Source organism: Micromonospora noduli, assembly GCF_003264475.1.
Classification (GTDB): Bacteria; Actinomycetota; Actinomycetes; order Mycobacteriales; family Micromonosporaceae; genus Micromonospora; species Micromonospora noduli.
Genome location: NZ_PYAC01000001.1, coordinates 1091028 through 1148698, shown reverse-complemented (window position 1 = coordinate 1148698; position 57671 = coordinate 1091028). Strand labels below are relative to the sequence as shown.

The window sequence follows — 57671 nt, the reverse complement described above, 5'->3', positions numbered from 1 at the left end:
TCGACGCGATCCGACCGCGAGCGTCCGGCTCGCCGCGGTCGACCTGCTCACCGGGCGACCGCTGTTCGGCCACGCGACCCGAGATCTGCTCATCAGCCGCGCCTCCCAGGAGCGGGACCCGATCGTCCGGCTGCGGGTCACCCGTAGCCTGGCCCGTCTCGCCGACCCGGCGGACCTTGAGGTGCGGGAGTGCCTTGCCGAGCAGGTCAGTCGGGACCCCGACCCGAACGTGCTGTGCGCCGCCGCCCAGGCGCTCGCCCGCCACGGCGACGCCCCGGGCCTGATGGAAACACTGTGCCGGCGGGCCCGCCGAGACAGCTACGTCGGCATCCGGTTGGCCGCCGTACAGACCCTCTGCGCGTACGGGAGCCCGGAACTGGCGACCGACGTGCTGCTGGAATGCGTCGAGTCCGACACCGACCCGACCGTGTTCGATGCGGCCGTGCGCTGTCTGACCGAGCAGGGCTCGGCATCCATGGCGGTGACGCTGCGGCTCATGCGCCGCCTGTCGGACCAGGACCCGGCGATCCGCGCCCGCATCGCCGCCGCGCTCGGCGAGCACTTCGGCGCCGACCCGGAGGTTCAGGTGCTGCTGGTCGGGCTGGTCCGCGACGATCCGGCCCTGGAGGTTCGCCGCCGCGCCGTGGAGCAGTTGGGCGCCGGCCTGGCCGGCCGCACGGGGGTGCGGGACCTGCTGCTGCGGCTGGCTGACGACGATGACTGGGAGATCCGCCGGACCGCGCTGCTCGCGTTGACCCGTCACTACGACAGGGATACCCGGACCCGGGAGGTGCTCGTGCGGCTCGCGCATCAGGAGGATGACGGCGCGGTGCGGCGGCTGGCCGGGCAACTGCTGGCCACGCTGCCCGACACCCGACCCGACGACTTTCCGTGATCGATCCGGAGCCGTAGGTGCACACGCATGCGCGTCGAGCGGCGATCCGATCGACCTCGTCAAATACCATGAGCTCATGACGGATCCGGTCGCCGGCTCGTCCCGCTCGGCCGGCTGGAGTCTGCGAGTCCTCTTCGGAGTGATCGGGCTGTCCGCTCTCGTCCTCGGCTATGTCGGCTTCGAGCGCCTGCTCCAGGCCCGACCGGACGTCGCCCACGATCCGTACGACGTGCTCTACTACGACCTGCAGCTCTTCGTCTTCGGTGCCGAACCCTTCCAGGACGCCGGCCCCTACCCGTGGCAGCTGCAGGTCGCCCGGTTCGCTGCCCCGCTGTTCACGCTCCTCGCCGTGGCCGAGGCCAGCCGGCTGCTGCTGGCCGCCGAGAGTCGCCGTCTGCGCGCCCGGCGGGCACGTGGTCACGTCCTGGTCTGCGGCGACTCCCAGTTCGCCCACATGCTCGCCGACCGGCTCTTCGCCGACGGTGAACGTGTGGTGGTGGTGCGCTCCGAACCGTTCGGGCCGCTGGAGTACCGGTGGCGCCGGTACCTCGGCGTGGTCGGCGACCCGACCAGCCCCGAGGTGTTACGCGGCGCCGGCCTGCCGCGAGCCCACACCATCTACGCCTGCAGCGAGGACGACGACCGCAACCACGCGATCGCCAACACCGCCAACCGGCTCATCCAGGACCGACGGCAACCACCGCGGGTCTACATCCTGGTTCGCGACTCGGAGATGTGTCTGTCCCTGCAGGCCCGACGACTCGGTGCCGCCGGGTCCAGCCGGCTGCGGCTGGACTACTTCCACGTCGACGACGTCGCCGCACGCGCACTGCACCGGCACCACCCGCTGCCCAGCGGGGGAGACCAACCAACCAGGATCCTCATCGCGGGCACCGGCACCTTCCGCCGGGCTCTCCTGGTGGAGACCGCCCGGCACTGGCGCGCATCCCTCGCCGACACCCCCGGGGGCAGCGTCGTGCCACCCCTGCGGGTGGACGTCGTCGCACCGGATGCCGGCACCGAGATCGCTCTAGCGTCGTCGCGTTACCCGTTCCTGGCCACCGTCTGCCAGTTGACCGCGTACGACCTGGATCTCGACGGTGTCGTCGGTCTCGGTCGCGACCGCTACGACCGCATCTACGTCTGCGCACCGGACGAGATCAGCGGCCTGCAGTTCGTGCTGGACACGCCCGCCCTGTGGCAGGGCGCCGAGAGTGCCGTGTTCGTGCCGGTCTACCGGCAGGCGGCGCTCGCCGCGGCCTTCCACGGCGACTCCCGTCACGACCTGCTCGACGAGGTACACGGCAAGCTCCGCCTCTATCCGGTGCTCACCCACGCCTGCGACGCCCGGCTGATCGCCGAGGACCTCACCGAGCGGCTGGCCCGGCTGATCCACGAGCGGTACCTCCAGGCCCAGCAGCGCGCCGGGGTACGACTCGGCGATGCCCCGGCGATGGTGGACTGGTCACGACTACCCGAGTCGTTGCGGCGGGCCAACCGGGCCCACGTGCAGGACATCGCCGCCAAGCTGTTGGATCTCGGTTGCGTCGTGGCGCCCCGGCACGGTGGCACCGGTGACGCCTCGGCCGCCGGGCAGGCCATTGACGACCGGATCGAGGAACTCGCCCGCCTGGAGCACGATCGGTGGTGCCGGGAACGGCGCGGTGACGGCTGGACGTACGGCGACCCGCGTGATGACGTCCAGCGGCGGCATCCCGCGCTGCGGCCGTGGGAGGAGCTGCCGTCCGACGTGCAGGAGCAGAATCGCGAGGGGATCCGGGCACTGCCCGACGTGCTGTCCGACAGCGGGTTCGAGCTGATCCGGCTGGCGCCCCCGGTGCCCGCGCAGCGGAGAGGCCCGAGGGATGCCGCCTGACCTCGGCCCGGTCCGCGTCGGCGTGACCGGGCACATCAACCTGACCAGCGACACCGAGCTGCTCGTCGCCGAGGCTCTCCGCGTCGAGTTGGGCCGGATCAGCGACCGGCCCGTGCACGGCGTGACCTGCCTGGCGGCCGGCGCGGACCAGGTCTTCGCGCGTACGATCCTCGATCTGGGCGGCACCTACGAGGTGATCCTGCCGGCCCGCGACTACCGGGTCGCGGTGATCAGCCCGGAGAATCGGCTGGCCTTCGACGAGCTGCTCGACCGGGCGGCAGCTGTCGTCCACACCGGCTACGACCGCTCGGACACCGCCGCCTACGTGGTTGCCAACCGGGAGCTGGTCCGACGGGTGCAGCGACTCGTGGCGGTATGGGACGGCAAACCTGGCCGTCACCCCGCGTCGACGGACCGGACCATCGACTGGGCGAGGCGCCACGGCGTCCCGACCACGATCCTCTGGCCCGTCGGTGCCCGCCGAACGCCCATCGAGGGCTGACGGGCCGGTCCTGCGTTCGGTGGGGAAGCACCGGCCAGGGCGCCTGATGGCGTCGTCGTCTGATTTGCTGCCACAGAGGCGGCCGCTGCTCCTTTGGTGGCGAAGTGACGAACTGCGGTCTCCTTTCCTGCGTCGCTGACAAATGCTGAGTTCGTGTGGGTGACGTGCGAGACATCGACATGCCTGGACGCAGATACCCCCCGGGGGTATCTTGAGGGTGAGGAGGCGATGAGGATGTCGCACGAGGACGAGCACCACACGATGCAGACCCCCGCCGAGACGGCGGACCGACACGGCCACGGTGATCACCGCAGCAGCCGAGAGGGCCTGCACGGACAGCCGGTACAGCCCGGCACCCACGACGGCCATGCCGGGCACGGTGGGCACGACGGCCATGACAAGCACGCCGGGCACGACCCGGAGATGTTCCGCCGTAAGTTCTGGCTGAGCCTGGTCTTGACGGTGCCAATCGTGGTGACCAGCCACATGGTGATGGAGTGGTTCGGCTATCGGCTGGACTTCCCGGGTGTCGACTGGGTGGGCCCGGTGCTGGGAACGGTGGTGTTCGTCTACGGCGGGTGGCCGTTCCTGCAGGGCGCGGTGCGGGAGGTCCGTGACCGGGCGCCGGGGATGATGCTGCTGATCGCGATGGCCATCACCGTCGCGTACGTGGCCTCGGCGGCGACCGCGCTCGGCGCGTTCGACCTGGACTTCTGGTGGGAGCTGGCGGCTCTGGTCACGATCATGCTGCTCGGGCACTGGCAGGAGATGAAGGCCATTGGCCAGGCCCAGGGCGCACTGTCGGCCCTGGCCGCGCTGCTCCCGGACGACGCCGAACGCCTCGACGGTGACGGTCAACCCGAACGGGTCCGGGTCAGCGACTTGGGTGTCGGCGACCTGGTCCTGGTGCGCCCAGGTGGGCGGGTTCCAGCCGACGGGCGCATCACCGACGGCCGCGCGGAGTTGGACGAGTCGATGATCACCGGCGAGTCCCGGCCGGTCGGCCGCGACCGCGGCGACCGGGTGGTGGCCGGCACGGTCGCCACCGACGCGGCCATCCGGGTGCGCGTCGAGGCCGTCGGCGAGGACACCGCCCTGGCCGGCATCCAACGCCTGGTCGCGCAGGCCCAGCAGTCCAGCGGCAGGGCACAGGTCCTCGCTGACCGGTTTGCGGCCTGGTTGTTCTATATCGCCACCACCGCCGCCGCGGCGACGCTGCTGATCTGGACCCTGATCGGCAACCTCGACGAGGCAGTCGTCCGCACCGTCACGGTGCTGGTGATCGCCTGCCCGCACGCACTGGGCCTGGCCATCCCGCTGGTGATCGCCCTGTCGACCGCCGTGGCCGCGAAGGGCGGCATCCTGGTCAAGGACCGCCTGGCCCTGGAGCGGATGCGCACCATCGACACGGTGCTGTTCGACAAGACCGGCACCCTGACCCGGGGCGAGCACGTCGTCGTCGGTGTCGCCGCCACCGGCGGCGTCAGCGAGACCGACGTGCTGGCCGTCGCGGCGGCGGTGGAGGCCGACAGCGAACACCCCCTAGCACGGGCCATCGTCACCGCCGCCGCCCAGCAAGGCGCCCGACGCACCGCGACCGGTTTCCAGTCGCTGACCGGCCGTGGGGTGCGCGCCGACGTTGACGGCGTCAGTTACGCCGTGGGCGGACCCGCTCTGTTGCGCGAACTCGACGCCACGGCACCCGGCGACCTCGACGAGCACCGGGCCGAGTGGTCCCGGCGGGGAGCCGCGGTACTGCACCTGCTGCGCCTCGACGGCGAGCAGGCAAGTGTCATCGGCGCCCTCGCCCTCGAGGACCAGATCCGCCCCGAGGCGCGCCAGGCCATCACCGACCTACGCCAGCAGGGCATCCGCAAGATCGTCATGATTACCGGGGACGCCCGGCCGGTGGCCGAGGCGGTCGCCGCCGACCTGGGCTTCAGACCCGACGAGGACGAGGTGTTCGCCGAGGTGCTGCCCGCCGACAAGGACGAGGCGGTCGGTGCGCTGCAACGCCGGGGCCTGCGGGTGGCGATGGTCGGTGACGGCGTGAACGACGCTCCCGCGCTGGCACGCGCCGACGTCGGCATCGCCATCGGCGCCGGCACCGACGTCGCGATCGAATCCGCGGGCGTCGTGCTCGCCTCCTCCGACCCGCGCGGGGTCACCGGAGTCATCAGGCTCTCGCGCGCCTCCTACCGCAAGATGATCCAAAATCTGGCCTGGGCCGCCGGCTACAACGTCGTCGCCCTGCCCCTGGCCGCCGGTGCCCTGGCGTGGGCCGGAGTGAGCCTGAGTCCCGCGGTCGCCGCGGTGCTGATGTCCGCCTCCACCATCGTCGTCGCGCTCAACGCCCAACTGCTGCGCCGCGTGCAGTTACGCCACCCGGATGATTCAGCTGCGGATCGCGGGTCCGCCCGGAAGGATCCGGCGCCGGCCCAATAACGTGATGCGCATTCGGCATGGGGCGGCAGGTGACATCGCAGCCGGACGGCCTGATGGGGGACTCACCCCCGCCGTTCGGGGGCGCTACGAGGTCGATGCGACCGGCTGGCTTGCCGGACCGAAGATCGACGACAGTCGACATGGCCCGGGCGGTGAGCAGGCGGGCCATATGCCATACATCGGGGCGCATCGCACGGAAGTGAGGCGGGTGAAGCGGCACGGCAGGCAGCTATGACATAGATGGGATTACATGTCTTGCATGATCTCAGGTATGAAGGCCGAAGGCACGTCTCGGTGCTGATTCCTGAGAAGGAGCGACAGATGAAACATGCCCTGCGCCGCCTACGAACGGGGGCGGTCGCGCTCGCTGCCTGCACACTCGGGCTGAGCCTACTGTCGGTACCCGCCGCCGAGGCGTACTCGGTTGCCCCTCTCGCGCCACAATCCGAGCGGGCACCGGAATCGAACCAGTTCTCGGCAGAGGGTGTGACCACGATCGGTGAGCTCCGCACCGTCGACAGCTCCCTGTCCTACGCCCCCAACGGCGGGACACAGATCATTCAGCATCCCGGTGCCACCTACGTCAAGGTGCACTTCAGCTCACTGCGACTGGCCCAAGGCGACTACGTCACCGTGTCGAGCCGCGACGGTAAGGAGAGCTACCGCTACGACCGCCACCTGAACCGGGCAACCGGTTCGGACTACACCACCGACGGACAGCCGGGTTTCTGGGCGATGTCGGTGGAGGGCGACACCGCCGTGGTGACACTGCACAGCAGCCGCCCCTCACGTGGCAACGCCGCCACCATTGACCGGTTCTGGCGCGGATACGACCGCACGGAAATCGCCGCGCACAACTTCTCCACCCAGTCCGTGTGCAGCACCGACGCCCGCCGGGACGTGGTCTGCTACCAGAACAGCCACCCCACCGAGTACGCCCGCGGCAGGGCGGTGGCGCGGCTGCTGATCAGCGGCGGTGGACTGTGCACCACCTGGCGGGTCGGCAACACCAACCGGATGCTGACGAACAAGCACTGCTTCTCGACGCAGTCCGCAGTGAGCGGCAGCGAGATGCAGTTCAACTACCAGTGCGCCACCTGCGGCGGCGCGAATCCCGGCGCCGGCACCAAGGTCAGCGGTGCCACCCTCTACAGGGTGAGCAGCGGCGGCTCCAGCCAGCTGGATTACACCCTGTACTCGGTCAACAACTTCGCCGCCATCCAGGGATTCGGCACGCTGTACCTGGCAACTACCGCCACCAGCAACGGCACCCGGATCTATGTCCCCGGGCACGGCGACGGCAGCGCGAAGCGGCTGTCGATCTACGAGGACACCCAGAACGGCGCGACCTGCGCCGTCCGGAACGCGAACTACAACACCTGGAACATCAGTTACAGCTGTGACACCTCCGGCGGCAACTCGGGTTCACCCGTGCTGAACGCCAGCCACCGTGTGGTCGCCCTGCACCACCTCGGCGGTTGTCCGTCGAACCAGGGCGCGAAGGCGCACCTGATCTACAACGAGATCGCCAGCCTGATCGACAACGGCTGAGACGGTGGGCCGCCAATGCGCGCTCTGCGCCTTGGCGGCCCATCGGCATCCTCGCTACAGCGGCTCGGCTGGTCAGCACAACGACCTCGAAGAGCCCCGTCGGACGGCCATGGAGGGGCGCGGCCGAAACCCTCGGCAAGGATTTCGAGATCGAGGACGACAAGCAACTCCCCACGGTACGGGTCGTGCTGCTCGTGCGCCGAACACCGCAGTGAAAGGAGCGGGTCGCTCAGGTCACCAGGCCCCGGCGGTACGCGTACACCACGGCCTGCACCCGGTCGCGCAGGTCGAGCTTGGTGAGGATGCGGGACACGTACGTCTTGACCGTCTCCTGGCTGATCACCAGGGCCGCGGCGATCTCGCTGTTGGAGAGCCCCTCCGCGATGAGCCGGAGCACCTCCAGCTCGCGTGGGGTCAGCGCGCCGCCGTCCGGGTCCCCCTCGGCCGGGCGGATGCGGGCCGCGTACCTGCCCACCAGCTGCCGGGTCACCTCCGGGGCAAGCAGCGCGGCGCCCGTCGCCACCGTGCGGATGCCGTGGAGCAACTGCGCCGGTGGGGCGTCCTTGAGCAGGAAGCCGCTGGCGCCCGCGCGCAGCGCCTCGTAGACGTACTCGTCGAGGTTGAACGTCGTCACCACGAGGACCTTCACCGGCACGGGGACCCCCGCGCCGGCCAGCAGGCGGGTCGCCTCGATGCCGTCGAGCACCGGCATCCGGATGTCCATCACCACCACGTCCGGCCGAAGCCGACGGGCCAGGTCGACTGCCGCGCGCCCGTCACCGCACTCGCCGACGATCTCCATGTCGGGCTGGGCGTCGATGATTGTCGCGAATCCGGCGCGGATCAGCTCCTGATCGTCGCAGACGAGCACCCGGACCGGCGCGGTCACGACGGGTTTCCAGCCGGGATCCGGGCCCGCACGAGGAAGCCGCCGGAAGCCTGCGCACCCGCGCTGAAGTCGCCACCGAGGACGGTGACCCGCTCGCGGAGCCCGGCGAGGCCGCGCCCGCTGCCGCCCGGGGACGCGCTGTCAGATCCGGAGCCGTCGGTGCTGATCTCCACGGTCGTCTCTCCTTTCCCGTGGTGAACGCGAACCCGGGTTCGGCTGCCGTGCGCGTACTTCAGCGCGTTCGTCAGCGCCTCCTGCACCACCCGGTACGCCACCACCTCGGCGCTGCCGGTGGCCGCCGCCGGCGTGCCCTCCCGGACGAACTCAACCGGCTGCCCGGCCTGCCGGGAATGCTCGACGAGGGCGTCCAGGTCGCCGACGGAGGGCGTACGCGGATCGCCTGTGCTGTTGTGATCCGGGTTGAGCAGGTCGAGCAGCTGCCGCAGGTCGCCGACGGCCCGGCGGCCGGTCCCGGTGATCGCGGTCAAGGTCTGGTCCAACTTGTCCGGGGCGCCCGTCAGGTAGCGCGCCGCCTCGGCCTGCACGACCATCGCCGTCACGTGGTGGGTGACGACGTCGTGCAGCTCCCGGGCGATGCGCGTGCGCTCCGCAGTACGGGTGGCCTCCTCGGCATGGCGGCGGCGTTCCGCCTCGGTGGCCCGGTTCTGGCGCAGCCACGCCCCGATGCCCCACGCGAGCGCCAGCAGCAGGTAGAAGGTGCTGAACCCCGCGACGCCCTCACCCGACCCGAGCCGGTCGAGGGAGATCGCCAGGGGCACGTACGCCGCCGTGGCGAGACCCGCGACGGTCCAGCGGCGCCGTTCCAGGTGGGTGCCGGCGCTGATGAGCGCGATGGCCAGTCCCGTACCGGCGATGGTGTGGTAGCCGCGGAGCTGGTCGATCGCGAAGCCGAGCGACACCAGCGCGAGGCAGACGGCCGGCCACCGACGCCTTACGGCGAGCGGCAGGCACTCCAGGGCGACGACACCGATGGTCAGCGCATCGTACGGGCGGTCCGGGAGGTCGCCGAGCTGCGTGCCCTGTCGCTCCAGGGCCGGGACCACCGTCGCGAGGGCGAGGGCCAGGGCGATCGGGAGATCCCGGACCGTGATCGGCCACTGCCGCCACAGATCCGGGAGCCTCCGGAGCTTGATCACTGGGTGACTGTAGCGGTTGCCGGGGCCTGCGCCGTGCGGTGGCGGCGAGGGATGATGTGCCCGCGGCGCTTGGCCAGCCACAGGAATACCGCGGTCAGCACCACGCCGGCCAGCACCGCGTACAGGCTGCCCTCCGGCCCGAAGTCGCCACCGCTCAGCGCGACCGGCCCCGTTGTCGAGGCCTCGATCAGCCCCTTTGACTCGCCGTTGCCTGAGACCACGACGCTGAAGATGCCGCCGGCGGCGAAGTTCCAGCCGAAGTGCAGGCCGATCGGGACCCACAGGTTCCGGGTGGCGGCGTAGCAGGCGGCCAGCATGAACCCGGCCTCGATCGCGATGGCGGTCGCCCCCCACACTGTGGCGTGCGGGTTCATCAGGTGGATCGCGCCGAACACCACGCCGGTCAGGGCGAGAGCGATCCAGGTGCCCGTGCGCTCCTCGATGATGCGGAACAGCACCCCCCGGAAGATCAGCTCCTCGGTGACGGCGGCGGCCGCCATGAACCCGAGCAGACCCAGCGCTCCCGTCGGCGAACCCCAGGCCTCGACGTGGTAACCGCCGAGGAACGCGATGTTGGCGATGACGGCCGCGAACATGGCGAAGCCGATGAGCGTCCCGCGGCCCAGCTTCCGGCCCCAGCCGTCCAGGCCGAGCTCGGTCGGCTCACGGCGCTCGGTGCGCCGCACGACCCACCGGTAGACGACCACGCCCAGCACTGCCGTCGCAGCGCCGATCACCAAGGTGAGGAAGAAGCTGCCCTCGACGGCGGCGACGCTCTGCCAGCCGACGAGGGCGGCGACGGTGACGGCGAGAAACTGTTTGACGAATCGCATGGCGACTCCTTCGTAGACCACGGCCGGAGCGCCGCGGACACGAAGAAACCTATGATCTTCCGCCGCCCACAATCGTCACCGTGCAGTGGACACTTGCGGGTAGCTCGCACGGGGGACAAGAAACCGCTCGGGAGCCCAGACAACCTCGGCGTCAACCGGAACACCGTGGTGAAGGCGTACGCCACGTTGCGCGAGATGGGGATGATCGACCACCATTTTGAGATGCCGTGGTGAGCGCATGAAACGCCGAACGGCGGCCCGCTGAATCAGTCGGGCCGCCGTTCGCAGAGTGTGAAATCAGAGCGGGCGGATGTTCTCCGCCTGCGGGCCCTTCTGGCCCTGGGTGACGTCGAACTCCACCTTCTGGTTCTCGTCGAGGCTGCGGAAGCCGCTCGCCGAGATCGCGGAGAAGTGGGCAAAGACGTCGGCGCCGCCGTCGTCCGGGCTGATGAAGCCGAAGCCCTTGTCGGCGTTGAACCACTTCACGGTACCTGTAGTCATGTCTGCTCCTCGCAGGCTGTCAGAGACCGCACTGTGCGGACCCTTACGCCGCCGCGTTGATCACCCGCGTCGAAACGACACGAAAAACGAAAAGCGCCTGGAGGGGTTTCTGATGCCCCATCAGGCGCTGGTAAACGTCTACGGAAATCAAAACTGCAACTCGGTTACCGTAGCACATGATGCCTCGTCGATCCCGTCGAGGTGAGTGGACGTCCCGGCGGCCGACCACACCTGAACCCGGGCGCGCTGCACGCCTCGCTGGCCGGCGACGAGGCGAAGGCGACCTCACCGACGACCCGGTGAGGTGCCATCCGACGATTCCACTCGACCGGACAGTTCGGTGGCTTATGGTGAAAGGCCGGCGCTTCCGGCGCCGTGCGACGTCCGGATCCGGACCACAGACCTTCACGTTGTCCAGCCGAAGGGCGGATCCATGACCGAGAAGACGTCGCGGTGCCGCGTGCCGACCGGCGCCGCCGACGCCCGCGGCGTCCAGCACGGCTGAGATGGACTGGGCCGGATGGGCGTTGTTCGGGTTGGTCGCCACCGCCGTGCTGACCGCCGCGCTGATCACCGCTCAACTGGCCGGCCTCACCCGCCTCGACTTTCCCCTGGTGCTCGGGACCCTGGTCACCGAGGACCCCGACCGGGCCCGAGTCGTCGGTTTCTTCATCCACCTCTGCGCCGGTCAGGGCTTCGCTCTCGGCTACGCGGCCACGTTCGCCCTGCTGCACCGCGCCACCTGGTGGATCGGTGCCCTGCTCGGAACCGTCCACGTCGGAATCGCCCTGACGGTCCTCCTGCCGCTGCTTCCGGGGGTCCACCCGCGCATGGCCTCCCAACGGGCAGGTCCGGCCAGCACGGCCGTGCTGGAGCCGCCCGGCCTGTTCGGCGTCAACTACGGCATCCAGACTCCAGCGGTCGTGGCTGTCGTGCACGTCTTCTACGGGGTGGTCCTCGGGCTGCTCCTTCGAGCCCACTGACCCGCGTCCCGCGACTCGTCAGGAAGCGATCACCATGACCGGTGGACACGACAGGACGCGTCCCCGGCCCCTGGCGCCGATCAGCGACTACGGGCTGCTGGGTGACACCCGCACCGCGGCTCTCGTCGACGGTGACGGCGGGATCGACTGGCTCTGCGTGCCCCGCTTCGACGGCGAGCCCCTGTTCGGCCGGCTGGTCGGGGGTCCCGACGCGGGGACGTTCCGGCTCGGTCCGGCCCGACCGGCCACGGTCGTCGAACGGCGCTACCGGCGGCACACCGCCACCCTGGAGACGACGTGGGAGGTACGCGGCGGGCGGCTCACCCTCACCGAGGGGATGGTGGCCGAGGTCAGCGGTCGCCTGCTGCCCACGACACTGGTCGTGCGGCGCCTGTCGACCGATGATTCGGCGGTCGACGCCGTCGTCGAGTTCGACCCCCGCTTCGGTGTACGGCACCGCCGGCCACGAGCCCAGCACCGCCGCCAGGCGCTGGTGTGTCAGTGGGGGTCGCTCGCGGTCTCCCTGGGCAGCGCGCCGCGGCTCTCCATCGAGCCAGGCCGCCCCACCTCGATCACGGTCAGCCCGGGCCGTCCGGTCACCCTCGTGCTTGCCGTGGCGCACCGCGAACCGCTGATCCACGTCGACCCGGCAGCGGCCTGGGACCTCCTGACCGAGGACGAGGACCGCTGGCGGGACTGGACGGCGGAGATCGACCCGTCACTGCCTTTCCGGGAACACGTCGTTCGAAGCCTGCTGACCCTGCGGCTACTGACCTACTCGCCGTCACGAGCCCCGGTGGCCGCACCCACCACCTCTCTGCCGGAGGATCCCGGCGGGGTACGGAACTGGGACTACCGCTATGTCTGGCCCCGAGACGCCAGCATCGGCGTCAGCGCCTTCCTCAGCGTCGGCAAGCCCGACGAGGCACAGGGTTTCCTCGCCTGGCTGTTGCACGCCAGCCGGCTACAGCGGCCACGCCTACCGGCGCTGCTCACCCTTCACGGCCGCCGGGTGCCCGCCGAACGGGAACTGCCCGGCTGGCCGGGCTATCTCGGCAGCGTCCCGGTACGGGTCGGCAACGGCGCCGCCGGGCAGCACCAACTCGACGGCTACGGCTGGGTGATCGACGCCGCCTGGGCGTTCGTGCAGGCCGGGCACCGTCTCTACACCGAGACATGGCGGGCGATACGCGGCTTCGCCGACATCGTCGCCCGTTACTGGCAGGAGCCCGACGCCGGCATCTGGGAGGTTCGCGAACCTGCCCAACACGTGCATTCCAAGCTCATGGGGTGGCTCGCCCTGGATCGAGCCCTGCGCATCGCCGACACCCACCCCCTGTCCGGCCGCCGACGTCGACGTTGGCAGGAGGCACGAGATGCCATCGCCGCCGAGGTACGGACATCCGGCTTCAACCCGACGGCGGGCAGTTACGTCCGCAGCTACGGCTCCGATGCCCTCGACGCGGCCCTGCTCGTCCTGCCGCTGCTGGACATGGACAGCGTCGAGTCGTCCCGGGTGCAGGGCACCATCAACGCCATTCGGGAGCGGCTCTCCGCCGGCGGTCCGCTGCTCTACCGCTATCCGCCGGGAAGTGACGGCTTCCACGGCGCCGAGGGCGCGTTCCTGCCGTGCTCGTTCTGGCTGGTGCAGGCCCTCGCCCGCACCGGGCGCCGCACCGAGGCGGTCGAACTGTTCCAGTCCATGCTCGACCACGCCAGCCCACTCGGGCTCTACGCCGAAGAGTTGGACCCGGCGACCGGCGCTCACCTCGGCAACTACCCCCAGACACTGACCCACGCCGCGCTCGTCCAGGCCGCGCTCGCCATTCGCGACGCCGCCGCTGGCTAGGGTGCCAGACCCCCGGCTAGGAGTCGGGGCGCTCCAGCGAGATCTCGACGAGGCCGTCGGCGGCGTAGCCGAGCCGTATCCGCACCCCCTGTACGACGAACTCGTCGGAAGCTGCCTGCGCCGGGTCGCCCAGGATCGCCCACGCTTGCTCGCGATCGCTGCCCACTGTCAGTCCGGCGATCAGCGCGGCGGGACGCGGATATGCGCCGTCGCCGACGAGGCGAAACGTCATGCTGCTCACGCCAACAGGACCGACCGCGATCAGCGCTGTGCCGGCGGCAAGGCTGTGCGAGATCTCGACCTGCTCGCTGTCAGCCGGCTCACCCAGCGCATCGATGTGCCACCAGAGCTCGCCCGCGAACCGTGGAGGGATCAGGCGCTCCCGGCACGAGAACCACCTCGCTGGTCGCCACGCCGCGCCGCTCGGGTGGAAGAGGCGCAGGTCGTCATGCTGGCCCCGCCAGCACTCGCCTTGGAACTGCCAGAGTGCCTCGCTGTCGATCAGCGCTGTGGCGTACCGCTCGTCGAAGTAGCCCGTCGGGGGCGCAGCGCGACGATCACGCCCAGTGCCCGAGCTCGGCGTCGATGCGGGGGTCGGAGCGCACCCACACTTCGCCGCTGCCGGATCCAGCCGGGGCGTCGACGCGCTCGAGCCCGAGGGCCTGGATCAGACTCAGCAGCTCGTCACGAGCCTCGCCCGCCTCCTCAAGCGTGTGGCAATCGAAGAAGACGTAGTGCACACCCCAGGGATCGTTGTAGCCCGAGTCGGCCCAGATGCGACAGAACCGGTCAACGGCATCCCGGTCGAGCGGCGCGGTCAGTGACAGCTCGCCGCTCAGCGCCGCAGCCGCGGCGAAGCCGCGCGCGATGGCATCGTCGCTCCACCATGGCGCTGCCTGCGCGACTGCGGCAGGCGTGAAGTCCTCCAACGCGAGCAAGCGCTCCAGCAGCCTGCCGACCTGGGCATCCTCGACGCCCAGCTGGTCTTCCTGCAACCGCACCAGCAAGCCTTCGGACATCATGCAGGGGCCCGAATACGTGAAGATGCCGGTGGCTGCCACGAGCATGCCGCCGTTCGGATGTGCGCTGGTGCGGACGGTGCCCGGCTGCGGCATGTGCCGCACCAGCGCGAGCAGGTCAGGCGGCACGCCGTCGTACAGCGCGGCCCGCGCATGGGCGTCGTCGATGGAGGCCAGAGGGCTCCCGCGGTCAAACGTGACCACCAGGCCGCGAGCGCCGGCGGCGAACCACCCGTCGACGGAGTCACCACTGCCGTCGCCGAACCCGTAGTGCGTAAAGCCCGCGACCGTCGTCGGCTCGCGCCCGTCGATGTAGGTCAGGACGGCCAGTCGACGGCACAGCTCGCGCGGGTGGGTCCGTCGGAGCACCGACCTGTCGAAATCGAGTCGGAGCTGTGTACGCATGGCGCTGGGCACGTCCGGCCACCATGGGCCATACCGGCCGAGCTTGACGAAGCCGCCGCGGATGAACATGAACGCGAGCTTGCGAAAGTCGCCGGCGTTGACGAGGCGGAACTCTGTGCGCGAATCCTGCCCCCCGGTGACCCGTGCGACGATCCCGTGGTCGAGCCAGAGGATCAGTCCCTCGTCGCGCTCATCAGTGATGCAGAACGACGCGTTGTCGTCAGCACGATGCTCATCGATGAACTCCAGGAACGCGCCGAGCGCGTCTGTCGGGTCGCCAGGGACCCACTCCCGCTCGTTGTCCTTGTCGTCGCTGAAGGTCAGGGATCGCATGCCATCCTCGGTGCTTCGGGCCTCATACGCTTACTGCCAAGGCCAGACGTTGAAGCGGAACTCTCCCACGTCGCCGTCCGCCATGATGCCTGTCGTGCCTTGCGCATGCCCCCGGTCAGCGGGTGTCGGTGGTGCAGCACCCGTCGGTGGATCCGTTGGCGTCGCTGCGGTCGGCGGGGGAGCGCAGGGCGGCGCCGGGGACGCAGCAGGTGTCGCCACGCCATGCTTCGCGGCCTTCCTTGACCGCGACCGCGGCGATGATCAGAGCGGCGCTGGGGTCGGCCCACCACCAGCCGAACAGCGAGTTGACCGCGAGCCCGACCAGCAGCACCGCCGAGAGGTACGTGCACAGCAGGGTCTGCTTGGAGTCCGCGACGGCCGACGCTGACCCGAGTTCGCGGCCTGCGCGGCGCTGTGCGGCCGACAGGACCGGCATCACCGCCAGCGATACCGCGGCCAGGACCAGACCGATCGTGGAGTGTTCTGCGCGGTCGACGCCGACGAGCGCGCGCACCGATTCGACGGACACGTAGGCGGCGAGGACGAAGAACGACAACGCGATGATCCGCAGCGCGGCGCGTTCCCGGCGTTCATGGTCGGGGCCGGAGAACTGCCAGGCCACGGCGGCGGCGGAGGCCACCTCGATGACGGAGTCCAGCCCGAACCCGATCAGCGCGGTCGAGGAGGCGACCCTGCCGGCGCTGATGGCGATGACCGCCTCGATCACGTTGTAGGTGATCGTCGCGGCGACGAACAGGCGAACCCGTCGGATCAGGATCGAGCGCCGGGCCGGTGAGGGGCCAACCGACATCAGCGGAAGTGGCGTGTTCATCAGGAGCACGCCTCGGATTCGGCGGCCGGGCAGGCGGCTGGGTCGACGGCCAGGACCAGACCGAGCAGGTCTCCGAGGGCGTGCGTGAGCCGGGCGTCGGCGAGTTCGTAGCGGCTGCGGCGACCTTCGGGCACGGCGACGACGAGGCCGCAGCCGCGCAGGCATGCCAGGTGGTTGGAGAGGTTCTGCCGGCTGGTGCCCAGCAGGTCGGCGAGCTCTGCCGGATAACCGGGCCCGTCGCGTAGCGCGAGCAGGAGCCGGGCGCGAACCGGGTCTGACAGGGCATGACCGAAACGGGCCAGGACCTGCCCATGCGTCAGCGTCTCCATCCGACGACCGTACATCAGTCTGTGAATTAATTTGACGCTGAACTGTGCGCGCCACCGTGGCGCCCACGACTGAACATTGGGCTCGATCTGATCGGCCAGCGCGACGCTGATGGCGCGACGAACGCGGGCCAGCGCGAATCAACCACCGAAAGACTTTCGAAACTGATGACTGGCCGACATGGGGTCGGGCGTCTCCCCTGTGAAAGGCCACGATGTCGGTGCGACTACTGCGGAAGCGTGCGGGGGCGACGGTTTCACGGTCGATGTAGCTAGCCAATTTGACGCCTTGCCGAAAAGGTTTCCGTACGGCAGGGTGGGCCAAGGCATCGAAGAATGTAACTGCCGAGAGTGGCTGGGTTCGTGCCGACGGCGTTGCCGGCCTGACCGCACCCATCAGGTCGCGCTCGCCGAGGAACGGGCCGGCCGGACATCCATAACCGACTCATGTCTACTGAAAGGAGTGTGAAATGACCTGGAATCGACGGGTCTCGGCATCGTTGGCGGCCCTGGCCCTGTGCACCTCCAACCTGCTGGTGGCCACTGCGGCGCAAGCCGCTCCCGGGGACAACCTGGCGTGGAACGCCACCGCGACGGCCTCCTACACCTCGTCCTGGGAAAGCCTGGCGGCGGTCAAGGACGGAGTTGATCCGCCCCGTTCCAACGACACCACCAACCCCCGGTGGGGCACCTGGCCGCAGACCGGCACCCACTGGGTCGAGCTGACCTGGCCCACCGCCCAGACGATCCGCGCGGTGGACGCGTACTTTTTCGACGACCAGGGCGGTGTTCGGCTGCCGTCGGCCTGGCGGGTGCAGTCCTGGTCCGGCAGCGCCTTCGCCGACGTTCCTGGCGCCAGCGGCTACCCGGTGGCCGCCGACAGGTACAACCGGGTGTCCTTCACCGCAGTCAACACCACCCGCCTGCGGATTCAACTGACCTCCAACGGCACCTCCTCGGTGGGCCTGTTGGAGGTCAAGGCGCACACCAACCCGCCCACGGCCCCGCCGTCGCCGGGTTGGAACCCGCCGGCCAACCTGGTGAGTCCGCTCGGTCAGGTGTGGACGCATCAGGAGCAGACCTACAACAACCTGTATGGGTTCCGGAACTACGGTTGGGATCAGGTCTTCGCGAACCGGGGGTACCTCAACGTCTGTGTGCGGTGGGACTCCAGCGCAACGGTGAGCGCCGCGCAGCGTGATCAGGTGCATGCGGCATTGACTCGGCAGTACAAGAAGTGGTTCGACCTGATGGTCGGGCACAACGCCTGGCCGTACAGCGAGGTGCCGGTGCGGGTCGTCGGGTGGGCGGTTCGGGACCGGGCGCAGTTGCAGTGGTCGGACACGTCGGTGGACATCTACGTCAACAACATTCGGGAGAACGCGCCGCAGTGCGCCGAGCCGTGCGGGCGGTTCTTCAACCAGAGTGGGCAGTACCCGAACTGCCCGGGTGGTGCGTCCCGGCACTATGACCAGTCGTTGTGGTTGACCGACGGGTTCGGCGGCGGCGCAGGGGGTGACTGGGGTCAACGGATGGGCCGTGAGTACTTCATGAACAACCTCAATGCCGCGAACATGCACATTCTGCTGCACGAGATCGGTCACACCTTCGGCCTCGACGACTTCTACGACTGGACTCCCAGTGGTGTCGGCGGGTTTCTGATGAAGGCCGGTAGCGCCAGCACGATCACCGAGTTCGACACCTGGATGTTCCGCGACTGGTGGCGACACCTGAAGGACCGCTACGGCTACTGACCGCAGGCAAGACGGCGGCTGACCACCACCGCGGCGAATGGCCCGCGGATGCAGCCCGCCCTCATCGGACCGACGCCGCGATCGCTGGCGGGCTTCATGGCCCGTACACAAGTCGTGGTGCCAGTCACCGGTGCCGCCCCGGGTCCGGCCTGCGCCGGACCCGGGGCGTCGGCATCTTGCCGAAACCCTTTTCGGCGGCCATTCTCGGTGCCCGGACCGTGGATTGACTGAAGCCGAGGAGAGTGGGTTGTGGTCAAGGTGAACGCCCCCGAGACGGTGGACGACCCATGGTCGGACGCCTCCACCCGACCGGCCGGGTGGCCCGGACGACCCATCATGCGTGACGTCGCCGAGCTGGCGGGGGTGTCCACCCAGACGGTTTCCCGGGTCATCAACCGGCACCCACACGTCACGGCCGCGACCCGGCAGCGGGTTGTCGACGCGATGCGAAAGTTGGACTACCGGCGGAATCCCGCCGCTCGCGCGCTGGTCACGCGGCGCTCCGGCACCTTGGGGATCATCGGTTACGAGAGTCCGTTGTTCGGGCCGACCTCGATGTTGTATGCGATCGAGGGCGCGGCCCGGGCGGCGGGTTACTTCGTGAGCGTTGCCAGTGTTCGTCATCTGGATCGCGGGTCGGTGCTCGACGCGGTCGACTGGTTGTCTCAGCAGTCGGTCGAGGGGGTGATCGCTATCGCGCCGAAGTCGGCGATGGCTGGCGCGTTGGCGGAGGCGTCGCCGGGGATCGCCTGTGTGACCGTGGGTGGGGGCAGTATCGATGCGGTGCCGAGTGCGCGGATCGACAACGTCGCCGGGGCGCGGTTGGCCACCCGGCACTTGCTGGACCTGGGGCACCGCACCGTTCACCACGTGGCGGGTCCGGGCGACTGGCCGGAGGCCAGCGAGCGGTTGCGGGGTTGGCGTGCGGTGTTGCGAGAGGCGGGTCGGCCGGTCCCCGCCGTGGTGTCTGGGGACTGGAGTGCCCGGGCGGGGTATGAGCAGGGCCAGCGGCTGGCGGCCGATTTGTGCGTGACGGCCGTGTTCTGCGCGAGTGACCAGTTGGCTCTGGGCGTGCTGCGGGCCCTGCACGAGGCCGGTCGGCGGGTTCCGGAGGACGTCAGTGTGGTGGGGTTCGACGGCGCCCTTGACGGAGCGCACTATCTGCCGCCGCTGACCACGGTGCGCCAGGACTTCTCCGAGCTCGGCCGGCTCAGCCTGGGGCTCCTGCTGTCCCAACTTGAGCAGGTCGAGGGCGCCCTGACACAGACACGACAGCTGCTCGTGCCTGAGCTGGTGGTCAGGCGTAGTACCGCAGTGCCCTCCCGCCCCCTGGGGTCGCCGAACGCCTCGCCATTCACCGCGGCGCCGTCGCCCTGCTGAGGCGCGGCTACCGGGGGAGCGCGGGTCCGGTGGATTCGCGCACGACGAGACGGCCGTGCTGGCGGATGACGCCGGAGTTGGCGTTGCCGTCGAGGGCCGCGAGGAGATGATTGACCGCGGTGGCGCCGAGTTGTTCGAGGTTGAGGTCGACAGTGGTGAGAGGCGGGCGGCACTCGGCCGCGAAGTCCTCCCAGTTGTCGTAGCCGACGATCGCCACGTCCTCGGGGATCCGTCGACCCAGGTCGCGGAGGGCGTCGGCGACCCCGGCGGCGACCTGGTCATTGCCGCAGAAGATCGCGTCGACGTCGGGGCAGGCGGCCACCAGCAGACGCGCCGCGTGTCGGCCCCACCGCTGCGACCACTCGCCGAACAGGGGATCGTTGGCGGGCGAGAGGCCAGCATCGTCGAGGACCGCCCGAAGTCCGGCCGCCCGGTCCCGGGCGGCGCGGTAGCTGTCCGGTCCGGTGATGTGCCCGATTCTGCGTCGACCATGCAGGACCAGGTATTCCGCTGCGAGCCGGGCGCCACCCTCGTCGTCCGCGATGATCGACAGATCTCGTGGGTCGACTGACTCGGCATAGGCGTAGACCACCGGGACGGGGATGTCCTGGGTCAGTGACGGGCTGACGTCGTTGCTGTCTCCGACGACGATGAACCCGTCGACCTGACGTGCCAACAGGGTGCGTATGTAGTGCTGGCGGCGGATGGCGTCACCGCGGGCGTCGCAGAGCAGGACTGACATCTGGCCGTTGCCGAGGGCATTCTCCGCGCCGAGCAGGATCGGGATCGAGAACCGCCCGCCGAGTTCGTCGGTGAGCAGCCCGACTGTGCGGGTGCGCCCGGAGATCAGCCCGGATGCCAGCACGTTCGGTTGGAAGCGTAGATCGGCGGCCGCACGTATCACCCGCTCTCGGGTGTCCGCAGCGACCTCGGCGCGGCCGTTCAGCGCCTTCGATGCGGTGGCGACGGAGACGCCGGCGCGATTCGCCACATCGCTAAGCGTCACCGACTGTGATCGTCGTCGCCCCACCGAAATCCTTTCGCAAGGTTTTAGGGCCGCCCACCGGGGGTGGCTCCCGCTCGTTTTGTGAGTAAGCGTAGAGCTTAGAGCGGTTGCGGGGAAGCGGCGGGCGGTGCCGAAAGGTGTTTCGGATTTACCCGCGTGACACCTTGCCGAAATCGATTTCGTGCGCCACGCTAGCGGCGAAAAAGTGACACGCATGACTCGGACGCCGCGGTGACGACGTGGCGGGCGAGCGGTGCCGGCGGGAGGCGAGGGCGCGATGGGGACATCCGGGCAGCCCGCACGGGATCGCCGGCTTACGGAGGCCATGCAACGGCTTCCTCGGAACGATGGACCCAAGGGAGACAGATCATGAGGAGAGCCCTGGGCAGGCGAACTGCCCTACGTTCGCTGGCCGGAGCGCTGGTGGCGACGCTGACTCTCGGTGTGGCGGCCTGCACCGGCGACGACCCGACCGGCCCGAGCGCCGCCGAGGCTGGGCCCAACGGCGTCGACGACGGCACCGAACTCACCATGTGGACCCGCGCGCCTCTGGAAAAGCAGGCGAAACTCCTGGTGGAGGCGTACAACGCCGGCCACCAGAACAAGGTCAAGCTGACCGTCGTTCCCAACGACGACTACGTCGCGAAGGTCGGTGCTGCGTCCGGCTCGGGTGCCCTTCCGGACCTCTTCGCCGCCGACATCGTCTACGTGAAGAACTGGGTAAACCAGGGGCTGTTCCAGGACATCAGCGCGAACATCAACGGCCTCAGCTTCAAGGACTCGATCAACAAGGGGCACCTGTCGGCCGGCAAGCTTGACGGCAAGGAGCACGTCCTGCCCTTCGTGCTGGACCTGTCGATGCTGTTCTGGAACAAGCAACTGTTCAAGGACGCCGGGCTGGACCCGGAGAAGGCCCCGGCGACACTCGACGATTACGCCGCTGCGGCCAAGGCGGTCCAGGCGACGAAGAAGAACGGCGTCTACGGCACGGCGGCCGGGCTGAACTGCGGCGGCTGTCTGGTCTTCACCTGGTTCCCGTCGGTCTGGGCCAGCGGAGGTCAGGTGTTGAGCGCGGAGGGTACCGAATCCAAACTCGCCGACGAGACCGCCCAGAAGGTCTACCGCACCTGGCACGACCTGTGGAAGTCCGGCGCGGTGCTGCCCGCCTCGGCGGGGGAGACGGGCCCGACCTGGACCGCCGCGTTCACCGAGGGCAAGGTCGGGCTGATGTTCTACCCGGCGACGTTGCTTTCGTCGACGCCGTTCGAGGTCGGTGTTGCTGCCATCCCCGGCCCCAACGGTGGCGGCTCCACCTTCGTCGGTGGGGACGGGATCGGCGTCTCGAAGGACTCGAAGAAGGCGCCGCAGGCATGGAGCTTCCTGAGCTGGATGATGTCCGAGGACGCCCAGGTCGAGGTGCTGGCGAAGAACAAGGACGTGGTGGCGCGGGCCGACCTCGCCAACAACAAGTACGCCGTGGCGGACCCGCGACTGGTCACCATCAACGAGGCGGCCGGCAAGGGTGACACGCCCGTGGCGCTGAACTTCCAGCAGGCGTTCAACGCGCCAGGCAGCCCGTGGCTGACCCTCGTCCGCAACCAGGTGCTCAACGGTAGCGGCGACATCCAGAAGGACAACGCCGAGATCACCGCCGTGCTCAAGCAGTAGCCGATCCCGACAGGCGGGTGCCGAATGTGCTGTCGGCCGGCACCCGCCTGCGGTAGCACCCGTCCGTTGGCTCTCACCTGAAGGACAAAGGGGCTCCGATGAGCGTCACCGCACCCTTCCGCCCGCCCCCCGAACCGGCGATACGCGGCCGCGCCCGCCCGCGCGCCCGGCAGGCCCTGCTCGGTTGGATCTATGCGACGCCGACCGCGGTCTTCGTCGTGCTGCTGTTCGCTGTGCCGCTGTTGCTGGTCATCAAGATGTCGGTGTCGAGGTGGCCGCTGCTGACCGGCGACCAGGGCATCAATGCGCCGGACAACTTCGTGAAGGCGATCAACCACCGCTTCTTCACCGACTCGGTGGTGTTCACCGTCAAGTACACGGTGCTTGCGACCGTGCTGCTGCTCGCGCTCGGCCTGGGACTGGCCCTGCTCGTGCAGGAGTCGAGCCGGTGGAACAACCTGCTCCGAGCCTCGCTCCTGATTCCCAGCGCCCTGGGGCTGGCGTCGGCGTCCCTGCTGTTCTACGTCCTCTACTCGCCGTACGCGAGCCCGCTGGCGCCGCTGATGGACCAGTTGGGCTTTACGTTCCTCGGCTCACCGAACTCGGCGCTGCTGTCGACCACCTTCCTCATCGTCTGGCGCTACGCCGGCTTCTACATGGTTCTCATGCTCGTCGGCTTGCAGGGCATACCGGCCGACGTGTTCGAGGCCGCCCGCTCGGACGGCGCCAGTCGCTGGCAGACCTTCCGAATGATCACGCTGCCATTGCTGCGCCCGACGCTGGCGCTGACCACCGTGCTCTGTGTCACCGGCTCGCTGCTCGCCTTCGAGCAGTTCTACATCCTGACGAAGGGTGGCCCGGACAACAGCACGATCACCGTTGTCCAACTCATCTACATGGTGGCCTTCCAGGGGCAGAACGACCTTGGCGTGGCGGCGGCCCTGTCCGTCATCGTGCTGCTGGCCCTGATTCTCGTCAACGCGCTGCAACTGCGCGTCTTCCGGTCTGAGGAGAGCTGAGCCGATGGCCGTCCTTTCCCGATCCAGCTCCGCATCGGCCGGGGCGCCGTCGTCTCCCGGTCGGAGACCGGCCGGTCGGTCCAGATCAGCTGGCGTCACGGTCGCCGGCATCGCGCTGCGAACGCCTTACTGGGTCTTTACCGGCGCGCTCGCGTTGATCTTCCTGGCGCCGCTGGCCTGGACGGCGGTGGCATCAGTCGCCCCGCACGCGGGCACCAACCAGGTGAACGGCTGGGGGTTCGGCAACTACGAGACGCTGGCCAACTATCAGGCCGGCATCTGGCGCTACCTCGGCAACTCGGCGATCGTCTCACTTCTCACGGTCGTCCTGACGCTGCTGACCTCGATGCTCGGCGGGTACGCGTTCGCCCGGTTCCGGTTCCCGGGCCGCAACATCCTGTTCCTGCTCACGCTCGCAATTCTGATGGTCCCGTACGCGACGCTGCTGATTCCGCTCTACGTGCTGCTCAACCAGGTGGGGTTGCAGAACTCCCTGATCGGGGTGGCCCTGGTGCTCACCATGTTCCAGCTGCCGTTTTCCACGTTCCTGATGCGCATCTCCTTCGAAGCGGTGCCACGCCAACTCGACGAGGCCGCGATGGTGGACGGCTGTTCGCCGTTCGGTGCGTTGTGGCGCGTACTGCTGCCGGCGGTGAAGCCGGGCCTCATCACCGTCGGGCTGTTCGCCTTCCTCACCGCCTGGAACGATTTCATGGCTCCGCTGATCCTCATCAACGACACAGAGCGCATGACGCTCCCGCTCGCGGTGTCGAATCTGCGCGGCCAGGTCCAAGGTGTCGTCGACTACGGAGCGACCGAGGCGGGCGTCGTCGTCCTCGCCCTGCCGTGCGTCGTCCTGTTCCTGCTACTCCAACGACACTATGTGCGGGGCTTCATGTCCGGCGCGCTGAAGGGATGAGAATGAGCGGCATCGCACCTACCGCCGCCCCTGTCCTGCCGATCCGCGGTCGGTTCCGCCCGCTCGGGTTACCCGAGGTGCGCGTCACGGGTGGATTCTGGGCCGAGCGTCAATCGATCAACGCTGCGGCAACCCTGCCGCACATCGAGCACTGGCTTGAGCGGGCGGGCTGGCTCCGCAACTTCGACCTCGCCGTGCACGGCGACCTTGCCCGCGACCGCCGCGGACGCGAGTTCTCCGACTCGGAGGTCTACAAGTTTCTGGAGGCGGCCGCGTGGGAGATCGGCCGGAGCGGGAACGCGGACCTCGAGTCGAGATTTCGCGCCGTGGTGCGACGGGTGGCCGCGGCACAGCAGCCCGACGGCTACCTCAACACCAGGTTCGGGGGGCCGGGACAGGCACCGCGCTGGTCCGACCTGGAGTGGGGCCATGAGCTCTACTGCGTTGGCCACCTCCTGCAGGCCGCTGTCGCCCGCTCCCGGACCCGGCCAGGCGCTGACGACGGGCTGCTCGACATCGCGCGCCGCGCGGCCGACAACGTGTGTGAGACGTTCGGACCGGACGGCCTGGACGGCCTCTGCGGGCACCCGGAAATCGAGCCGGCGCTTGTCGAGTTCGCGCGGGTCACCGGCGACGACCGTTACCTGGCCCAAGCTGCTCTCTTCGTTGACCGGCGGGGCCACGGCCGGCTCAGCGATGTGGAGTTCGGCCGGGAGTACTTCCAGGACGAGCTTCCCGTCCGGCAGGCGACGGTGCTGCGGGGACATGCGGTTCGGGCAAACTACCTAGCCGCAGGGGCCGTCGACGTCGCAGTGGAGCTGAAGGAGACCAGCCTGCTGGATGCGATCCGCATCCAGTGGAGGAACGCGGTGGCCCGGCGCACCTACCTCACCGGCGGGCAGGGTTCTCGGCACCAGGACGAGGCGTTCGGTGGGGACTGGGTGCTGCCGCCCGATCGCGCCTACTCTGAGACCTGCTCCGGTGTCGGGTCGGTGATGCTCGCGTGGCGGCTGCTGCTCGCCGACGGCGATCCAGAGTATGCCGATCTCATCGAGCGGACCCTGTTCAACGTGGTCGCCACCTCGCCATCGGCTGATGGGCGCAGCTTCTTCTACACCAACACCCTGCACCGCCGGGAACTCGGCACCCAACCGGACGCAGACCGACCGAGCCTGCGCGCTGCGGCATCGTTGCGGGCGCCCTGGTTCGAGGTTTCCTGCTGCCCGACCAACGTCGCCCGCACCATGGCCAGTTTGACCGCGTACGTGGCCACCGCCGACGACGACGGACTGCAGCTGCACCAGTACCTGTCGGGCACCGTCGCGCACCGCCTCGCCGACGGGCGTGAGTTGTGCGTGACCATCACCACCGATTACCCGCACGACGGGCGGATCCGGGTGCGAATCGACAGCGATGACGACCGCCCGTGGTCGCTGTCGGTGCGGGTGCCCGGCTGGGCGACCCGGGGGGCGACGGTGACCCTCTGCGGCGACACCCGACCGGTCGGCCCGGGGGTCGTCACCGAGCGACGGACCTGGCGACGCGGCGACGAGATGGTGCTGACCCTGCCGATGACGCCTCGGTTCACCTACCCGGACGCCCGGATCGACTCGATCCGCGGGTGTGTGGCAGTCGAACGTGGCCCCCTCGTGTTCGCCTTGGAATCCGTGGACGTCCCGGGCGTGGAGACCGTCGACGAACTCCGCGTCGATACCCGCCGACCGCCCCGCCTGGTCGACGGCAGGGTCACCGTGACGTGCCGGCGGGTGCGGGCCCGGGAGCACGGATGGCCCTACCGGGCTGACGAGGCCGGGGCAGCGCCGGTGCCCGGCGACGAGCTCGACGAGGTGTCGCTGGTGGAGTACCACGCCTGGGCCAATCGGGGGCCTTCGACGATGCGCGTCTGGCTCGCCGAAGCCGCCGAGTAGCGGAGAGTCGGGCACCTGTCCGCAGCAGTGTTAGCGCGATCGCCGCCGTGCCGGTGGCTGACGAGTTGATCCGACCCGCACGGGCCGGGCGACGACCGGGCGGCCGGACTGTCCGTACGTACCCCACAGGAAGGACGATCCCAAGTGGCGCAATCCAACCCGCTTCCGGTCAGTCGACGCCGCCTACTCCAGGCGTCCGCCATCGGTGCCGCCGCGACGGTCGCCGCCGGCACCCTCCCGGCGACCTCCGCGCAGGCCGGCGCGACAACCGGCCGGACCCTCACTGGTGTGGATCCGAACGAGCTGGGCCCCGGGGCCACCGCCCCGGTGCGACCGTTCCGGTTGCGTGACGTGACGCTGGGCGACAGCCTGTTCCAGGAGAAGCGCGACCGCGTGAAGAACTACCTTCGGCAGCTCGACGAGCGGCGTTTCCTGGTGTTGTTCAACAACCAGGCCGGTCGGCCCAACCCACCCGGGGTGTCCGTGCCCGGCGGCTGGGAGGACGGGGGGCTGCTCAGCGGCCACTGGGCCGGCCACCTCATGACGGCCCTGGCTCAGGGGTACGCCGACCAGGGAGAGCCGATCTTCAAGAGCAAGCTCGACTGGATGGTCGACGAACTCGCGGCGTGCCAGGCGGCGATCACCGCGCGGCTGGGTAGCGGCGGCCCGGGAGAAGACCCCGAACCGGAGGAGCCGCCGATCGGGCGGGTGCCGGGCCGATTCGGCAGCGGCCTACGCCTGAACGGCCCCAGCCGCGCCCAGCACGTGACCCTTCCCCAGGAAGCGATCAGCCAGCTCGCCGACTTCACCATCGCCACCTGGGTGAATCTCGCCTCGACCCAGAGCTGGAGCCGGCTGTTCGACTTCGGCCAGAACACCACTGTCAACATGTTCCTGACCCCGCGCGCCGGAGTCACCGGCAACGTGCCGCGATTTGCGATCACGATCAGCGGTAGCGGTGGCGAGCAGCGGATCGATGGCAGCGCCGCGTTGCCGACGAACCAGTGGGTGCACCTGGCCGTCACCCTCACCCAGCACACCGGCACGCTGTACGTGAACGGTCAGCAGGCGGGCCAGAACACGACCATGACTCTCAGCCCGGCAAGCCTCGGGAACCCCGGCAACCGGTGGATCGGGCGTTCGCAGTACGGCGACGCGTACCTGGACGCGACCGTCGACGAGTTCCACATCTTCGATCGGGCGCTGACCGGGCCGGAGATCCAGTCGCTGCTGGACTCGGCGGCCGGAAGCACCGGCGGCGGGTCGATCGCCTGGTACCGGTTCGAGGAGGAGGGCGGTTCGACGGTCAGGGACTCCTCGCCCAATGGCCGGGACGGCGGCATCGTGGCGAGCCAGAGCGGCGGGAGCGCACTCTGGATCCCGACGCACCCGGGCTACCTGGGCGCGATTCCGGAAGATGCGGTCCTCCGCCTCGGCCCGCCGCGGTGGGCCGTCTACGGCGGTGACCTGACCACCAACACCTGGGCGCCGTGGTACACGCAACACAAGATCATGCGTGGCCTGCTCGATGCCTACGAGCACACCGGCAACCAGAAGGCCCGGGACGTGGTGGTCAAGATGGCGGACTGGGCGCATCTCGCACTGACCGTCGGTGACAAGAACCACCCCGCGTACTCGGGTCCGATCACCCGGGACAACCTGAACTACATGTGGGACCTCTACATCGCCGGGGAGACCGGGGGCGCGAACGAGGTGTTCCCCGAGATCTACGCGTTCACCGGCGACGACAGGCACCTGGAGACCGCGAAGTGCTTCGACAACCGCGAATCACTCTTCGACGCCTGCGTCGAGAACCGCGACATCCTCGTCACGACGCCGCAGACCAGGCCCGGCCGCCGCCGTCCGGACCGTCTGCACGCCAACTCACACGTGCCACAGTTCGTCGGCTACCTGCGCGTCTACGAGCACAGCGGTGACCGTGAGTACTTCCAGGCCGCCAGCAACTTCTTCGGCATGGTCGTGCCGGAGAGGATGTACGCCAACGGGGGGACCGGCGGCAACTACCCAGGTTCCAACAACAACACCGAGTTGTTCCAGAACCGGGGCAACATCGCGAACTCGATCGCCCAGGGCGGCGCCGAGACGTGTACTACCTACAACCTGCTCAAACTGGCGCGGAACCTGTTCTTCCACGAGCACGACCCGGCGTACCTGGACTACTACGAGCGAGGCCTGCTGAACCAGATCCTCGGCTCGCGCGCCGACAACGCGGACGTCAGCAGCCCGCAGGTCACCTATTTCCAGCCGCTGACACCGGGGGCCACCCGCAGCTACGGCAACATCGGCACCTGCTGCGGCGGGACGGGTCTGGAGAACCACACCAAGTACCAGGAAACCATCTACTTCAAGTCCGCAGACGGCGGGACGCTCTGGGTGAACCTGTACGTAGCGTCCACGCTGACCTGGGCCGAAAAGGGCTTCACCATTACCCAGGACACCAGCTACCCGCGCGCCGACCACACCATGCTGACCGTCGACGGCAGCGGCCAGCTCGACATCAAACTGCGAGTGCCGGGCTGGGTGCGTAAGGGCTTCCTCGTCACGATCAACGGCGCTCCCCAGAGCGTCGACGCCCGGCCCGGTAGCTACCTGACGCTGAGCCGGACCTGGCGGCCGGGCGACACCGTCGAGATCCGGATGCCCTTCAGCATCCGGATCGAGAGGGCACCGGATCGCCCCGACACGCAATCGATCTTCTGGGGGCCAATCCTGCTGCAGATCCTGGGCAACCCCGGCGTCGGCAACTACCGCGAACTGTCCCTGTACCGCCACCTCAAGCGCGACGGGGACTACTCGCACGGGGCGATCACCCGCGCGAGCACCACGGCAACGGGTGACCCGCTCTTCACCACGCATGGCCTCACCCTGCGTCCGTACCACATTGCTGACACGCAGGCCGCCTCGTCGTACTTCCGGCGGGTCGAGCCGACGATCGTGTTCGGCTCCATCGACACCGGCGTGCCCAACCGCAAGCGCAACGACGGCCTTCCGCACTACGACATCCCGGTGACAGGCGTGCCCTCGCCCGGCACCGATGGCCCGACCTTCCTTGATCTGGTCTGGGACCAGGCGCCCTTCGCCACACACGGTGCGTTCGTGTCGACGGTCACCCGAACCGCCGAGACGTTCGTCGAAGCGGGCGTCTTCACCAGGGCGGAGAAGGATCGCATCGTTGGTTACGCGGCCCAGTCGAACAGGGAACTCCAGCCGGCGCCGCGGTGGGAGGTCGAGGTCCAGGCCCGCACGCAGCGCATCGGCAGCAACGCATACGTCTCCGTCACCGCCCGCAATGCCGACACCGTGCCGCTGACCATCGAGCTGGTCACGCCGTACGGCTCGCGGACGGTCCCCGGCGTCGCTCCGGGGGCGGCCGCCTACCAGGCATTTCCCACCCGTAAAGCCGCGATCGCGGCCGGCACCGCGATCGTGCGGATCACCGGAACCGTCGACGGCGCCGAGGTGACCACGCAGATCGACACCGGCTACTTCGCAGTCGGCAGTTAGCTCCCGGTTGGTGGCGGCGCCCCGTCCGGCGCCGTCACCCTGGCGTGGCGGCGTCCGCTTTCGAGGCGTTTCGAACGGTGGTTCGGTAGCGGACTTCCCAGCACGAGCCGACGTGACGCTTCCCTGTAGTGTTCCAGGTTGGGCGGCAGGTACAAGGAGGTTCTGCCGGGCCGCGAGGGGCGGGAAACCGCGCCGAAACCGGTTTTCGAAAGCTGCCCGTGCAGGGGTGCTCGTCGAAGATCCGCCGAGGCGCCCTGTCGCCGCGCACCACACCTGTGCCTGGTCGCTGGGAGGAGCAAGCACGCCATGACCACGGAGCCTGAGATCCACGCCAACCGGACACCCACGCTCACCGACGTCGCCAAGCTTGCCGGCGTGTCGGTCGCGACCGCGTCGAAGGCCATCAACGGGCGCAGTGAGGTCAGAGCGACCACCAGGGTCCGGGTGCTGGAGGCTGCGGAGTTGCTGTCCTTCGCGCCGAACGCCCTCGCCCGTGGCCTGCTCAGTGGTCGGACCGGGACCGTCGGTCTGCTGACCAGCGATCTGGAGGGGCGCTTCTCGATTCCCATCCTGATGGGCGCGGAGGACGCCTTCGGCGCTGGCCAGGTCTCGGTCTTCCTGTGCGACGCGCGTGGCGACGCGATCAGGGAGCAGCATCACGTACGGGCGCTGTTGTCGCGGCGCGTCGATGGGCTGATCGTCGTCGGCTCCCGGACCGACCCTCGCCCGCCGCTGGCCGGCAACATCCCGGTACCGGTCGTCTACGTGTACGCCCCCTCCGCGGACCCGAGCGATGTCTCGATCACCGTCGACAACGTGGGCGGTGGGCGACTCGCCATCGACCACCTGCTCTCCTGCGGGCGGCGCAACATCGCCCACATCACCGGTGAAATCGGCTTCCAGGCGGCACGGGACCGCGCCGAGGGAGCGGCGGCGGCACTCGCCGACGCCGGCCTGAGCCTGGTCGGCGATCGACCCTACTTCGGGTCGTGGGACGAGTCCTGGGGGCGGGCCGCCGCGCACATGGTCGTCGAACGGCACGCCGAGGTCGACGCCATCTTCTGCGGCAGCGACCAGATCGCCCGAGGCGTCCTGGACGCGCTGCGTGATCTGGGACGGGACGTGCCAGGGGCGCTCTCCGTGATCGGCTTCGACAACTGGGAGGCCATCTCGGCGGACTCCCGCCCGCGCCTGACCAGCATCGACATGAACCTCCAGCGCCTTGGCGCCGTAGCTGGTCAGCGGCTCTTCGAGGCCATCAGCGGCGCTGAGTCCCGGTCGGAGGAGTTCTCCGGTCGCCTCGTCATGCGCGAGTCGACCCTGCCGCAGCGTTGAGTGGCCGGTCTTTGCGGCCACGTCGAGCAGGCCGACGCTGAGGCTGGTCCGGCCGCGGTGGGCCGGACCAGCCAATGGGGTTCGAAGTTCAGGACAGGAAACTGGCGTACGGACCGGACAGGATCCGGCTCTTCTGCGCCTGGCTGAAGTGTGTGTTCGGGTAGTTGTAGAACGAGGCGGACATCGGGGTGCCGTCGGTGGAGGTCGAGTCCGGCAGCCCGAGAGCGTGTCCGAGTTCATGGACCATGCCGCCGTACCAGCGGTTCATCGGGCCGTTGACGCCGGCGGCGCCGTCGGCGTCGTGCTGGCAGAGGATCACCCAGCCGTTCCCGCCGCCACCACCGGCGCCCGGGCCCTCGGCACTGATCTCGCCCACGTTGAGCCAACGGTTGTCGGGGTTACGTAGGTTGAGCTTGCGGATGAGTTCCTGTTGCATGTTGAACACCGACCACCAGTAGCGGTCCGGACCGTTGGGGGTGTTCTCGTACCAGGACTTGACGTGGTCGCCGTTGACGACCTCCACCACCGGGCTGTTGAGAGTGAACGTCTTGCCCAGTTCCTGGCGGTAGTACCGTTGTGCCTCGCGCATCACGGTGGCGATGCCGTCCGGCCACCGCTGGTCGAACGCCACATCGGACGGCTTGAGCCAGTAGACCCGGACTGTGCGGGGCAGCGGTGCCACGGTGGGAGCCACAGTCGGGGGCGGGGTCGTCGGACCGGCGGTGGGCGTCGGCGTCGTGCTGCCGGTGCAGGTGACGCCATTGAGGGTGAAGCTGCCCGGCACCGGGTTGCCGGCGTCGTTCGAGCTGCCGTTGAACCCGAATGAGGCGCTGCCGCCGGTGGCCAGGCTGCCGTTGTAGGAGGCGTTCGTCGCGGTCACGGTCACGCCGTTCTGGGTCACCGTGGCGTTCCATGCCTGGGTGACCGTCTGACCGGAGTCGAACGCCCAGCGCAGCGTCCAGCCAGTCAGCGGATCGCCCAGGTTGGTGACCCGCACGTTCGCACCGAACCCACCCGCCCACTGGGAACTGACTGTGTATGCGACCCGGCAGCCCGTCGCAGCCGCATGGCCGGTGCCGGCGGTCAGGACAGCCGCCCAGGTGAGACTCATCGCAAGAGCTGCGGCCGCGAGCCGGAACAGAGTTCGTGGTTGATGTGCCATCAGCCATCTCCTTGTCTGTGTCGTAGTAGCCGAACCGGCAGTCGGCAGTAGCGGGTTGTACGCCCGGTGGTCGCGCCCTCCAGTGCCATCCGCTGCGCGGCCCGCCGAATGTTCGGGCAGCGGGCAGGCGTCGATGTTGGAACTGTCCGGAAAGGCAGAGCCATCCATTGCTGCCGATGCGTTCAGTGGTTACCCTGAGACCCGAAAAGGGTTTCGTCAAGGTGTTGGCCGTTGCGTGGAGATTCCGAGATTCGCAGGGGTGGCGAAGCGTCGGCGGTGGCCAGCGCTCACGGTGACCTTTTACGGGGTGTGCCTGCTGGCCCTTGTCGTCGGTCTTGACCTGCGCCGCTGGCGCTCGACCTGGTTGGCGGGTGCGACCACGACACCGTGATTGCCGAAAAGGTTTTCGTAAGGAAGGCTGGCGGGCGCATCGCTGATTCCGGAACCGTCCCCACCGGAGGTCGCAACACATGAAGCGTTCCCGCAAGTCCGCCCTGTTCGCAGTGCCGATCCTGGTCGCGGCCATGCTGATCGTCCCGCAGCACGCCGCAGCCGCGATTGCCGCCTTCGCCACCACGCTGGTCAACTCCAACGGTGGTAACTGTCTGGCCCTGCCTGGCGGCGACACCGCCAACGCGGTGCAACTCACCCAGCAGGTCTGCAGCACCGCCGCGTACCAGCGAGTCACCTTCACCCCGGTGTCCGGCACCACCGACACCTACACCGTCGCGACGTCGACCGCGGGCAAGTGCGTCGACGTCAACGGCGCCTCGACAGCCGACAATGCCGCGATCATCCAATGGACCTGCCACAGCAATCCCAACCAGCGCTGGCGGCTCGTACCGGTCGCGGTCAGTGGCACCGACAAGACGTTCAACGTCGTGTCGGTCGGCTCTGGCAAGTGCCTCGTGCCCGCTGGTGGTTCTTCCTCCGCCAACTCCGGCCTGGTACAGCTGGCCTGTAGCACCGCCACCAGCCGGATCTGGCGTCTGGCCGGCTTCGTGACCGGCGGCGGCACGGCCAACACGTTCACCAATCCGATCAAGGCGCAGGGTCCGGACCCGTGGCTGACCTACTACAACGGCTACTACTACCTGGCCACGACGACCTGGAACCGCACCATCACGATGCGCAAGGCCACCACGCTGCGTGGGCTGGCCACCGCCACCGACCTGGTGATTTTCAACCTGACCAATCCGAACGGCGCAGGCACCATGTGGGCACCCGAATTCTTCCTGCTCAACGGGCCGAACGGGCCACGGTGGTACTTCTACTACACCGCTGGCCGCGAACCCTTCAACTTGGGCACCCAACGCATCCACGTGCTCGAGAGCGCCGGTACGGACCCGATGGGCCCGTACACGTTCAAAGCCTCCATGCTCGACCCGACCGCGGACAACACCTGGGAGCTTGACGCGAGCATCCTGCAGCTCAACGGGCAGCTGTATTTGTTGGGTACGTTCTACAACGGTTCGCAGCCGATGTTCATCCGCCCGCTGAGCAACCCGTGGACGGCCAGCGGCACCCGGCGCATCCTGTCCACGCCGACCTACAGCTGGGAGACCGTCGGGGGCGGCGTGAACGAGGGCGCGGAGGTCCTGCAGCGCAATGGAAAGACCTTCATTGTCTACTCGGCGAGCCATTGCTCCACGCCCGACTACAAGCTGGGCATGCTCACCTACAACGGCACGGGCGATCCATTGTTGTCCTCGTCCTGGACGAAGTCACCCAACCCGGTGTTCCAGCGCTCGAACGCCAACGGTGTCTACGGGCCGGGCCACAACGGGTTCTTCAAGTCGCCGGACGGCACGGAGGACTGGATGGTCTATCACGCCAACAGTTCGGCGTCGGCCGGCTGTGACATCAACCGCTCCACCCGCGCCCAGAAGTTCACCTGGAACGCCGACGGCACGCCGAACTTCGGCGTGCCGGTCGCGACCGGAGTCACGCTGACCGCCCCCTCGGGCGAGCCTGTCTCCTGACCAGCGGCGCCCGCTCTCGCCTGGGCGAGAGCGGGCGCCCAGTCGTGCCGGGGGTTGGCCTGCCGCGGTCGGCAGGCCAACCCGGATCCGAGACTGCATGCCAGGCGGTAGCCATTACCCCTTGTCGGTGGCCGGGGGCGACTGACAGCCGCCCCGGCCACCGGGTCGACGAGCGAGGCGCCGGGTTGGCGGAACCGGACGTCGGCACGACCGTCAGCTGAAGGCCTTGACCTCCAGCAAGCCGGTGGAGAGGTTCGGCACGCTCTGCAGGAGGACGCGCAGCCGGGTGGTGCTGACCGGGGGGAAGGTGACGGTGTTGTACTGGTTGGCCACGGTCGGATACCCGGTCGCGCCCGGCACGTCGACGTAGGCGCTGCCGTTCCAGAACTGCAGCCGCCAGGAGGCCGGCAGGCCGACGCCGTCGCCGTCGGCGAAGAAGTACACCTGCGATCGACTGATCGTCTGAGCCGACGGCCACGTCAGCTCAGCCCACTGCTGGCCCTGCTGTGGCCAGGTTCCCCAGCGGTTTCCCTGATTCGGGGCGCCGGTATTGGAACTTGCCGGATCGCCCCCGGTGTTGATCGCCGCACAGCTCTCCCAGGATGACGTGAAGGAGCACGACGGGCTGGCGTTGAGGGCGAGGTTTCCACTGCCGTTGCCGTTGCCGACCGTGAACTGGAACGTACGGGTCACCGGCGCGCTCTGGCTGTCGTAGTCGCGCAGTTCCACTGTGAACGCGTATGTTCCGGCCGTGCTCGGAGTTCCGCTCAGCGTGCCGGTGAAGCGGTCGAGAGTGAGACCGGCCGGCAGCGCGCCCCCGGTGACCCGCCAGTCGTAGAACGGCACGCCGCCCTTGGCCGTCAGCTTGTGCTGGTATGCCTGGCCGGTCGGTGCGTTGGGCAGACTGGTCGTCACGATCGAGGGGGTCAGGAACGGGGTGAGGTTGCGGTTCAGCGGCCAGCCGGCGTTCTCGGCGACGAGCAGCGCCAGTTTGGTCAGCATCCACCGTCGGGTCGGGAACAGGTGGTTCCAGCCGCCGCTCTGGCCGCTGAGCCGGTCCCAGTACGGGGACGTGGCCGGGATGTGGTAGCTGCTGTCCAGCGCCACGGCGCGGCCCTGATACGCGGTGACCTCCGCGTCGTTGACGCCGCCGGTGCTGACGAAGTTGCGCATGCCGGCCCAGTCGCTGTGGTAGGCGATGGCGTGCCCGTACTCGTGCATGACCAGTCCGTGCACGTCGAGCACCGATCCAGCGATCTCGGTCCTGTACCAGTCCTCGTCCGCCAGCGAGGTGAACAGTTGTTTGCCGGCCTCGTCGTACTCGAAGATCATCGCGGTGGAACGATGGATCGGGCCGGGCAGTTGCTGGCCGTTGCGGGTGTGGTAGCGGCCGTTGTTGGCGGGGTAGCCGGTGGAGTAGGGGGTCTGGATTCCCCGGAAGTACACCCACATGCCGTTGTAGGCGGCGTTGTTGGTGACGTTGATGCTGTTCTGCCAGTCGTTGCCGGGCAGGTGGTTGGTCTCCGCCCCGACGGCCACCGTGTCGAACGGCTGCAGGTTGAAGAACCGGTACCAGTCCTTGACGCCTTCCTCGGCGGCGGTACGGAATGCCGGGTTGGTGAAGTACCCGGTGATGTTGTCGTAGCGGTAGTCGAAGTTGATCGGGATGGTCGGCTCGATGGCGGTCTTCTGGTCCTGCTGCACCCGGATCGGCATGGTCTGGGTGTAGGTCGTGTTGTTGTCGGCCCGCACGCTGAGCCGCAGGGTGTGGAGCTCGTCCTGGCCTGCGGCGCGTTTGGAATGGATCGCCAACTTGAAGGTCTTCTGCTCGGACGAGTTGGCGAAGGTCAACCGTTTCGTCGCGCCGGTGGCGGTCAGTTGGCTGGGCAGGTCCATCATCAGCCGGGAGGTACCCTCGGCCTTGAGGTCGATGGTCACCGGGAACGGGACGTCCGTCGGGGGTCGCACGGTCAGTTCGATGTACGGGTTGGCCAGGTAACCTTCCCAGTCGACAAGTTGGACGCCGTAGCCGTTGATGGTCCTGCCGAACCGGTCGAGGACCGTCGCGGTGCCGGCGGCCCGTGCCGGGGCGGCGGTGAGCAGGGAGGCGAGCAGCGCGAGCACTACCGCGGTGGTGAAGCGTTTCACGTCGTTACCTCAGTTCTTGATGCCGGTGACACCTTCGATGAAGTAGCGCTGCGGGAAGAGTCGCAGCGTGGGGGTGGACCAGCCATGCGGCTGACCACCCCCACGTCCAGGGCGGACTACCCGAAGGCCTTGACCTCCAGCAGCCCGACGGAGTTGGTCCCGCTGGTGAGCGCGACCCGGAGCCGCGTGGTGTTGATCGCCGGGAAGGTGACGGTGTTGTACTGGTTGATCACGGTCGGATATCCGCTTGCGCCGGGCACGTCGACGTAGGCGCTGCCGTTCCAGTACTGCAGCTTCCAGGACGCGGGCAGCCGTACACCGTCGTTGTCGTCGAAGAAGTAGACCTGTGCCGACCGGAGTGTCTGGGCTGCCGACCACCCCAGCTCACCCCACTGCTGGCCGGTGTTGGGCCAGGTGCCCCAGCGGGGGTTGACGGTGTCGTTGGACGACGGCGGATCGACGCCGTCGTTGAGGGCGTTGACACTTTCCCAGCCCGAGGTGTAGGACGCCGACGGCGTCGCCGTGAGGGCGAGGTTACCGCCCGGTCCCGGATCCGGCGGCACGGTGCCGCCGCGGTTGTAGATCTTCACCTCGGTGAGTCCGGTCTTGAACCCGGACGCGTGGGTGACCTGGATGCGCAGCCGTTGGGTGTTGACCGCGGTGAAGTTGACCCGGTTGTAGTTCGCCTGCGGAGCCGCCGGCGATTTGACCTGCGCGGCCGCGTTGATCCAGGCGCTGCCGTTCCAGTACTGCACGGCGTAGGACGTCGGCGCCCGGTACCGGTTGGTCGCCCGGTCGTTGCGGAAGTACACCCGGGCTTCGTCGACCGCCCGGTTCTGGCCGAAGTTGACCTCGTACCAGTCGGTGGCGTTGGGCGATCCGTAGCTGCCCCACAGTGGTTCGTTGATGGGGAAGCCGTCGACCGCCGCCCCGGTGGAGGTGCCGCTCGCGGTGTACGACGCCGACACCGCCGCGCCCTGGGCCAGGTTGGCGGTGGTGCTGGTCAGGTCGGCGCCCGCCTTGGCGAACATGTCGACGATGCGCGGGCTGTTCTGCACGACGTTCTGTGGCAGCTGTGGGCCAGTCAGCGCGACGTTGTGGTTCACCACGCCTGATCCGCTCGGGAAGGTCACCGCTCCGGTGGCCGGGTTGTAGAGCACCCGGGTGAGCCGGTCGACGGTGAAGGCCCTGGTCCCGTTGACGTAGACCGAGTAGCCCTGCGGCACCCCGCTGTAGCGGGTCACCCCGTCGGCCGGGTCGTCCCAGACCACGCTCAGGTCGGTGTTGCGGTAGCGCAGGTTGTTGACCGCGAAGTGGGTCCAGTTGATGTTGATCGGGGACAACTCGATCTGGGCGTCGTTGCGTGGCCGCAGTCCGGCTACGTCTTCGATGACGGTCCAGTTGCTGCTGCCCAGGATGTTGTGGTGGATCCAGGACCGGTAGTCGATGTTCTTGGTGCCGTTGTTCCAGTCGGCCCAGAACTCGTTGGCGTCCGGCCACTGTGTGTTACCGCCGATGTACTGCGCCCAGGCGTTCCAGTAGAGCAGCTTCTTGTAGTCCTCGTTGTTCATCCACTGGTTCGGGTAGTTGCGCAGCACCGAGGAGTAGAGCCGAAACTGGACGGTCGAGTTGATGGTGGAGAAGTTGTTGCTGCCCGGTTGGCCGGCTGCGGCGGCTGCGGCCTTGTCCCGCTGGTTGGCGGTGAAGAACGGGAAGATGGGGTACTCGGCCGGGTCGGCGTACAGGCGCAGAGCCTCCCGGTACTGGGCGGTGTTCGGCATCAGGCCCACCGAGTACGGGTAGTAGTTGTTGATCTCTTTCCAGGGCACGTGGGTGTTGGTGGAGACGTGCTTGTGCTCCAGCAACTGCCGGGACGGGTTCCACAGCGTGTTGATCACGCCGTTGCGGATCTTGTCGGCGAGCGCCTGCATCTCGTTGGCCTTGGCCGTGTTGCCCAACATGGTGTAGGCCTGCACCGCCGCCATCGCGCCGCTGTAGACATAGGCCGATTCGGCCCGGTCGAGGTTGCCAGAGCGCCAGTGGAACGACACCGCATCGGCGTCGTTGCCGGTCATCGCGCCCCAGTTGTATTCGATGACCCCGTTGTTGTTGGTGTCGTAGGTGGCCAACTGACCCTTGACGTCGCCTTCGGCGTACTTGGCGAGGTTGCCGGCGATCACCGGTTGTCCGCCGTGGATCTGATACGACCGCCACGCCGCCTCGGAGATGTACTGGGTGTAGCTGTTGGACCAGTTCTCCGGGTCACCGGGGTTGTCCATGAAGCGGCCGCCCTTCGACGACTGCCCGACCGACAGCCACGGCCCGTAGGAGTAGACCGGGTTGCGCAGGTACTTCAGGTCGTCGATGTGCATCGGCTGGGTCAACGCGATCGCGTTGTTGTAGCCGGTCACTCCCTCGATCGAGACCGGGAACTGGAAGTCCTGTCCGGGGATGTCGACGTCGAGGTAGTTGTAGCGCATCAGCCACCAGCGGTAGTAGATGTTCTTCTTGATCGCGGCGTCCGGCACGTCGATGTAGGGGATGTTCTCGGCCCACCAGCGGTTGTATTCGCGTACGTGGGTGCCGAACGCCGTCGCCGGCGAGTAACCCTTGTAGGCGTTGTACTCGGTCAGCGACTCCGGGATCTCGTTGGTGACGAAGCCCATCACCACCTTGGTCGCGACGGTCTGCCCGGCCGCGACGGTCACCGATCGGTTCAGCCCACCGCTGCTGACGGTGAACCCGTCTCCGGAGAGCCGCGGGTAGATCGTGGTGAGGTTGTTCTTCACCTGCCGGCTGCCGGTCAGTTCGTTGCCGCTGCCGCTGGTCGCGTACGGGGAGGTGGCCCTCAGCTGCAACGTGGTCGCCGAACTGCCGTTGTTGACGATCGACAGGTTGGTGACCGCGACATTGTTGTGCGTGATGAACTTCTGCATGTCGACCCGGACCGAGCCGCTGGTGTAGACGCCCTTCCAGTGGCTGGGGCTCTGCCAGCGGCCGCTGACCTGCTCGGCGAACGTACCGGGGGTGATGGCGACCGAGTAGGCGCTCTGGCTGCTGATGTTGTCCCAGTAGGCGACCTGGCCGCCGAAGCCGATCACCGAGGGGGTGTGCGTGGTCATGAACAGCCCTCGGCCGCGGGTCATCAGCCAGGTGCCGGCCGGGTCGTTGCCGGGCCGGCCGAGCAGGCGGTCCATCCAGAAATCGGTGCCGGCGCTCTCGGCGTTGTAGATGGACTGCATGGTGTTGCCGGTGCTGTAGCCGACCGGCGGCGTCGGAATCGACGGTCCGTTGAAGCTCGGGTAGCCGATGGGCTGCGCGGCCGTGGCGGGTGCCTCGGCCAGCACCAACAGGCTGCCGGTGGTCAGCAGGGCCGCGACGGCTGTCGCCAGCGGTCTGCGCCGGGGTAGGAGGGAGAGTCGCATCGTTCATCTCCTGGGGGTCGGGACGGACGGGGGTGGGGGTCGTGCGGACCTGGGGCTCAGGTCGTCACGTTGATGGGGCCCGCGGGGGTGGTCAGAGGCCGGTGGTGTGCAGGTTGGCCACCTCGGCCGCGGTCAGCGCCCGAGCGTGGATACGGGCGCTGTCGACGGCCGCGTCCAGGGTCGGGTCGCCGGCATACTGCGACCGGCCGATCCGGTTGACGGTGGTGGCGCCGAGCGCCGATGGGCGCAGCGTCAGGCTGCTGTTGCGGGCGACCTCGGCGCCGTTGACGTAGAGCACGCCGAGGTTGCCGGCCTGGGTGACCGCGAGGTGGGTCCAGGCGCCCACCGGCAGTGTGGTTGGACCGTCGATGCGCTGCTCGCCGCCGGCGCCAGTGGTGGTGATGGCGAACCTCGGCAGGCCGGCGCCGTTGCGGGCGGCAAGGAACATGTTCACCCCGGTTCCGGAACCGAAGTCGAACACTCGGGCCCAGTTGGTCGCGGTGTCGATCCGGACCCAACAGGCTGTGTTGGCCTGAAAAGGTCCGGCGAGCAGGCTCACCGCGGCCAGTGGGAACGGATAGACCGACACGCCCGTGTCGGGTCGGACGGCTTGCACGCCGTGCGCGGGAATCGCGCCGACGGCCATCCCGGTCGCGACCGCGCCGCTGGCCTTCAGCACCGTGCGTCGCGAGACTGGGACTTTCGACATGCCATCACCTCTTCTGGGGGCGGCGGAGACCGAACATGTGCGTGCGTACGTGACGCTCCAGCCAGCAGCCACCGGTGAACCAGACCCCGCCGCGCCCGAGTCGGCGCAGCGCGGTGCAGGTCGACACGATCGGGCGTCCGCCGGACTGGTCAACGGGCGACGCGAGTGCTCTCACAGGCCTCCTCCGAGATCAGGCTGGGGTGAGCTGGATCACTCCGGGATGCTCCGTACACGATGGATGCCGAAAAGGTTTTCGGCAAGAGTCGCGATGCGCCGTGGCTCCTGACAGGTAAGCCGTTTCTGCTGCATGACCCGCTCTGCCTGCAACCGGCGAGCGAAGCCGGAAGCGTGTCACGCTGCAGCCAGCAGAAACCTCGGAACGATCTCGGTGGGTAGGCGTCTGCATCCGGTGACCCTCGGAGACGTGGCAGAGCTGGCTCCCTGGGTCGCATGTGCACACGCAGCCCTCTCGGTTCATATCGCCCGAGTTGAGGCCAGTGCGGCGGCGATGAGTCGCCGGATGTCCCTCCGAAGGTTTTGGAGAATCTTTCTGGCCGGCGGGGCATCTGCACCGGTGCATCAAGGACTGGGCGGGAGCTGATCCGCAGGGCCCGAAGGCCGGTGACGGCGTCTACCTGTTCCATTACGCGGCCGGCACGGGCTGGCGATTCCACGACCAGGGCACCGGATGGGACTGCACGGACCTCGGCCTGACCGAGCCGGCGTCGTTCTGCACCACCCGAAGATCACGGAGTCAGCCCGGTGGGCCTTTGTGACCACTCAGGGCGCGCGTCATCCGCTCACTGACGGCTTTCCCTTATCTTCGGCAACAGCGTCCCGTCGTCACACCGCGCCTTGATCTCGCTTCTGTTGCCTGCGGACAGCAGGACCACCTGGATCTCCGTGACGGGCCCGGCGTTGTAGTCCTTGAGGCGGTAGCCGGCGGCAGGAGCGACGTCGACAACGCGAGCCTGATCGCCGGTGCAGAGCACAGTCACCACACCACCGAGTGCCCGAAGGGGTGTACCTGGCTTGGGGGAGGTCGGCGCGGGCGGGGCACTGGACGGCCCCGTCAGCTGTTCGGCACTGGGTGACGTTGTAGGGCCAGGGCCGGCCGAAAAACTGGCTCTGGCGGTCGGCTCAGCCGGCCCAGCCGGAGCGGTCACCGTGCGGCTTGGTCGTGAGACTGGCGTGGGTTCCGCGGACGCCTGCCCGGGGGCAGGTGCCTCAGTGGCAGACACATCGAAGGCGGCGTCGGGCGGGGTGGCACCGTCACGTGTCGCGACCCCGTCCGATCTGCCATCGGAAGGTATGAACTGGGGGAGCAGGAGCGAAATGGTCCCCGCCGTCACGATGAGGACGGGGATCAATACGGCGTTTGGGACGCGGCGACGCCGACCGGGAGGGGGACCGGCGGTGGCCGGGGCCGACACGGTCGAGACGGGTGCTGGCTGCGCCGCCTGTTTCGCCCGCCGCTCGGCGTCATCGGTCAAACCGTGCAGGGCCGTGGCCACCTCCGCGGCGTCCGGCCGATCAGCCGGATCCCTGGCGAGGCAACGGTCGAGGAGGTGGTGGACCTCGGGGGACACTCCCTCGATGTCTGGCAGCGGTGCCGGATCGACGTACACGTGAGCGGCCAACATCTGCGTGGGGGTCTCCGCCGACCAAGGCAGCTCGTTGGTCAGCGTTCGGTACAGCAACAGTCCGAGCGCGTAGACGTCGGAGGCAGGCAGGACATTGCCACCGGCGAGTCGTTCGGGCGCGAGGTAGGCCGCGGTGCCCAACAGCCGTCCGTCCGCCTCCAGCTCCGGCCGACCGACAGTGGTGGCGATACCGAAATCGACCACCTTCACACCGGCCGGTGTCAGCATCACATTGGACGGCTTGATGTCCCGGTGCACCAGCTGACGTTCATGCGCGGCGGCGAGCGCCTCGGCGACCTGCGCGCACGTCCGCATCGCGGCGGCCGGCGGCAGCGGACCGGCGGCAAGTCGCTGGGACAGGGTCTGGCCAGGCAGCAGTTCCATCACCACATACGAGACCCGGCGGCCGGCGGCATCGGTGTGCTCGCCATAGTCGTACACACTCGTCACGTGCGGGTGCCAGAGGCCGGCTGCGGCCCGGGCCTCTGCCTGGATGCGTTGTCGTGCGCCTCGGGCGGTAGCTTGCGCGCCGGCCAGGACCTTGACGGCCACCGCGCGTTCGAGGACCCGGTCCCACGCCCGCCAGACGGCCGACATGCCACCAGTGCCGAGACGGCTCTCGACCTGATACCTGTCGTCCAACAGATCACCGACCATCACTGGGACAGCTTGCCAGAATGGACTCGCAGCGGCATGGCGGTCTACTCCGATGCTGGTCACCGGCCGTCCCCTCGGCTCGACCCGCCTCATCGTCCGGCGCACCCGAGCACTGCTTCGCTGGTCCCCGCACCTGCTCGAAGCTTTCGTCGAGGCCATCGAGGCGGGCGCCGGCCGGTAAAATCGTTGGCGTTCAGAAGGCTCGGTCTGAGCACCGATGGATGCTCCGGCAGGGCCGACAGCAGAACGATTGGGGCGGCGTGACCGGTTCGCAGCGGACGACTCGACTCGTCGCCCTGGTTGTCGGCACGCTGTGCGGGCTCACCGCGTGCACCGGGGATCCCGACTCGCCGCCGGCCTCTACGACGCCGGGGCCATCCGCCTCGACAATAGCCAGCCCGACCTGGCCGCCGCCGCGCCCGACCATCAGAACAGGTGAGGAGGCGTGCGGCGGCTCGACCTTCGACCCCCGAGCGGTGCGTCCCTACAATCCGGACGGTCCCGCCTACGCCGGGGCTCCCGTCCACCTGGCAGCGCTCTTCGTCATGCATTCGTACGCGCCCGGGGAGTTGGAGTCCGAGCTGCCTGTCGAATGGCAGTCGCAGCGGCACCCGGGGATGTACCCGCAGCAGTACACCCAGCTCGTCGTCTGCGAGTACTTCGACGACGACTACCCGAGCAAGAAAGTCGACACCTGCACCTACAACACCAGCACCGGCGACAAGCAGACCGCCGAGCTGCGGTCGGCGCGCTTCACCTACCGGATATTCGAGGCCAAAACCGGGAAGCAAGTCAGCCGCTTCTCGTTGCCGGGCACGGTGAACTCCTGTCGGGCAGTCGTCTACGGAGCGGCGGGTGGGACCTACTACCGACTGGTGCTCAACGACGAGCTCACGGCCAGGCTCCGTCCCCTCGTCATGGCCCGCCGACCGGGTTAGTACTGAAACGGCAGCGGCTGAGAGCGGCGGTAAGGGCCGGCCGTGCTCGGCCGGCACTTCGGTGCGCGTTGGGGGAGAATCGAACCATGTTTGTCATCAAGGAGCGGTTCTTCTCGATCGGCGACGACTTCGACGTGCTCGACGAGCACGGCACAAAGGTCTTCCATGTCGACGGCAAGGTGCTCAGCGTCCGCAACAAGGTCGTCATCGAGGACGCGTCCGGCCATGAGGTCGCCACGCTGCACCGGCACCTCGTGGCGTTGCGTCCCACGTACGAGATCCGGATCGGCGGCGAGAAGGCCGCAGAGGTCCGCAAGAAGCTGCTCACGCCGTTCCGCGACAAGTTCACCATCGACGTGCCGGGGCCCGACGACCTGGAGATGAAGGGTGACCTGCTCGACCACGAGTACGTGATCGAACGCGGCGGCACCGAGGTGGCCTCGGTCTCCAAGCGGTGGCTGACGATCCGGGACACCTACGCCGTGCAGGTCACCGCCGGCGTCGACCCGCTGCTCATCATCGGCAGCGTCCTCGCGCTCGACCTGGCCATGAACCGCGACAAGAAGAAGAGCGACGACGACTGACCCCCTGCGGCAGCCGCATTGCTAATGCTCGTGGCCGGGACGATCTGACGCGTTCCCACGCCGCGAACAGCCCGTAACCAGGCTGGGCAGGAGCAGCAGGCTGCGTTACTGGCTGTGGGGCCGGATGTTGTGGTTGAGGTGGAACACGTTGTGCGGGTCCCAGATCGTCTTCAGCGCGGTGAGCCTGGCGAGCTTGGCGGCCGGGTATGCGCGGCGTACCCCGCGTTGCCCCTCGTCGGCAGCGAGCGAGTTGACGTAGACGCCGTCGGCGTACGGGTCGAGCGCGGCTGCGGCACTGCGAGCCGCTGCCATCCGGATGTCGTCTTCGGATGGCTCGGTCCAGCGGGAGCCGGCGCCGAACTCGAACATGGTGCCGCGGTGGCTGAACGCGGCGTCGGCATCCGCGACGTCGGCGATGGCGCCGCCGTGCGCCTGTAGGCCGACGTTGGCCAGGTGGGCGCCGGTGTGCAGGTCCGACTCGCCGCGCAGCAGGAACGCCTCGATCGCGGCGGTGGGGAACTGCCGCAGGTAGTGCGCACTGGAGTACCGGCGGTAGGCGTGGCCGCCGACGGTGTCGTCGCGTTGTTGCAGTTCCAGGTACGACGGCGTGCTGACCCGTTCGGCGACCGGGCGGCCGAGCGCGCGCAGTGCCGGCAGCAACCGGTGACCCTGTGCCGGGTCGCCGACCCATACGAAGCCGACGGTGGCGATAGGCCCCCTGGCCGTGCTGTTGACGTCGGCGGTGAAGGTCGCCTGCCGCGGTGCGACGGCATTAAGGTCCCGCCAGCCTTCGAGCACCGGTACGGCGTCCTCGGCGCGGAAGTCGAATTCGGCGACCAGGGTCCGCGTTCCGGTGCGGTGCAGTTGGAAATCAAAGTCGGTGACGATGCCGAAGTTGCCGCCCCCGCCGCGCAGGCCCCAGTAGAGGTCGGGGTTCTCGGTTCGGCTCGCGGTCACCACCTCCCCGTCCGCGGTGACCATCGTGTAGGAGACGACGTTGTCGCAGGCCAACCCGTGTTGGCGGGCGAGCCAGCCCATGCCGCCGCCGAGGGTCAGGCCGCCGACCCCGGTGTGCGAGACGTTGCCGGCGGTCGTGGCGAGGCCGTATGGCTGCGACGCCCGGTCGAGTGCGCCGAGCAGCGCGCCGCCCTGGACCCGGGCGCGTCGCCGGATCGGGTCGACCCGAACGCCGTTCAACGGGGTCAGGTCGATCATCAGGCCGTTCGCGGGGACGGCGAGGCCGGCCACGTTGTGCCCGCCGCAGCGCACCCCGATCTCCAGGTCGAGTTCGCGGGCCAGGCGCACCGCGGCCACCACGTCGGTGATGCTCGCGACCTGCACGATCATCCGCGGGCGCCGGTCAATCATGGCGTTCCAGACGGTGCGGGCCGCGTCGTATCCCGGATCACCCTGGGTGAGGAGGTGGCCGTCGAAGCGGGGACTGGTCGTCGTCATACGTCTGAGCCTGGCGGAAAGCGGTACACCCGGTAAGGTCCGATTTCATGGGCCGTACCAGGACCAATTCGAGCACGGCGGAAGACCTGCTCATCCATGTCGACCGGTCGGCTGCCGAACCGCTGCATCGGCAGATTGCGGCCTCGATCCGGGGCAGCATCCGGGCCGGCCGATTGCGTCTCGGGACGTCCCTGCCGCCCACCCGCACCATCGCAGTCGATCTGGGAGTCTCACGCGGCGTCGTGGTCGAGGCCTACCAGCAACTCGTCGCCGAGGGCTACCTCACCAGTCGGGCGGGCGGCTACACCAAGGTCGCGGTCGAGCCGGTTCCTCCGTCGGCGGGTCGGCGCGGCGGGGACCGGCCGGCGGCCCGGATCGACTTCGGGTACGGCCGCACCGACGTGGCGTCATTCCCGCGGGCCGCCTGGCTGCGTTCGGTGCGAACGGTCCTCACCACCACGCCGAACGAACGCTTCGCCTACCTCGACGGGCGTGGCGTACCCGAACTGCACGCAGCCCTGATCGACTACCTCAGCCGGGTCCGCGGCACATCGGCCCGCCCGGAGAACGTCGTGATCTGCAGTGGCTACGGCCAAGGCGTCGCGCTGATACTCCAGGTGCTCGCGGCGCGCGGCGCCCGCCGGGTGGCCGTCGAGGACCCGTCCGCGGACGACGACGCCCGCCTCGTCGCGGCCGTCCTCGGCCTGGACGTGATCGGCGTCCCGGTCGGGCCAGACGGCATCCTCGTCGAGAAGCTCGAACGGACCGACGCGGACACCGTCGTGCTGACGCCCTCGCACCAGTGGCCCACCGGCGGCGTCCTGTCGGCCACGGCGCGGGCCCGGGTCATCGGCTGGGCGCAGCGTCGCGGCGCCGTGGTGATCGAGGACGACTACGACGCGGAGTACCGCTACGACCGCTCGCCGGTCGGCGCCATGCAGGGGCTGGCACCCGACTCCGTCGTCTACTGCGGCACAGCGAGCAAGACCCTGGCGCCAGGGCTGCGTCTCGGGTGGCTGCTTGCGCCGTCACACCTGGTCGACGACATCACGGCGGCCAAGGTACGGGCTGACCGCGGCTCTCCCGTCATCGACCAGCTGACCTTCGCCGACTTCCTCACCCGCGGCGAGTTCGACCGGCACCTACGGCGCATGCGCCCGGTCTACCGTCGCCGCCGCGACGCACTCCTGGCCGCGCTGCGCGCACGCCTGCCCGATCTGGAACCGGTCGGTGTCGCGGCGGGCCAACACGTCGTCACCTGGCTCCCGCACGACCTCGACGAGGCTCCGGTCGTGGCCGCCGCCGCCCGTCGCGGACTGATCGTGCAGGGCGTCTCCCGGTACCGGCTGAACCCGGCCGGACCCGGCGGGCTGATCTTCGGCTACGCGACCCTCACCGAACGCCTGATCACCGACGGAGTGGAAGCCCTCGCCGAGGCGGTCGCAGAGGTCCGTGCGCACATCTGCCGCTGACGGTGCCCATGGTCCAAGGGTGCGGCTGGAGGCCTGAGCAACCTGGTCATCTCGCCGCGGCGGTTGGCTGCCAACTGATCCGTTCATAGCAGACCAGGGCGATCAAGATGATGGCGACCAGAGCGAGGGCGGCGAGGGCAGGAAGGTTTCGGGCGACGGGCAGCAGCGCGACGATGCTGCCGGTAGCGACGATCGGGGCGAGTGGGATATGCCGCACGGTGAGTTGAAGAAACAGGGCCCGACCAATGAGGTAGAGCGCCGGGCCGCCGAACAGAACCGCGGTCGAGGTCCAGCCCAGCGGGGTCCCAGCGGGGTGCTGGAGTGGGTCGTGGGTCATGTGGGCGAGGACCACCTCGATGCCGAGGGCCAAGTAGATGATCCCGGCGATGAGCACGAAGTGAGTCAGGCTGTAGGCGATGCTGCCGGTCCGAGTCCGGTCCGGAACGGGGATCCGAGACAGGGCTTGTCCGGCAGGTGCGGCGGCGTTTTCGAAGTACAGCCACCACAGGGCCAGCGCCGTGGCCAGGGCGAGCAGTGCGGCGATCAGGACCGGCCAATGAGTGACCGCCGAGCCGGCGCCGACGCCCACCGAGATCAGCGACTCACCCAGAGCAATGATGACGATCAGTCCGTGCCGCTCGGCGAAATGGCTGGGGCTGGGCAACGGAGCGCGTCCGGCCGACACCGCGATGAACAGTCCGCCGACGCAGTCGATGAGGAACGCTGCGGCCCACAACAGCGTCTGCGTTGTGCCGCCGAGCACCGCGCCGAGCAGCAGCGCAGGCAAGCCCACCGAGATCGGGATGACCCGGAGGCGCAGTGAAGCGCGTAACCGCGCGTTACCGGCCGATATGTGCCAGACAAGGGCTAGATATACCGCCCGGATGACGATGTAGACGACGGCCAAAGTCATGGGCGCGGCCAGTGACTGGTTGTCGTACCGCCACGCCTCGGGAAGTACCAAGGCGGCCACGAACATCGCGGCCATCACAGCGGCGTTTCCGGCGCGGATCAGGCCCACGTCGGCACGGACCTGGTTGGCCAGCCAAGCGTAGTTGGTGAACGGCCACCACAGCAGTAGCAGGAGCACAAGGCTATGGAGCAGCCCGAGTGGCGTCGGCGACTGTGCCGTGAACGTCGCCACCCGGATGAAGGCGAACACGAACACCAGGTCGAAGAACACCTCGAACGGCGTTGTCCGATGGGTCGCCTCGGTCCGCGGGGGCGGCCCGGCTCGGAATATATGCCTCATGGACCAATCTTGTTCGCCCGACATCCGGCGGGACCTGGGTTCAACACTTAAACCCGGCAGCCGCCGCTTGCAATGATGGATGGGCTTCGTCACGCCTGTCGCTTCGTACCGGTCGATTTCATTTCGGCGAGCGGTTGCTGCTGAGGCGAGGGTTGGTCGAGTGGGGCGGACCGGCGCGCATTCCGTGGATGATCTCGCCGCGAGCTATACGCTTCCTGAGTCAGGTAGGCCCGCCGGGTCAGACCGGGCACCTACTCGTGGAACGGCTCCCGCCCAGTGCCCTTGCCGTTGTGACCTAGAGGAAGTCGTCTCTTGGATACCAGGATCCAGAACGTCCGACTGGACGCCACGTCGAACGAGCAGCTCATGGCCCTGGCGAACGCCGGGGCCGCGGCTTTCGGCCATACCGCCAAACTTCAGGTGGACCAGGCCCTGGCCCAGCTTCTGCGGCTACGCGTCGCGCAGATCAACAATTGCAGCTACTGCCTTCTGGTGCACCACGCCGCTGCCCGTACCGCCGAAATTCCGCCGTCCAAGGTCGAGACCCTCACCGCGTGGTGGGAGACGCACCTGTTCACCGAGGAGGAGCGAGCCGCGCTGGCGTACACCGAGGCCTTGACCCGAGCCGCTGACGCCACTGTCAACAACCGGGTCCAGGAGGCGCACGACAGGATGACCACGCACTTCACGGCGGAGGAGATCCTGGAAATCGTGGCCGTAGTGATCAATATGAACATCTGGACGCGGCTCAAGCTCGCCGAGGGTGCCATGCCCACGATGGCGCCGTCCGTGTGAGTTGATACCCGGCAATGTCATTTGATGTCGTTCCGAATCGACGAGTTCGTCAGCGCCGCGCGTCGTTCCCTGCCATCGCGTGGTCCGGTCAGACGCCACGATAGGGGAGCGAACGCCCTGGCCGAGAAGAAGAGGACAGGGTGAGCCTGGGAGGCCAGAACCGCCGATGGGTAGTTTCCGGACATTGGGAGCCGCGCAGCACCCGACGTAGGTTGGCGACCGTTCGCGCTCGGTTGCAGGGTCGACCGCGCGGAGCGTAGTCGAAGCACGATCCGCCCCGTACCGCCTTTCAGCAAACAATTCCTGAGGTTCGTCCGCCCAACTAACGTGAGTGTCATCCATTCCAGTCAGGCCGGCCGGCACGGACAGCTAGGACCTGGATGCACCGAAACGGAGGCGGCATGGACAACTGGTTCATCTCAGAGGCGGTGTCACGCAGTGCGGAATCCGAAACGGATCGGCGAAGGCTCGCGGCTTTGGTGGATCCAGGGGTGTGCAGTGCCGACCCGGCGGGTGGTGGCTCGCCGAGCGACGCGGCTATCCTCAACTTCGCGCTCAATCTCGAATATCTCGAAGCAGAATTCTATCTCCGCGCGACGACGGGATCCGGGCTTCCCGACGAGATGACTACCGGCACCGGGGTGCGCGGCGAGGTGTCCGGTGGACGTTCAGTCAACTTCAGCAGCAACTTCGTGCAGAGGTTCGCGAAGGAGATCGCCTCCGACGAGATGCAGCACGTGGCCTTCTTGCGATCCGCGCTCGGCGATGCCGCCGTTGCTCGTCCCGCGATTTCGTTGGACGCGAGCTTCACTGCGGCGGCAACTGCCGCTGGTCTGGTCAAACAAGGCGAGAGCTTTGACCCGTACGCGAACGACCTCAACTTTCTGTTCGCGGCGTTTCTCTTCGAAGACGTCGGAGTGTCGGCGTTCAAAGGTTCCGCGTCACTGCTGTCGAACAAAACGTATCTTGATGCGGCAGCCGGCCTGCTGGCCACCGAGGCATACCACGCGGGGATTGTCCGGTCCGCGCTCTACAGCGCCGGGCTCGCCAACGACACAGTATTTGACTCGGTACAGAAGATCTCCGAAGCGCGCAACAGTCTTGATGGTCCGGCGGATGACGACCAGGGTGTCGGAACGGCGGCGGACCCCAATTTCATCCCGACGGATGAAAATGGGATGTGCTACGGCCGATCGGCCCAGTCCGTCTTGAACATCGTGTACCTGAGCCCCACCTCGGCGGCTTCGGGTGGCTTCTACCCAGCCGGCGTGAACGGCGAAATCGCGGTGAGCGCCGGAACGGCCTGAGTGTCCATTTGCTCAGGGCTCCTCCCTTGAGGAAGCCCACAGTGTCTCCGGTCTGACGGTGGGCTTTTGTGCCTGGCGCCGAATGCCCGACGGCCGCTCGCCGTGCTCGGCGAGCGGCCGTCGGTACCTTCGCTCCAGTTGCCGTTCAGCAGCGGCCGAGGTCCTCCCACTGCTGGGTCCAGCCTGGCTCGGATCCCTGCGTCCAGTGCCGTGCCCGCCACAGGTGCTTGCCGTCACCAGACGACGGACCGCTCGGGTCGCCGTACTTGCTCTTCTCGTGCTTCACGGTCTGGCCGCCGGTGTAGACGGTGCCGAAGGCCCACTCCGGTGCCGTGGAGCAGTTGCCGGCTGGCGGCGGCGTGGTGGGCGGCGTGGTGGGCGGGGTCGTCGGCGGCGTGGTCGGTGGGTTCGTCGGGTTTGAGCAGGTGCCCGTCGTGGCAACCGTGTCCGCGAACGCGCTGCCCGCCGACCGGTACGCCGTCGTCTTCGACGTCACCTGGGCAGGGCTCAGGACCTGGTTCTTCGCGAACAACACCCAGTCAACCTGCTGGATGTAGGTGCTCAGCCCGCCGGTGTGGGCCGCCGTGTCGATGAACCAGAGGTTCCAGTTGATCGTCATGGTCTGCCGCGGGTAGAACTTGCCCGAGTGGTCGCCCACCTGGACGCCGTCGATGTAGTAGATGACGTGTCCGTTCGCGACGGTCGCCACCAGGTCGTGCCAGCCGTTGAGACTGCTGCGCTGCTCCGAGTGCATGTTGTCCGCGTACCAGGGGTCGTTGCGATAGGTGTACCAGGTGGTCTGGTAGTTGATCGGGCCGGTCTCGCCCCACCCGCCGTTGGGCAGGTACTCGGAGATGTCCAGCTCGCTGTAGGTCGGGTCGAGGTCACCGTTCAACGGACTGATCGTGAAGAACGTCTGGTTGATGTGGTCGCCGTCGTTCCCACTGGTGGGGGTGTCGGTGAAGCGCACCCGGCTGGCGTACGTGCCCTCGAGGTAGCGCTTCTGGGTGCTGTAGAGCTCGGCCTGGTTGGTGCCGGCGCCGGTGCCGTCGGTCGAGGCGGTGAGCTGCATGACCTTCTGGCCGCTGACGGTGGGGAAGGTGATGCTGTTCGGTGACCAGGTCGCCCCGGGCACGCCCGGACCACCGGAGTAGCTGCGCGGGGTCCAGCCGTGCGCGGTCAGGGAGCTGTCGCTCGACGATGTGTAGGAGAAGTCGTCGAACAGGTAGCCGCACTCGGCGGCGGAGGCACTCGGTGCGCTGGCGAAAACCGCCAGCGTGCCGAGCAGGGCCGCTACTCCCGCGAACCCTATTGATCTACGTCTGTCGATGTGCATGAGCCGGGTCCTCCGATGGGTGGGGGTGGAAAGGGGACCTACTTGACCGCGCCGGCGGTCATACCCGCGCGGATGTGCCGTTGGAACGCGACGTAGGCGACGAGCACCGGCAGCATGGCGATGGTCAAACCGGCGAACAGGCCGCTCCAGTCGCTGCGATACCCCTGGCTGACCGACAGGGCGGCCAGACCCTGTGCCAGGACGTACCGGTCCGGGTCGGGGTTGAGAACCAGTGGCAGCAGGTACTGGTTCCAGAGCCCGAGGAAATTGAAGATGCCGACCGCCACCAGGCCCGGCCGGGCCATCGGCAGCATCACGCGGAAGAACACCCCGCCGTGCGAGCAACCGTCGATGAATGCCGCCTCCGCCACCTCGCCGGGCAGCGTGCGGAAGAACGCGTGCAGGAAGAAGACCGTGAAGGGTACGGCGTACGCCGCGTAGACCAGGATCAGACCGTGGTACGTGCCCAGCAGGCCCAGCTGCTGGACGACGAAGAACAGCGGCACCAGCGCCAGGAACACGGGGAAGAACATCGCCGCGACGAAGGTGTAGTAGATGAACCGGTTGCCGCGGAACTCGTAGCGCGCCAGGGCATAGGCGACCAGCGAGCCCAACAGCATGGTCAGCACGAGCGCGCCACCCACGACGACGACGCTGTTGAGGAAGTAGCGACCGATGCTGGCCTGGGTCCATGCCCGGGACCAGTTGTCGAACTGCGGTGTGGCGGGCAGTGACCACGGTTCGTTGAGGATCTCGTCGTCGGTCTTGAAGGAACTGACCACTGCCCAGAGCAGCGGGAGCGCGGTGACGACGGCCCAGGCCAGCATGGCGAGGTGCACCGGGAAAGCGGTTCCGGGGCGCCGGCCGCGACGTACCGGGGCGGGCCGGGCCGCGACCGCCGCCGCTCGCTCACGTGTCACGGTCATGCCAGCTCCAGCCTCTCCTTGCGGCCCGACCGCAGTGCCAGCACGGCCAGGGTCAGCGTGGCGAAGAACAGGGCGACTCCCATGGCTGAGGCGTAGCCGAACTTCCCGTACTGGAAGGCGTTGCGGTAGAGCGACAGCCCGATCACCTCGGTCGCGCCGTCCGGTCCGCCGGGCCCGACGGTCATCACCTGGACGACGGCGAAGGCGTCCAGTGCGGCTATGCCCAGGTACACGAACGCGACGTGCACGCTCTCTCGCATCAGCGGAAACGTCACAGTGCGGAAGGTCGCCCAGCCGCCGGCCCCGTCGAGCAACGCAGCTTCGAACAGCTCGCGCGGAATGCTGTCGATCGCCGCACTGAACAGCACCACGTAGAAGCCCACCGATGACCAGACCAGGACCGCCATCACCGCGATCAGCGCCAGGGACGGCGACGCGAGCCAGCTCCGGGTCAATCCCTCCAGGCCGACCGACCGCAGCGCCCCGTTGAGCAGCCCGTTGTTGGGGTTGTAGACGAACCCCCACAGCACCGCGATGACCACCAGGGACAACAACTGCGGAAAGAAATAGACGATCTGGTACGCGCCAGAGCCCGCGATTCCCCGTCGTCCACCGCGGCCACCGAGGTGCATCATGCTCGCCAGGAACAACCCGATGCCGATGGTCACGAGTGGCACCACGACCAGCATCACCGCGTTGTTTCGGACCGCGTGCAGGAAGAGGGAGTCGCCGCCGAGGCGGGCGTAGTTGCCCGCCCCGACGAAACGCGCCTCGCCGGCGACGCCGGTCCAGTCGGTCAGCGACAGGTAAAAGGCCTGCGCGTACGGCGACAGCACGAACACGGCGTGCAGCACCAGCGCGGGCACCAGCGCGCCGGCCAGAAACCGCCACCGACCGTGTCTCATCAGCGGGTGTACTTCTTCACCGTGGAGTCCCTGGCCAGCCCGTCGGCCGCCTTCTGGATCCGGTCGGACCACTGCCTGGCGGTGATCCGCCTGTTCACCAGCTCGCCGGTGGCGTCGTCTACGGCCTTGGCCAGCGGGGCGTACCAGGTGCGGAAGCGGTAGGTGAAGGTCTCGGTGCCGGCCGCCTGGACCACGTCGCGCACCGAGCCGAGGCCGCTGCTCAGCGTGAGGCCGTCGGTGGCCCCGGCCACGGCGGGCAGGGTCCCGGCGGTCTCGGCGAAAGCCTTCGCTGACTGCTTGGAGAACAGGATCCGTAGATACTCCATGCCACCGGCGGGATTCTTGGCCTTCGCCGGCACCAGGAACGACTCGCTGCTCGCCGCCTGGACCGCTGTGTGCTTCAGGGCGTCCGCCGTCGTCCGTGCGGGCACCGGGGCCATGACCATGTCGAAATTCGCGGGCGTGACACCCTTCTGCTCACTCTCCAGCCAGGACCCGCAGGGGATGATCGCTGCCTTGCCCTGCGACCAGGCGGCCTGCGCTTCGGTGTGCGACAGCGCCTCGGAGCCGGACATGAGGTAACCCTTGCCGGCCAGCTCGGCGAACGCCTCGGCGGCGCCGATCAGCCCCGGCGCCTTCCACGCGTTCGGCTCCAGGTTGTCGACGGCCTTGATCAGCGCCGGTCCGCCGGTCTTGGCGGCCATGCTGAGCAGCGGGTCGTTGATGTACTCCGGGTACTTGCCCTGGTAGGTCCAGGGCGCGACGCCGGCCGCCTTGATGGTCGCGCAGAGCGCGAGCATGTCGTCCCAGGTCGTCGGGAAGGTCCAGCCCTTCGCCGCGAAGAGCGGCTTCGAATACCAGAGACCCCAGACGGTGTACGTGAAGTTGAGCGTCAGCGGGACCGCGTCGAACGTGCCGTCGTCGACCACGCCGGGCAGCAGCGTGTCGCGCACCGTCCTGCCCGGGTCGTCGAAGGCGGGAGCGTCAAGCAGTTCGCTGAGATCAGTGACCTGCTTGGCGGAGACCAGCGTCGCGATATCGAGGCGGCTGGCACCGGTGTTGTCCACGACGTCCGGCGGGGTGTTCGCGACGAATCGAGGCTGCAACGCCTCGCCGATCTTCTGGATGCCCTGATGGTCGATCTTCGCGCCCGCATACTTCTGGGTGTAGAGCGTCTCGGCGCGCTTGGCGTACTCGTCGCCGTACCCGCCCTTGAAGATCACGACCTCGAGCGGCGCGTCCGCCTTGACGCCCAGCGGGTTGCCGGCGCTCTTGGCCCCGGTGTTTCCGGCGGCTCGGTCCTGGTCCTCGCTACCACCGGTCACGCAGGCGCTCAGCAGGGGCAGTGTGACACCGGCTGTCACCGCCGCGCGCAGCACGGTTCGTCTTGTGGGGTACGGTCCGGACAGGGGTGAACGGTTCATCAGCTGGGCCTTTTCCCTATGCGGTACGCCGGATGCGCCCGGCGTACCGCGCTTCGATGAGTTTGTTGTGCTCCCGCCCGCCCGGCACGTTGTCGGACAGATAGACCGGCGGGGTGACGTTGAGTGCCAACAGCCGTGCCACCACCTCGGTGACGATCTGCTGGGCCAGCAGTGCCGCGGTGATCGACGAGACGGCCCCGACCGCGCCATCGCCGTAGTCGAGGGACGCGTCGCCGTACGGTGCGCCGTTGTCGAGCACGACGTCGGCGAGGTCGGCGAGCTTGAGCCCGCTGTCGTGCCGCGACTCGACCCGGGCGGAGTGCTCGACCGAGGTGATTGCGATCAGCGGGTGTCCCCGCTGTTTCACCAGGTGTGCCATCTCCACCACCGCGCCGTTGACGCCGGAGTTCGAGGCGATGACGAACGCGTCGTCGGGCTTGATCGGGGCGAGCGCGTAGAGGCGGTGGGCGACATCGGGCGTGCGCTCGAGTTGCGGGTCACCGAGCACGCTCGTCGGCTCGCCGCCGTACAGGACGATGTCGCGTAGGGCGATCTTGTTGGTGGGCACCAGGCCGCCGGCCCGACCGGCGATCTCCATGGCGAGTGCCTCGGAGTGTCCACAGCCGAACGCCTGGATCACCCCGCCGGCCTGCAGTGTCGCGGTCAGTAGATCGGCGGCCCGCGCCACCCGGTCGCCCTGGGTGGTCCCGACACGTTCGATGGCCTTGGTGATGACCTCGACATAGTCCGCGCTTGTGATCGTCACAGCGGCCTTTCCTTCCGTGCTCGCTTGCGGTTCGCATTGGTGTCCGGCATCCGGTGTGCGTCGACGGCCCGCACTGTGAGTTCGAGAGCTTCGGTGGTGCGCTCGTAGGTGCGCTGTGCGACGGCGACGTAGATGAGGTCGAGGATCAGCAGCTGCGAGTGCAGCGCGGAGAGCGCTGCGAGCCGGAACGTGGTCTCGTGCACCGAGGTGGTGAAGACGACGTCGGCGACCTCGGCCAGTGGTGAACGGGCGTACGAGGTGACCGCCACGGTCAGCGCTCCATGATCGGCGGCCTCGGCCAGCATCTCGATCGCCTCTCGGGTCCGACCGGAGTGCGACAGGCTGATCGCGACGTCGCCCGGCCCGAGCAGTGCGGCGTTGGTGAGGGCGGTGTGCGTGTCGGCGCGGTACCGCACCGGGACGCGGATGCGTTCGAGCCGGAACGCCATCTCGCTGCCGGCGGTGCCGCTGCTGCCGAGCCCGAAGATCTCCACTCGGCCGGCGGTGGCGATCGCGGCCGCCACTCGTTCGACCGCGGTGGTGTCCAGGCCGGACGCGGTTGCCTGGATGGCCCGGGTGTCCGCGGCGGTGATCACGTCGAGGACACCGCCGATCGGGTCCTCCGGCGCGATGTCCCCGGAGATGTCGGTCTCCCAGCGTGCCTGCTCGGCGCGCCCGGTCTCGGTCGCGACGGCCACGCGCAGGTTGGCGTACCCCTTGAAGCCGAGTGCCCGGCTGAAGCGGGTGACCGTCGCGGTGGAGGTCCCGGATCGTTCGGCCAGGTCGACGATGCTGGCGTGCGCCGCCGTCTCCGGATCGTCGAGGATGGCCTCGGCGATCTTCGCCAGGGCCTCCGGCATGGTCGGCCCCTCCATCCGGAGCCGCACCAGCAGCCCACCACTCTCACCCGTCACTGCTGATCATCCTTTTCATCGATTAACTATGAGCATGAAAATTACGACCACATCGATGCCTAGTCAATAGAAAATTTCTATGCTTCGATTTCGGGCATGGTTCTGGTACTGGGTGTTGACGCCGGAGGCACGGCGTCCCGGGCGGTAGTGGCCACCCGGGACGGCACCGTGGTGGGGCGCGGCGCGGCGGGTCCGGGCAATCCGACGGCCGCGGGGACGGCAGCCGCTCGCTCGATCGGCGCGGCGGTGCGTGAGGCCCTGGGGGAGCACGACCCAGCATCCGTCTGCAGCGGCGTCGCAGGCATCGCCGGCGCGGGCGTCATGGCGGATCCGGAGATCACAGCCGCCTTCACCGTCGAGTGGGCCCAATGCGGGCTGACCTGCCCCGTCACCCTGGTCGGCGACGCGGTGACGGCCTTCGCGGCAGGCACGTCGGCGCCCTCGGGAGCCGTGCTCATCGCTGGCACCGGCGCGGTCGCCGCCCGGATCGACGACTGGCGCGTCAGCCGCACCGTCGACGGCCTCGGTTGGCTGCTGGGGGATGAAGGCTCGGGCATGTGGCTGGGCCTGCAGGCGGTACGTTCGATCGCCCGGGCCTGGTCAGGTCCCACAGTGGACGCCGGGCTGGCGGCCACGATCGCGGCGCGGGCCGGCGTGACAACCTGCGACGAGCTCGTGCAGTGGGCCGGCCGCCAGCGACCCGCGGCATTCGCCGCGCTGGCACCCCTGGTCTGCGCCGGCGCGACGGCCGGCGATGCCCTCGCCGAGCGGTTGACCACCGAGGCCGCTGCTCGACTGGTCGCCACTCTCGACGAGTTGGGCCCACCGGACGGCCCTGTCGTGCTCGCCGGCAGCCTCCTGACCAACACCACGCCCGTACGAACGGCGGTCCTGGCCACCCTTGCCGGCCCGGCCGGGACCGCCGGGGACCCGGCGATCGG

The 57671-nt window shown here is 68.5% G+C and carries 46 protein-coding genes (2 of these 46 cut by a window edge); 24 read left to right on the top strand and 22 right to left on the bottom strand.

From position 1 onward, the window contains the following. The 5 genes from MED15_RS04910 to MED15_RS04890 all read left to right on the top strand — a co-directional run. Positions 1–895, top strand: the final stretch of a protein-coding gene (locus MED15_RS04910) for a HEAT repeat domain-containing protein (RefSeq protein ID WP_167457585.1). It extends 3317 nt beyond the left edge of the window; 895 of the gene's 4212 nt are visible here — the last part of the coding sequence; its start codon lies off the left edge, out of view; the stop codon is at positions 893–895. A gap of 76 nt (positions 896–971) precedes the next feature. Next, positions 972–2771: a RyR domain-containing protein gene (locus MED15_RS04905; RefSeq protein ID WP_167457584.1), complete on the top strand. Its 1800-nt coding sequence runs from the start codon at positions 972–974 to the stop codon at positions 2769–2771. Further along, complete coding sequence (locus MED15_RS04900; protein WP_112734857.1) at positions 2761–3273, top strand: hypothetical protein; 513 nt, start codon at positions 2761–2763, stop codon at positions 3271–3273. The genes MED15_RS04905 and MED15_RS04900 overlap by 11 nt, the downstream gene beginning before the upstream one ends. Before the next feature lie 234 nt (positions 3274–3507). Beyond that, positions 3508–5718, top strand: coding sequence for a heavy metal translocating P-type ATPase (locus MED15_RS04895; RefSeq protein ID WP_244220361.1), 2211 nt, complete (start codon positions 3508–3510; stop codon positions 5716–5718). A gap of 321 nt (positions 5719–6039) precedes the next feature. Then, positions 6040–7269 carry a trypsin-like serine peptidase gene (locus MED15_RS04890; RefSeq protein ID WP_112699152.1) on the top strand — a complete coding sequence of 410 codons (1230 nt, stop codon included), beginning with the start codon at positions 6040–6042 and terminating at the stop codon, positions 7267–7269. 229 nt (positions 7270–7498) lie between these two features. Here MED15_RS04890 and MED15_RS04885 read toward each other — a convergent pair whose 3' ends face one another. The 4 genes from MED15_RS04885 to cspE form a co-directional block, all read right to left on the bottom strand. Continuing rightward, on the bottom strand, positions 7499–8158 hold the full coding sequence (locus MED15_RS04885) for a response regulator (protein WP_112699153.1): 660 nt from the start codon (positions 8156–8158) through the stop codon (positions 7499–7501). Beyond that, a complete protein-coding gene (locus MED15_RS04880; RefSeq protein ID WP_112602238.1) occupies positions 8155–9315 on the bottom strand; it encodes a sensor histidine kinase in 1161 nt (386 codons plus the stop codon). The genes MED15_RS04885 and MED15_RS04880 overlap by 4 nt, the downstream gene beginning before the upstream one ends. After that, a complete protein-coding gene (locus MED15_RS04875; RefSeq protein ID WP_112699154.1) occupies positions 9312–10148 on the bottom strand; it encodes a CPBP family intramembrane glutamic endopeptidase in 837 nt (278 codons plus the stop codon). Before MED15_RS04875 ends, MED15_RS04880 begins: the two co-directional genes overlap by 4 nt. A gap of 297 nt (positions 10149–10445) precedes the next feature. Beyond that, positions 10446–10649, bottom strand: a complete 204-nt coding sequence (gene cspE / locus MED15_RS04870) for a transcription antiterminator/RNA stability regulator CspE (protein WP_043326981.1) — start codon at positions 10647–10649, stop codon at positions 10446–10448. A gap of 506 nt (positions 10650–11155) precedes the next feature. Between cspE and MED15_RS04865 the strand changes: the two genes are divergently transcribed. After that, positions 11156–11632 carry a hypothetical protein gene (locus tag MED15_RS04865; protein ID WP_091404692.1) on the top strand — a complete coding sequence of 159 codons (477 nt, stop codon included), beginning with the start codon at positions 11156–11158 and terminating at the stop codon, positions 11630–11632. A 34-nt stretch (positions 11633–11666) separates the two neighbouring features. After that, positions 11667–13481 (top strand): glycoside hydrolase family 15 protein, encoded by a 1815-nt coding sequence (locus MED15_RS04860; protein ID WP_112699155.1) that lies wholly within the window; start codon positions 11667–11669, stop codon positions 13479–13481. Between the two features lie 16 nt (positions 13482–13497). On the opposite strand, the gene MED15_RS04855 is transcribed toward MED15_RS04860, so the two are convergent. The 4 genes from MED15_RS04855 to MED15_RS04840 form a co-directional block, all read right to left on the bottom strand. Continuing rightward, a complete protein-coding gene (locus MED15_RS04855) occupies positions 13498–13713 on the bottom strand; it encodes a hypothetical protein (protein ID WP_112699156.1) in 216 nt (71 codons plus the stop codon). 325 nt (positions 13714–14038) lie between these two features. Next, positions 14039–15238 (bottom strand): DUF6357 family protein, encoded by a 1200-nt coding sequence (locus MED15_RS04850; protein WP_112734855.1) that lies wholly within the window; start codon positions 15236–15238, stop codon positions 14039–14041. Between the two features lie 115 nt (positions 15239–15353). Then, positions 15354–16070, bottom strand: a complete 717-nt coding sequence (locus MED15_RS04845; RefSeq protein ID WP_112734946.1) for a cation efflux transmembrane domain-containing protein — start codon at positions 16068–16070, stop codon at positions 15354–15356. Beyond that, positions 16070–16399 carry an ArsR/SmtB family transcription factor gene (locus MED15_RS04840; protein WP_112734854.1) on the bottom strand — a complete coding sequence of 110 codons (330 nt, stop codon included), beginning with the start codon at positions 16397–16399 and terminating at the stop codon, positions 16070–16072. Before MED15_RS04840 ends, MED15_RS04845 begins: the two co-directional genes overlap by 1 nt. A gap of 467 nt (positions 16400–16866) precedes the next feature. On the opposite strand from MED15_RS04840, the gene MED15_RS34060 reads away from it, so the two are divergent. Together MED15_RS34060 and MED15_RS04830 are read left to right on the top strand one after the other, a co-directional pair. Beyond that, entirely contained in the window at positions 16867–18150 is a 1284-nt protein-coding gene (locus tag MED15_RS34060) for a cellulose-binding protein (protein WP_244220360.1), read from the top strand. 336 nt (positions 18151–18486) lie between these two features. Next, positions 18487–19530, top strand: coding sequence for a LacI family DNA-binding transcriptional regulator (locus MED15_RS04830; protein WP_112734853.1), 1044 nt, complete (start codon positions 18487–18489; stop codon positions 19528–19530). Between the two features lie 7 nt (positions 19531–19537). Here MED15_RS04830 and MED15_RS04825 read toward each other — a convergent pair whose 3' ends face one another. Beyond that, positions 19538–20560, bottom strand: a complete 1023-nt coding sequence (locus MED15_RS04825; RefSeq protein WP_112602232.1) for a LacI family DNA-binding transcriptional regulator — start codon at positions 20558–20560, stop codon at positions 19538–19540. 345 nt (positions 20561–20905) lie between these two features. On the opposite strand from MED15_RS04825, the gene MED15_RS04820 reads away from it, so the two are divergent. From MED15_RS04820 to MED15_RS04795, 6 genes are all read left to right on the top strand, one after another. Further along, positions 20906–22204: an ABC transporter substrate-binding protein gene (locus MED15_RS04820; RefSeq protein WP_112602231.1), complete on the top strand. Its 1299-nt coding sequence runs from the start codon at positions 20906–20908 to the stop codon at positions 22202–22204. Positions 22205–22302: 98 nt separating this feature from the next. Next, positions 22303–23223 (top strand): carbohydrate ABC transporter permease, encoded by a 921-nt coding sequence (locus MED15_RS04815; protein WP_112602230.1) that lies wholly within the window; start codon positions 22303–22305, stop codon positions 23221–23223. A gap of 187 nt (positions 23224–23410) precedes the next feature. Beyond that, entirely contained in the window at positions 23411–24142 is a 732-nt protein-coding gene (locus MED15_RS04810) for a carbohydrate ABC transporter permease (protein ID WP_225855173.1), read from the top strand. Positions 24143–24144: 2 nt separating this feature from the next. After that, positions 24145–26070: a glycoside hydrolase family 127 protein gene (locus tag MED15_RS04805; RefSeq protein WP_112602228.1), complete on the top strand. Its 1926-nt coding sequence runs from the start codon at positions 24145–24147 to the stop codon at positions 26068–26070. A 144-nt stretch (positions 26071–26214) separates the two neighbouring features. Continuing rightward, positions 26215–29595 carry a beta-L-arabinofuranosidase domain-containing protein gene (locus tag MED15_RS04800; RefSeq protein WP_112734852.1) on the top strand — a complete coding sequence of 1127 codons (3381 nt, stop codon included), beginning with the start codon at positions 26215–26217 and terminating at the stop codon, positions 29593–29595. A gap of 306 nt (positions 29596–29901) precedes the next feature. Beyond that, a complete protein-coding gene (locus tag MED15_RS04795) occupies positions 29902–30930 on the top strand; it encodes a LacI family DNA-binding transcriptional regulator (RefSeq protein WP_112602226.1) in 1029 nt (342 codons plus the stop codon). Positions 30931–31018: 88 nt separating this feature from the next. On the opposite strand, the gene MED15_RS04790 is transcribed toward MED15_RS04795, so the two are convergent. Next, positions 31019–32092, bottom strand: a complete 1074-nt coding sequence (locus MED15_RS04790) for a cellulose-binding domain-containing protein (protein ID WP_112734851.1) — start codon at positions 32090–32092, stop codon at positions 31019–31021. Between the two features lie 235 nt (positions 32093–32327). On the opposite strand from MED15_RS04790, the gene MED15_RS33375 reads away from it, so the two are divergent. Together MED15_RS33375 and MED15_RS04785 are read left to right on the top strand one after the other, a co-directional pair. Next, positions 32328–32483, top strand: a complete 156-nt coding sequence (locus MED15_RS33375) for a hypothetical protein (protein WP_167457582.1) — start codon at positions 32328–32330, stop codon at positions 32481–32483. Positions 32484–32562: 79 nt separating this feature from the next. After that, complete coding sequence (locus MED15_RS04785; RefSeq protein WP_112734850.1) at positions 32563–34074, top strand: family 43 glycosylhydrolase; 1512 nt, start codon at positions 32563–32565, stop codon at positions 34072–34074. 213 nt (positions 34075–34287) lie between these two features. On the opposite strand, the gene MED15_RS34055 is transcribed toward MED15_RS04785, so the two are convergent. From MED15_RS34055 to MED15_RS04765, 4 genes are all read right to left on the bottom strand, one after another. Beyond that, positions 34288–36222 carry an Ig domain-containing protein gene (locus tag MED15_RS34055; protein ID WP_244220359.1) on the bottom strand — a complete coding sequence of 645 codons (1935 nt, stop codon included), beginning with the start codon at positions 36220–36222 and terminating at the stop codon, positions 34288–34290. A gap of 116 nt (positions 36223–36338) precedes the next feature. Then, positions 36339–39647 (bottom strand): discoidin domain-containing protein, encoded by a 3309-nt coding sequence (locus tag MED15_RS04775; RefSeq protein ID WP_112734849.1) that lies wholly within the window; start codon positions 39645–39647, stop codon positions 36339–36341. Between the two features lie 91 nt (positions 39648–39738). Beyond that, a complete protein-coding gene (locus MED15_RS04770; RefSeq protein ID WP_112734945.1) occupies positions 39739–40356 on the bottom strand; it encodes a LamG domain-containing protein in 618 nt (205 codons plus the stop codon). An 800-nt stretch (positions 40357–41156) separates the two neighbouring features. After that, entirely contained in the window at positions 41157–42656 is a 1500-nt protein-coding gene (locus MED15_RS04765; RefSeq protein ID WP_167457581.1) for a serine/threonine-protein kinase, read from the bottom strand. A 52-nt stretch (positions 42657–42708) separates the two neighbouring features. Between MED15_RS04765 and MED15_RS34510 the strand changes: the two genes are divergently transcribed. The 3 genes from MED15_RS34510 (at position 42709) to MED15_RS04755 (ending at position 44178) form a co-directional block, all read left to right on the top strand. Beyond that, positions 42709–42837 (top strand): hypothetical protein, encoded by a 129-nt coding sequence (locus MED15_RS34510; RefSeq protein ID WP_279636235.1) that lies wholly within the window; start codon positions 42709–42711, stop codon positions 42835–42837. A gap of 295 nt (positions 42838–43132) precedes the next feature. Next, positions 43133–43594, top strand: a complete 462-nt coding sequence (locus tag MED15_RS04760) for a hypothetical protein (protein ID WP_112731310.1) — start codon at positions 43133–43135, stop codon at positions 43592–43594. A gap of 86 nt (positions 43595–43680) precedes the next feature. Next, positions 43681–44178, top strand: a complete 498-nt coding sequence (locus tag MED15_RS04755) for an LURP-one-related/scramblase family protein (protein WP_112583179.1) — start codon at positions 43681–43683, stop codon at positions 44176–44178. A gap of 105 nt (positions 44179–44283) precedes the next feature. Here MED15_RS04755 and MED15_RS04750 read toward each other — a convergent pair whose 3' ends face one another. Then, positions 44284–45633: an FAD-binding oxidoreductase gene (locus MED15_RS04750; protein WP_112734847.1), complete on the bottom strand. Its 1350-nt coding sequence runs from the start codon at positions 45631–45633 to the stop codon at positions 44284–44286. 47 nt (positions 45634–45680) lie between these two features. On the opposite strand from MED15_RS04750, the gene pdxR reads away from it, so the two are divergent. Continuing rightward, a complete protein-coding gene (pdxR, locus tag MED15_RS04745) occupies positions 45681–47105 on the top strand; it encodes a MocR-like pyridoxine biosynthesis transcription factor PdxR (RefSeq protein WP_112734846.1) in 1425 nt (474 codons plus the stop codon). A 46-nt stretch (positions 47106–47151) separates the two neighbouring features. Here the strand turns inward: pdxR and MED15_RS04740 are convergent, their stop codons facing one another. Further along, positions 47152–48357: a low temperature requirement protein A gene (locus MED15_RS04740; RefSeq protein ID WP_279636237.1), complete on the bottom strand. Its 1206-nt coding sequence runs from the start codon at positions 48355–48357 to the stop codon at positions 47152–47154. A 312-nt stretch (positions 48358–48669) separates the two neighbouring features. Between MED15_RS04740 and MED15_RS04735 the strand changes: the two genes are divergently transcribed. Both MED15_RS04735 and MED15_RS04730 read left to right on the top strand, forming a co-directional pair. After that, positions 48670–49152, top strand: a complete 483-nt coding sequence (locus MED15_RS04735; protein WP_208646498.1) for a carboxymuconolactone decarboxylase family protein — start codon at positions 48670–48672, stop codon at positions 49150–49152. A 401-nt stretch (positions 49153–49553) separates the two neighbouring features. Beyond that, a complete protein-coding gene (locus MED15_RS04730; protein WP_112583183.1) occupies positions 49554–50459 on the top strand; it encodes a ferritin-like domain-containing protein in 906 nt (301 codons plus the stop codon). Positions 50460–50604: 145 nt separating this feature from the next. On the opposite strand, the gene MED15_RS04725 is transcribed toward MED15_RS04730, so the two are convergent. The 6 genes from MED15_RS04725 to MED15_RS04700 are packed head-to-tail and all read right to left on the bottom strand — an operon-like array spanning position 50605 to position 56730. Then, positions 50605–51795: a glycosyl hydrolase gene (locus tag MED15_RS04725; protein ID WP_112699163.1), complete on the bottom strand. Its 1191-nt coding sequence runs from the start codon at positions 51793–51795 to the stop codon at positions 50605–50607. A 38-nt stretch (positions 51796–51833) separates the two neighbouring features. Next, a complete protein-coding gene (locus tag MED15_RS04720; protein ID WP_112602215.1) occupies positions 51834–52721 on the bottom strand; it encodes a carbohydrate ABC transporter permease in 888 nt (295 codons plus the stop codon). Beyond that, entirely contained in the window at positions 52718–53626 is a 909-nt protein-coding gene (locus MED15_RS04715) for a carbohydrate ABC transporter permease (protein ID WP_112583186.1), read from the bottom strand. Before MED15_RS04715 ends, MED15_RS04720 begins: the two co-directional genes overlap by 4 nt. Continuing rightward, entirely contained in the window at positions 53626–55050 is a 1425-nt protein-coding gene (gene ngcE, locus MED15_RS04710; RefSeq protein ID WP_112699164.1) for an N-acetylglucosamine/diacetylchitobiose ABC transporter substrate-binding protein, read from the bottom strand. Before ngcE ends, MED15_RS04715 begins: the two co-directional genes overlap by 1 nt. Before the next feature lie 16 nt (positions 55051–55066). Further along, the gene (locus tag MED15_RS04705) at positions 55067–55816 is read right to left on the bottom strand and encodes a sugar isomerase domain-containing protein (protein WP_112583188.1); all 750 of its coding nucleotides are present in this window, start codon (positions 55814–55816) and stop codon (positions 55067–55069) included. Next, on the bottom strand, positions 55813–56730 hold the full coding sequence (locus MED15_RS04700) for a MurR/RpiR family transcriptional regulator (protein ID WP_112583189.1): 918 nt from the start codon (positions 56728–56730) through the stop codon (positions 55813–55815). Before MED15_RS04700 ends, MED15_RS04705 begins: the two co-directional genes overlap by 4 nt. A 96-nt stretch (positions 56731–56826) precedes the next feature. Between MED15_RS04700 and MED15_RS04695 the strand changes: the two genes are divergently transcribed. Beyond that, a protein-coding gene (locus MED15_RS04695) for an N-acetylglucosamine kinase (RefSeq protein ID WP_112734844.1) crosses the window boundary here: on the top strand, positions 56827–57671 show its 5' portion. Its footprint extends 106 nt past the window's final position; only the first 845 of its 951 coding nucleotides appear in the window; it begins with the start codon at positions 56827–56829; its stop codon lies off the right edge, out of view.

What these genes read in the sequence shown, in the direction of transcription:
- MED15_RS04905 (WP_167457584.1), top strand. Translation starts at nt 972, where the DNA reads ATGACGGATCCGGTCGCCGGCTCGTCCCGCTCGGCCGGCTGGAGTCTG.
- MED15_RS04900 (WP_112734857.1), top strand. Translation starts at nt 2,761, where the DNA reads ATGCCGCCTGACCTCGGCCCGGTCCGCGTCGGCGTGACCGGGCACATC.
- MED15_RS04895 (WP_244220361.1), top strand. Translation starts at nt 3,508, where the DNA reads ATGTCGCACGAGGACGAGCACCACACGATGCAGACCCCCGCCGAGACG.
- MED15_RS04890 (WP_112699152.1), top strand. Translation starts at nt 6,040, where the DNA reads ATGAAACATGCCCTGCGCCGCCTACGAACGGGGGCGGTCGCGCTCGCT.
- MED15_RS04875 (WP_112699154.1), bottom strand. Translation starts at nt 10,148, where the DNA reads ATGCGATTCGTCAAACAGTTTCTCGCCGTCACCGTCGCCGCCCTCGTC.
- cspE (WP_043326981.1), bottom strand. Translation starts at nt 10,649, where the DNA reads ATGACTACAGGTACCGTGAAGTGGTTCAACGCCGACAAGGGCTTCGGC.
- MED15_RS04865 (WP_091404692.1), top strand. Translation starts at nt 11,156, where the DNA reads ATGGACTGGGCCGGATGGGCGTTGTTCGGGTTGGTCGCCACCGCCGTG.
- MED15_RS04860 (WP_112699155.1), top strand. Translation starts at nt 11,667, where the DNA reads ATGACCGGTGGACACGACAGGACGCGTCCCCGGCCCCTGGCGCCGATC.
- MED15_RS04855 (WP_112699156.1), bottom strand. Translation starts at nt 13,713, where the DNA reads ATGACGTTTCGCCTCGTCGGCGACGGCGCATATCCGCGTCCCGCCGCG.
- MED15_RS04850 (WP_112734855.1), bottom strand. Translation starts at nt 15,238, where the DNA reads ATGCGATCCCTGACCTTCAGCGACGACAAGGACAACGAGCGGGAGTGG.
- MED15_RS04845 (WP_112734946.1), bottom strand. Translation starts at nt 16,070, where the DNA reads ATGAACACGCCACTTCCGCTGATGTCGGTTGGCCCCTCACCGGCCCGG.
- MED15_RS04840 (WP_112734854.1), bottom strand. Translation starts at nt 16,399, where the DNA reads ATGGAGACGCTGACGCATGGGCAGGTCCTGGCCCGTTTCGGTCATGCC.
- MED15_RS34060 (WP_244220360.1), top strand. Translation starts at nt 16,867, where the DNA reads ATGACCTGGAATCGACGGGTCTCGGCATCGTTGGCGGCCCTGGCCCTG.
- MED15_RS04830 (WP_112734853.1), top strand. Translation starts at nt 18,487, where the DNA reads ATGCGTGACGTCGCCGAGCTGGCGGGGGTGTCCACCCAGACGGTTTCC.
- MED15_RS04820 (WP_112602231.1), top strand. Translation starts at nt 20,906, where the DNA reads ATGAGGAGAGCCCTGGGCAGGCGAACTGCCCTACGTTCGCTGGCCGGA.
- MED15_RS04815 (WP_112602230.1), top strand. Translation starts at nt 22,303, where the DNA reads ATGAGCGTCACCGCACCCTTCCGCCCGCCCCCCGAACCGGCGATACGC.
- MED15_RS04805 (WP_112602228.1), top strand. Translation starts at nt 24,145, where the DNA reads ATGAGCGGCATCGCACCTACCGCCGCCCCTGTCCTGCCGATCCGCGGT.
- MED15_RS04795 (WP_112602226.1), top strand. Translation starts at nt 29,902, where the DNA reads ATGACCACGGAGCCTGAGATCCACGCCAACCGGACACCCACGCTCACC.
- MED15_RS04790 (WP_112734851.1), bottom strand. Translation starts at nt 32,092, where the DNA reads ATGGCACATCAACCACGAACTCTGTTCCGGCTCGCGGCCGCAGCTCTT.
- MED15_RS04785 (WP_112734850.1), top strand. Translation starts at nt 32,563, where the DNA reads ATGAAGCGTTCCCGCAAGTCCGCCCTGTTCGCAGTGCCGATCCTGGTC.
- MED15_RS04775 (WP_112734849.1), bottom strand. Translation starts at nt 39,647, where the DNA reads ATGCGACTCTCCCTCCTACCCCGGCGCAGACCGCTGGCGACAGCCGTC.
- MED15_RS04770 (WP_112734945.1), bottom strand. Translation starts at nt 40,356, where the DNA reads ATGTCGAAAGTCCCAGTCTCGCGACGCACGGTGCTGAAGGCCAGCGGC.
- MED15_RS04765 (WP_167457581.1), bottom strand. Translation starts at nt 42,656, where the DNA reads ATGGTCGGTGATCTGTTGGACGACAGGTATCAGGTCGAGAGCCGTCTC.
- MED15_RS34510 (WP_279636235.1), top strand. Translation starts at nt 42,709, where the DNA reads ATGCTGGTCACCGGCCGTCCCCTCGGCTCGACCCGCCTCATCGTCCGG.
- MED15_RS04755 (WP_112583179.1), top strand. Translation starts at nt 43,681, where the DNA reads ATGTTTGTCATCAAGGAGCGGTTCTTCTCGATCGGCGACGACTTCGAC.
- MED15_RS04750 (WP_112734847.1), bottom strand. Translation starts at nt 45,633, where the DNA reads ATGACGACGACCAGTCCCCGCTTCGACGGCCACCTCCTCACCCAGGGT.
- pdxR (WP_112734846.1), top strand. Translation starts at nt 45,681, where the DNA reads ATGGGCCGTACCAGGACCAATTCGAGCACGGCGGAAGACCTGCTCATC.
- MED15_RS04740 (WP_279636237.1), bottom strand. Translation starts at nt 48,357, where the DNA reads ATGAGGCATATATTCCGAGCCGGGCCGCCCCCGCGGACCGAGGCGACC.
- MED15_RS04730 (WP_112583183.1), top strand. Translation starts at nt 49,554, where the DNA reads ATGGACAACTGGTTCATCTCAGAGGCGGTGTCACGCAGTGCGGAATCC.
- MED15_RS04725 (WP_112699163.1), bottom strand. Translation starts at nt 51,795, where the DNA reads ATGCACATCGACAGACGTAGATCAATAGGGTTCGCGGGAGTAGCGGCC.
- MED15_RS04720 (WP_112602215.1), bottom strand. Translation starts at nt 52,721, where the DNA reads ATGACCGTGACACGTGAGCGAGCGGCGGCGGTCGCGGCCCGGCCCGCC.
- MED15_RS04715 (WP_112583186.1), bottom strand. Translation starts at nt 53,626, where the DNA reads ATGAGACACGGTCGGTGGCGGTTTCTGGCCGGCGCGCTGGTGCCCGCG.
- ngcE (WP_112699164.1), bottom strand. Translation starts at nt 55,050, where the DNA reads ATGAACCGTTCACCCCTGTCCGGACCGTACCCCACAAGACGAACCGTG.